Genomic DNA, 57671 nt, shown 5'->3' on the forward strand with positions numbered 1-57671 from the left:
TAATTTAATATTTAAAGGCTTAGATCCATAAATCAACTAAGCCACTTCAATTAAGAAACAATCTCTGTCTCTTCAATCAATCCTAAAATTTTACCATAAGCAATAGCGGCTCTATGCACCTGAACCGTCCAGTCCTCTGCAGCATTATCATCGGCGCCATCAGAAATATATTTGAGGCATAAAAACGGAATATCCTCTTTCATGGCGATCATGGCTAAAGCATAGGCTTCCATATCGACCACTTGGTAAGCATCAGAACAATGACCCATTTCGAAGTTGTCACCGGTTCCGCAGATTCCTTCATTTAAATTATCCATTAACAAACCATATTCTAGAACTGGAGGCAAACCAGATAATGGCGTTTCGTATTGTGCAAATCCTAATCCGCGAACATCCATATCTCGCTGTACAAATTTGGCACAACAGATAACTTCGCCTTTTTGAAAACAACTGCTTCCCGCCGATCCAAGATTTATAATTATCGAAGGCTTTTTCTTTTGAATTGCTTTTGTCAATTCGTAAGCCGCATTTACTTTTCCGATTCCTGTAATTAAAGTATTATGGCCTTTAAAAACTTCTGCTGCTTCAGATTCCAGGGCAAATGAGAATAATATGTCTTCAATGGCAAAAGATGCCGTTTGATTAATTTGTATCATGCGTAATAGTAATTTTCAGTCCACAAAAATACGGTTAAAAGATTACGTAATAAAGCTTCTGGTTAATTTCTAAAAAACACGTTAAATTCTGTTTTCTATGGTAGATTTTAAGTTAGAAAAAATACTTTTGTTAAAATCAAAAAACAAAGAATTTCAATCCTTAAAAAATCAGAAAGCGCAACTGTATGGATAATGAAAAATTTATTTTCTGCCTTGAAGGTGTTAAAGATATAGACGACATCAGCCCCACACATGTGGTAAAATGTCTGGAAGAACTGGCGATTGACCAAGGCATTTCGAGCATTCATAAAACTTGCGACACGATTGAAGGTTTAGAAGAAAGTTTGAATATTTTACTTTATGAAGATCATAATTTTAAGGATTATGAAATCATTTATCTGGCGATGCCGGGACAGGAAAATAACATCTGCCTTCATGACTATTACTACAGTTTAGAAGAAATTGCCGAACTGTTTGAAGGAAAAATGAAAGGCAAAATTATTCATTTTGCAAATCTTAAAGTTTTAGATTTAAACGAAGAAGAAGCTCAATATTTTTTAGACATTACGGGTGCAAGAGCCATCTCTGGGTACGGATCTACTTATAATAAAATTGCAAGCTGCAGTACAATTGATAAAGCATTTTTTAGTTTGTATCAGGAGAACGATAATCTTTTTGAGGTTGTCGAAGATCTGTATGCCAAACATTATAATTTGTGTAAACTGCTTGATTTTAGACTATATTATTAAGCATGAAAACAAAGGGAGCTGAAAAAATAAAGACTTACGAAGCAAAAGGATTTCGGGAGAAATTTTTAGGAGAAGACAATCCGATGCATTTGCTTTTCAAATCAAATTCGGATCATTTCTTTTGTCTGGAGATTGAAGAAGTAATGCAGATGAGGCATCCTGTTCCACCTTCTAAACATTCTTGCCATACCTTAATTTTTATTTCATCAGGAAGGCATGTCATGAAACTGGGTTATCAGGAATATACCACGACGGATAATGAAATGATTATGGTGCCTGCAGGTCAGATTTTTTCGCTTGACAATGTAAACAGTATACACAAAGGCTATATCTGCCAATTCCATCCCGATATTTTAATTCGAAAATACGGCAGCCGTGAATTGCTGAATGATTTTGATTTTTTAAAAATATCAGGAAATCCTAAAATTACACTTACTCCTCCAGAAATAAGTCCTATTACCAATATTTTGGATCGATTGAAAAAAGAATATTCAGAAACTGCATTTACAGATTTGAATATTGTTCAGTCTTATTTGATTACTTTATTTTATGAAATGAATAAAAATGCTGTAAAAACTTCTAAAGGTATTTCGGCTGCTGAGGTGATTACGGGAAAATTTAAGGAACTTATTCATGATCAAATAAAAACACAGCATCAAGTTAATTATTATGCGTCATTGCTAAATGTTACGCCGAACCATTTGAATAAATGTGTCAAAACAGTAACTGGAAAATCGGCAGTAAAATGGATTGACGACAACATATTATTAGAAGCCAAATATTTACTGTTTCAAACCTCACTTTCTGTAGGCGAAATCGCAGTACAAGTAGGTTTTGAAGACCAGTCGTACTTTAGCCGTTTTTTCAAAAAGGCCGAAGGAATTTCACCCATTCGTTATCGAAAAATGATTGATAAGTCCTAATTATTGATTAAAGAATCCTAACAAACAGCTTTACTTTTTTCAGAAATTTGCCAGTTCAAAAACGCAAATTATGATTTATGTATTTAAAACTTCTGTTGACAGTCCATCAAAATTTGAGTCGGCTTCTGTTCTGCTTCATGAATTATTGCCAAATACTTTATGGAATTTTGATCTTGAAGACTGCGACAATATTTTAAGGGTTGACAGTGAACTTGATATTCCACATTTAATTCTGAACAATGGCATTTTTGAATGCATCGAATTGGAATAAAAGTAAAATCCCCCAACATCTTCAATAAATAATATGGAAACTAAATTATATCAAAACCGAATATTTGATACGATTGATTACTCAGAACAGCGTTTATCGAACACTGAATTTGTAAACTGTGAATTCGTTAACTGCAGCTTTTCTAAAAGTGATTTGAGTCATAATGACTTTTTGGATTGTACTTTTAAAAACTGTAATCTTTCTTTGGCAGTTCTTAAAAACACTGGATTAAAAAACATAAAATTTATTGGCTGTAAGTTAATGGGGTTGGATTTCAGCGCTGCTAACAGTTTTTTATTTTCGATGAATTTTCAGGATTGCATTTTGGATTATTCTACTTTCATTTATAAAAAGCTGAAAAAAACCAACTTTGCAGACTGCTCTTTAAAAGAAGCTGATTTTTCTAATACAGATTTATCTCTGGCTGTTTTTAAAAACTGCGATCTTTCTAATGCCACTTTCGTGGAATGTATTTTGGAAAAGGCAGATTTTAGAACTTCCAGAAATTATGCTTTTGATCCATCAGAAAATAAAATTAAGGGAACAAAAGTTTCGCACGCCGCACTTGCCGGTTTATTGCAAAAGTTTGATTTAGTTATTGAATAATTATTTTAGTGTTCAGTGACAGTTTTCAATTACAGTAAAACTGGAAAATAAGAATAATAACAAAAAAGCGGCATACAATTTTACTTGTATACCGCTTTTCCTATTTATTAACCATGAATTTTTATTTTATCCAGCGTGGATCTCCTACTCTATTGTCTTTTAAAGTTTGGTTACCAAGTGTAAAATCTCCAGTTGCAGCATTTGTAAACTGCGGATTTGCAGTAGTTGCAGATGCATCAATTTTATTATTTATAATTGTACCATCAATAAAACTTGTCGCATCGTAGTAATAGTTTTTACTAAATGTCGGCATCGTAGTAGCTGGCTGATTTGTATAAATTCCAGTTGTAGAAACAATTAATGTATTTTTTACAGTTGACGAATTTGATGCAAAACGAAGATATAAAATTCTTTTTGGCGCAGCTGTATTTGATACTTTATATAATGTACAGCTATCAATTAATACATTTGTAGTTAAACCAGTTCCTGAGAAACCGTTTGCAGGCGCTACAGCATCTGCTCTAACAAAATCACGTCCAACTGAACAAGTATCAAAAGTACTGTTCTTAACTACTATACTTGCAACATACGTATTTCTAAAATCTATAAAGTCTGCTTGTGCATTAGTATTGACATTTTTAACAATACTATTGTCTACGGTGAACGAAGCTACTTTTGCAGCACTAGCATTTCCATAAATTAATGCTCGCAAATAATCATGAACGTAGCAGCCGCTAATTAAGATATCTCCATAAGAAGTACTTCCTCCAGAAATTGTAATAAAATTACTGTCTCCTACGCCAGAACCTTCTAAATCTAAATCAACTAAAGAAAGATTTGCTGTTCCCGCATTTACGGTAAATTTCACATGTAATTTTGGTTTATCACCTGGACGTAATCCTCTTAATGTAATTGGTTTATTTAAAATAATTTCACCTTTAAATACTTGGTAATCTCCCGGCATTAATACTAAAACTGAACCAGCTGCCGCTTCAGTAATTTTTGCATTTAAATCATCTTCAGGCTTAACTAAAATTCCTGTTCCAATGTCTATTCCTGTTTTAAAGGTTCTTTCTCCTCTTTTCTTTGTTCCGTTAAACAAGGAAGCAGTGTAATCTGTTTCTCCTACAAGTCCTGTAACTACAGCAACTCCAGCCGTTTTTTCTGCAGGTGTGATCGCATGAATTACGTTTCCTGGATTAACTACAATTTGCGTTACATTGCTATTTGGAGTCCATCTTAAAGTAACCTGTTTTGCTTCAATATCCGCATCTTGAACAACGCTCAATAACTGTTCAGATAAAGTAGTTGCAGTAGTTACAGACCATTTCGAATCACCTAAACCTGCAGCACTTACAGCTTTTACTCTGATAGAATAAACTGTTTCTCCTTCAAGCGGTACTTGTACAGGTAATTCTGTTGGAGCAACATTTAATGTTTTATATATAGTTTTAAATTCTGGGTCATCTGCACTAAATTCTACTACATAGTGATCTGCATCTTCATCGTCTTTTACAGTCCAGTTTAATTCGACTGTTGTCTGGTTTCTAATTGTTGCTTTAAGTCCAATTGGAGAAAATTCTCTGCTTACCTCTAAATTTTCTATTACTGGCTCATTAAAAGTCTCGCAGCCCGAAAAAGCAAGCATGAGCAGTAATGAAGCAATTAATCCTTTTGTTATATATTTTGTTTTCATAACTATACTTTATTAATTTTCAGCGAGTTGTTAGTAAGAATAATCGTTTGTTAATTTTCCATTGCTTCCATCAATAAACACCTGCCAGATTGGCCAGAATTGTCTATTATCTGGATTAACTCCTGCTTTATACAAAGTATTAATCTTAGTATCGGCTGTCGCACCTGTCCAAGTCCATGGGAATTGTGTGTAATCTGCACCTGGAGCTGTAGTTTCTCCGCGATTAAGTCCATAAATATCCAAACTTACATTGTCGCTTTTGTATTTAAAGTATAACGTCGCTGGAACATCTGCGTACTCACCCGTTCTTTGAGATAATCTAGACATTTTTGCTTTTGCTTCGTCTAATTTTGTTTTTAATAAATTCCAGCGAATAAGTGCTTGTTTACGCTCCATCTCTCCTGTAAATTCAAATTTATTCTCATCAACGATAGCATTAAACATCGCTTCTTTAGAAGCCAGTGCATCTACATAATTTTCAACTTTAACCGCTTGAACCGCCGCTGGGAAAGCTCTTCTTCTGATTTCTTTTAAATATGGAGCTGCTGCTGCCGGCCCTTCTAATTCATTTGCTGCTTCAGCTGCAATTAAAAGAACTTCTGCATATCTCATATAAATTTTATTTACACCATCGTCATTTGTTGAAGTAACAAAACGAGTCATCCATTCGTAACGGTATTTTCCAAAATACCAAGTATTTAAAGCTCCTAATTCTTGTTTTGCAATATTGTTTACAGCAGTACCATATCTGTAAGGAACACACGTTACATCTCTTCTTGTATCTGTTTGATCGTAATCGTAGAATACAGTTGGAAGCGGTCCGGCAGTTCCGCCGCGATTAGCACCATTTGCATGGAATTGGTCATTTGTAGCATGGCGGACAGCGAAAGTAAACAGCATACGCCCTCTACCATCTGCAAAAGGAAGTTCCCAAAGAGATTCTCCACCTGCAGTAATGTATTCCTGATTGTATTTTTTCCAGAAAGTTTCAAATGAAGGTTCTAAATGTGCAGATCCGCTTGATATAACGGCACGAGATTCCGCTAAAGCCAATGCATACATATTTCCAACAGATAATTCTGGATCTGTACTTCTTCTTATACCGTCAGGATATTGCTGAAAACCGCTGGCAGCCATTGCCAAACGAGCACGAAATCCTTTTACAAAAGCCTTGTTAATTCTCTCAACACTGCTTGTTGCAGCAGTTTCTCCCGGCCAAGGTACTAATGTTGCTGCTTCTCCTAAGTCAGCAATAATTTGTTTATAAATTACATCTCTGCTAGATTTCTCGATATAAAGAGTTGCATTATTCACTGGTTCAAATCTAGCTGGAACATCTCCCCAAGCTTTTATTAAATCTGCATAATAAATAGCTCTTAAAGTTAAAGCCTCGCCTAACAGATAACCTAATTGTGATCCTGGCGTTGGATTACCATACTCACGCAGACCGCGAATACAAACATTCGCACGCTCAATTCCTGAATACATCATTGCCCACGCATTGTTTGTGGTATTCATTTGAGAGTTGTTTGGTTTGGCATCGTAAGTGCATAAATCCGAAGCATCGCTTACTGTCTGCGAAGAGTTATACCATTCTGTATCTGTATTTAATCCGTAGAAAGGAAGAAAACGACCTCTGTACGAGTTAGTTTCGGCAAAAGGAACTTTAATTCCGTCAATTGCTCCTTCAGCTAATCCCGGGCTGGAAAAAATAACTGATTCATCTAGTGTTGACTGCGCTGGAGCGTCTAAGTAATCATCTGAGCAAGAAGAAAAGAAACTTGCTACAAACATTCCTGCTATTAATATTTTATGTTTCATCTTGTGAAAGTTTTACTGAATTAAAAATTAAGGTTTAAACCAAAGATCAACTGTCTGCTTCTCGGATAAGCTGAGTAATCAACTCCAGGAGTAAGAGGTGTGTTTCTTCTTGTTGAAGATTCAGGATCTGGTCCTGAGTATTTAGTCCAAACAAAAACATTACTAGCTGTAAGGTAAAATCTCAATTTAGAAACACCCAGCGCAGAAGTTAGAGCTTCTGGTGAAGTATAACCTACAGTTAAATTATTAAGTCTCAAGAATGATCCATCTTCAACAGCCCAGTCACTAAAAACAGCACGAGGCATGTAAGGCGACCACATTGTTGTATTTGCATTTAAAGCTGTTAATGCCGCTGGATCTGTAACTAATTGTCCAGTTGAAGGATCAAAATTTGTCCATCTTGTTCCATCAGCCATTTCAGAATTTAAGTTTCTATATTGTCCATTTGGAACAGAAGTACCAAATTCAATTTTGTTAGCATTGTACACATCATTTCCAATGCTGTAGTTAAAAGCAGCAGAAAGGTCAAATCCATAAGCATTTGCATTTAATACAAAACCTCCTGTACTTTTTGGGTTAGAATTTCCGATTACAGAAAGATCATTTGCATTTACTTTCCCGTCACCGTCAATATCTTTTAATTTCATTGCACCTGGTTTCATTGGACCTACAATTGTAGCAGCATCTGCTACTCCTGTTTTCAAAGTATAAGCTCCTGCGTTGTAATCAAAATCAGATACTTCATAACGTCCGTCGCTTTTGTATCCATACATGATACCAATTGGCTGTCCGACATTTACTAAATAATCATTTCCGATAGCTGTTGAAGCCCATCCAGAACTTGCTCCGTAATTACTCATTACACCAAGAGAATTGATTCTATTAGTATTAAATCCTGCATTAAAAGATAAACTTACTCCATATTTAGCTCTTTCAATAAGGTTTAAATTTAACGTAGCCTCAACTCCGGTGTTTTGAACCTCACCCATGTTTCTGTACTGAAAATCATATCCTCCTCCAGCAATTGGGAAGTTTATTAATAAATCTTTTGTAACATTTTTATATATCTCAACAGATCCTGTTACTTTATTTTTAAACAAGTCGAAATCTAAACCTAAGTTTTGTGTAACAGTAGTTTCCCATTTCAAATCTGGATTAGCCATTGTTTTAGAAGCTGCCCAGAAATTATCAACACCATTGATCCAAGTAGTTGTAGAAGAAATAAAACTTTGAACCATTTGTCCTGTCGGAATGTTGTTATTACCGGCTTCACCATAACTTACTCTTAATTTCAGCAAATTAACCCAAGAAGCGTTTTTCATAAATTCTTCTCCTGAGATCTTCCAAGCTGCCGCAGCTGCTGGGAAAAATCCCCATTTATTATCTCCTAAAAATTTACTAGAACCATCCGCACGGTAAGTTGCTGTAAAAAGGTAACGATCTTTATAATCATAATTTACACGACCAAAGAAAGAAAGCAGTTTATCGTCTGGGAAGTAGAAATTATCAACTGAAATTGGTGTTCCCTGAGTTGTTAATTTTTTTGCCTGATCTAAGTCAAAAGACAATGGATATCCTTGAATTGCAGAGCTTACGTCATTTCTTTTGTAATCAATTGATTCTTCTCCCACAAGTAATTTCAAACTATGGTTTTCTCCCACTAATTTTTTGAAATCATAATTAAGCGTATTGGCATTTCTAAAACGAGTGTCTTTTCTGTCTCCCATTATCATTGCCGGCATCCCTTGTCTTTCTGCGGCAGGGCTGTTTTTTACGTAATAAGTTGTACGTCCGAAATAACGATAATCCTGTAAATTGTAATTATCCAAACCTAATTCTGTTTTAAACACTAAATCTGAAGTAAGTTTCCAAGAAAAACTTCCCAGCATATTAAAGTTTTTTCTGAATTGCTGGCGGTCACTATCCGAAATTGCAACAAATGGATGTGTTAAATTATCAGCAACTGCTTCGTCAGTATCATCAGTTGTTAAACCCGGAACTGGAATTGGAGCATATCCTACAATGTTTTTCAAACGAGAATCTGCAGAAGAAACTTCATTTTGTTCGTTCATACCTCCACCATTAATTTCAGTATCAGAATAACGCATTGTAAAACTTAAGTCAATTTTATCAGAAGCCTTACTGTTTAAAGCAAGAGATAAGTTATTTCTATTAAAATCTGATCCCAGCATAATTGCTTTTTCATCGTAATGCGCATAGTTGAAATTATAGTTCATTTTATCAGAACCGCCTCGAATAGACAAATCACGGCTTTGAACCTCACCTGTACGTCCAAAAATTTGTTTTTGCCAGTTATTTCCCTTCATGCCTTTGTACATATCATAGTCCTGCCATGAACCAAAATATTTTTCGTAAGAACTTAAATCGGTATTATCTTTAAGCAAAGCGTATTCGTACTGCCATTTAACATAATCTTCTGGAGCAGTAACACCAATAGTATTGGCCATTTTTTTCATACCGTAAAACATGTTAAAATTTACAGCAATTTTACCATCTTTACCTTTTTTAGTAGTAACAATAACAACACCATAAGCTCCTCTAGAACCATAGATTGCTGTCGATGATGCATCTTTTAATATTGTCATTGTATCAATATCAGAAGAAGAAATATCATTGATATTGTTTACAGGAAAACCATCCACGATATATAATGGAGAAGCATCTTGTGTTAATGATCCATTTCCACGAATTCTAATCTGAACATTTGAATCTGGCGAACCTTCAGAAGAAGTTACCTGAACCCCTGCAATACGACCTGTTAAAGCTTCAGTGACGTTAGGAGTCGGAATTTTTCGCATTTCATTTCCAGAGAATGTTGCAACAGCTCCAGTTAAATCAGATTTTTTAGATGTTCCGTATCCAATTACAACAACCTCATTTAAGTTATTAGAATCTTCAGTCAAAGTAGCATTTACCTTAGATTTTCCTTCTGTCGAAACGTCAACACTTTTAAATCCTATAAAAGAAAAACTTAAGACAGCTTTCGGGTTGGTTAATTTTATTTTATAGTGACCGTCAAAGTCAGTAGAAGTCCCGTTCTTAGTTCCTTTCTCCAAGACATTTACGCCTGGTAACGAAAGTCCTGCAGCGTCTTTCACGGTTCCCTCTATCGTTGTGCCCTGCGCGTGTAGTTGACTGCCGATCAATAAGCACAGTAAGAAAACAAGTTTAAAGCAAAAATCTGCTCCTTTGTTTAATAGTTCTTTAAAGTTCATGGTTGATTGTTTAAGTTAATTAAATTTTTTTTCGTTTTAGTTTAAGTGGTTTTTTGTGGTTACGTTCAATTCATTCTATTTTACTTATTACAGATGTTTTTTTGAAGGAGAATTTTTTAATATTCAATAATAGTGTCCTGTTTATCTTTTTTCAGCCTTTATTACTTAATCGATTTCGTATCTCAAAAAAAATTGTTGTAATCGATTACACAAACATAGATATTTTTTTTAAACGAAAAATAAAAAGTCATAAAAAATTCCTAAAAAAAATTACATATCAAAAATTTTATTGATTTTTTATGTGGTATATATAATTTTAATCAATATAAAATATTAAATATATTATTATTAATCGTTCATTTGATTCGATTTTTATAAAAAAAACAATCGATTACATGAATATTAATTACGAAATTATTAGGTGTTATTTTTACACTTAAAATTCGAGAGAAGCTGAAAAAAAAAGTACTTTTAAATCAAAAAGCCTCGATAATTTAAAATGTATTTTCTGACGTAAGAGCATTAAAAATAGGATAGGAATAAAATTTCAATGCGCGACCAGTGCGTTTAAAGCACAAAAAAGCCCTTAAACAAAAGTTAAAGGGCTTTAAATAATTTTGTGGAGCTACTTTAAATATGCTGTACAGATACTTGTTTACGATGTAATTTCATCAAAATGAACGTTATAATCATTCCGATAATCGACATTCCGACACCAATTAAATTTGGAGAGGAATAACTAAGACCCGCCGTTAAAGGTAATCCGCCTAAAAAAGCTCCTAAGGCGTTACCAATATTAAAACTCCCTTGCAATGATGCTGAAGCAATCATCTCTGCTCCTTTTGCAGTACGAATCATCAGCATCTGGATTGGCGCAATAACTGAGAAAGATATCGCCCCCGTTAGAAAAGTTAGAAATAATGAAACATATTGGTTGAAGGAGAAAAAGTAAACCAAAACCAAATCGATAGACATTACTAATAATAGTGCTAAAGTTGTTGGAGCCGGCGAGAACCGATCTGCCAATTTACCTCCTGCAAAATTTCCGACAACCATTCCGAATCCCGCCAAAATCAAAATATACGATACATCTTCTGGCGAAAATTTCGATACATTAATTAATAACGGCGCGATGTAGCTGATCCAGGCAAATAAACCTCCGAAACCAATCGCTGTAATTCCGATAATTAACCACGCTTCTGTTTTCTTAAAAAACTGAAGCTGTGTTTTCATATTCACAGTTTCTCCTTTTTCGAGGTTTGGCATCCATAAATAAATGGCTAAAAATGTCAGAAGTCCTACAATGGCAATTAAAACAAAAGTATAGCGCCAGATAAAATGATGTCCAATATAAGTTCCAATCGGGACACCAATTAAGTTGGCTATTGTTAAACCGGCGAACATAATAGAAATTGCCTGTGCTTCTTTTCCTTTCTCTGCCAAACGGCTTGCGACTACCGCTCCAACTCCGAAGAAGGCACCATGCGGTAAACCTGAAAGAAATCGAGACGCAAATAAAACATTATAATCCGGCGCAATAATCGACAACGCATTAAAAACCGCAAGCATTAACGCTAATATTAAAAGCATTTTTTTAGGCGCATAATTTCTTCCTGCGATTACTAATAAAGGAGCTCCAATAACAACTCCAAGTGCGTAAGCTGAAATTAAATATCCAGCAACCGGGATGGAAACTTTCATATCTGAAGCAATATCTGGGAGCAATCCCATCATTACAAATTCTGTAATTCCAATAGTTAACCCTCCTAAAGAGAGCGCAATAAGACTTTTTTTCATTTCATTACAAGTAGAAAGGATTAAATTTCTACGATGCAAAATTAACACTGTAAGCCACAACAGAAATTGTATATTTGTGATATAAAATTGTATATTTAAGTCATGCCGAAATTAAATCAGTTTAAAACACTTGTGATTGATGAATTTGAAGAAGAAAAATTTCATCTTCCACCGCATTCACACACCTATTATGAAATTATTTATATCAAAAAAGGAAGCGGCACTCATCATTTGAATAATAATTTATTGAATTATAAAGCGGGAGATCTTTTTGTGATCTCTCCTGATGATAAGCATTATTTTGACATCAAAAAAAGTACACGATTTGTTTTCATCAAGTTCACTGACAATTATTTCAACTCTAAACAAAATCTTACCTGCGACGAATTCTTGGTTCATACTCCTGAGAGCTTCATGCGTGATAAGATCTTAAAAGAAACAGTTCTTAAATTTGATGATCCTTGCAAAACGATTTTAAAAAACACCGTCGAAAACATTATAACTTATGATCATTATATAGATGTTACTAATTCTCCAATAGTTTTTTACCAGATTCTTTCCATTTTTGGTCTTATAAAAGAAACCATACGATGCATGAATTTGCAAATGACATCAAAACATCTGGATAATGAACAAATTGCAAATTACATTCACCAGAATATTTATCAGCCCAAATTGGTTCAGATAAAAGTAATTGCAGATCATTTTAACATTGCTCAAACCTATTTTAGTGCTTATTTCAAAAGAACTTTCAGCATAAGCTACCGCGAATATATTCATAATTTGAGAACGACTTTAATCGAAAAAAGATTTCATAACAATCAATTGCCCATAAAACAGATTGCCTACGAATTCGGTTTTACAGATGAAAGTCATTTGACGAATTATTTCAAAAAGCGAAAAAACATGAAACCGACTGATTTTAAGAAACTGTAGTTATCAAAATCTTAAAAAGTAATTTCTCCACGCATTTTTAACTAAATTTGTACTTCTAAAAACCAATTTCTTTGAAAAAGAAAATCCATATAATATTGCTTTTTATAACACTCAGTTTCTTTTTGACTCCGAGTTATACTTACGCATGCAATATGGTGCATCATAAAGAAATGGCTTCTAAAGAAGAAAACAGCTGCTCTAGAAAATGCTGTGAAAAGAAAACTTCAAAACAGGAAAAACATAATTGTGACGGAAAATGCCGTCATTCTGGCCGCACAACTTCTGCACTGCAATTTGTTATTTTGACTTCAAATGATCTTGATTTACAAAATGATGTTTTCAATTTTTCTTTAAAAAACACTATTTCGTCTTACAGTAATTCTACAATTTCTTCTGGATTTACTTCTATTTGGCTCAAGCCGAAAATATAATTATCGTATTTATGACAGCCCATATTGGGTCTTTTTTAAAACGAAATTTTTAATTAATTTTAAAGGAAATAAAATCCTTTACCAAAATATTATATACAATGAAAAAATCAATCATAGCTTTAGCAACAGTACTTACCGTATTATGTAGTGCAAATAACATTCAGGCAAATACAGCAAAATTAGAATCGGGAACAACAGAAATCGTTGATGCGAGTCAGCTTCAATCTGTTTATGATGCTTATTTTACGGTAAAAGATGCCCTTATTAAAAGTGACAGCAAATTGACTTCGGCGAAAGCCAAAGACTTACTGACAGCGATTACTGCAGTAAAAATGGACAAACTAAAAAGCAACGAACATACGGTTTGGATGAAAGTGGTTAAAAAACTAACTGCCGATGCTAAAAGTATTTCAGCAACAACAGATCTTAAGAAACAACGCGAGACTTTTAAATCTTTATCTAAAAGCACTTACGATCTTATAAAAGTTTCTAATCCAGAACAGCTAATCTACAAGCAATATTGCCCAATGGCAGATGCTGACTGGTTGAGCAAAGAAAAAGCAGTTAAAAATCCGTATTACGGTTCTTCTATGCTGACTTGCGGAAATGTGGTAGAAACGATTAAATAATATGAAGCTTTACATCAAAAATATGGTGTGCAGCCGATGCAAAATGGTTGTGAAGTCTGAGTTCGAAAAACTCGGACTTCAAACTATTTCTGTTGAATTGGGTGAAGTGGAACTGGTAAAAGAAATCAGCGACGAGCAAAAAGAAGTTCTATTAGAAAACCTTCAAGTTTTGGGTTTTGATTTAATTGACGATAAAAAAACAAAAACCGTCGAAAGAATAAAGAACTTAATTGTCGATTTGGTTCATCATAAAAACAATGATTTAAAAATCAATTTGTCCGATTATTTAGCCGAAAATCTAAATCAGGATTATAATTCGCTGAGCAATCTCTTTTCTGAAATTGAAAATACGACGATTGAAAAGTATTTCATCAGTCAGAAAATCGAAAAAGTAAAAGAATTATTGATTTACAATGAGCTTTCTCTTAGTGAAATTGCTGATATTTTAAATTACAGTAATGTGGCACATTTGAGCAATCAATTCAAAAAAATTACAGGCTTTACTCCTACTTCGTTCAAACAATCGAAAGATAAAAAACGTATTCAGATCGAGAATATATAATTCTCAATACGAAAAATTATTCTCCCGCAGATTCCGCAGATTGAGCAGATATCCTTTAGATTATTAAAATTAAATCTTTTCAATCTGCGGAATCTGCGAGAAATAAAAACCATTTTTACCCCTTTAGTAAATATTACAAATCATTCCCAAAATTATACAAACCGAACTCACCGATACTTCGGAAATTTGCATTGTAATACTTAAAAACCAATACAATGACTCATCAATATATAATTTCAGGAATGTCTTGTAACGGATGCCGAACCAAAGTCGAAAAAACTTTAAATGAAGTTGAAGGCGTTCAGGCAGAAGTAACTCTGAATCCACCAACCGCAACCATAACAATGGACAAACATGTTCCAACCGAAAAATTCCAAGAAGTTTTAACTGCGGCGGGAAATTATACTATTGAAATGGATTCTCCTAAAAATCATGGCGAAGCTGCTAAATCTTGCTGTTCGGGTCATAAAAAAGACAATCACGATCATCATAAAACAGAAACTAAAAAAGTACATCAGCACAGCGCAAATGGTGTTTATTACTGCCCAATGCATTGCGAAGGCGACAAAACGTATAACAAACCCGGAGACTGCCCAGTCTGCGGAATGGATTTAGTACCACAAGTTGCCATAACAGCAACGCAATTTACTTGTCCGATGCATCCGGAAATTGTTTCAAACGAGCCAGGTGACTGTCCGATCTGCGGAATGGATTTGGTTCCGATGCAGGCTTCTGAAAGTGAAGAAAACAAAACTTATTCTGATCTATTGAAAAAAATGAAAATTGCGATTTTGTTTACGCTTCCAATTTTCATTATCTCTATGTCAGAAATGATTCCGAATAATCCACTTTATACTATAATGTCTATCGAAAAGTGGAATTGGGTTCAGCTTTTATTTTCGATTCCTGTTTTGTTTTATGCAGGATGGATGTTTTTCGTTCGCGCTTACAAATCTATTGTGACTTGGAACTTAAATATGTTTACTTTAATTGGAATTGGAACCAGCGTTGCTTTTCTATTTAGTATTGTTGGAATGTTTTTTCCAGATATTTTTCCAGCAGAGTTCAAATCGCATCACGGAACGATTCATTTGTATTTTGAAGCTGCGACTGTTATTATCACTTTAGTTTTATTAGGACAATTATTAGAAGCCAAAGCACACGGACAAACTAATGGAGCCATAAAAGAATTATTAAAATTAGCGCCGACAGAAGCCACTTTGGTCGAAAATGGAAATGATAAAGTAATTTCTATTCACAATATTAAAAAAGGCGATTTACTTCGTGTAAAACCTGGAGAAAAAATTCCGGTTGACGGAAAAATAACTTCTGGCGAAAGCAGCATCGACGAATCTATGATTACGGGAGAACCAATTCCAGTAGATAAAAAAACGGGCGATGCGGTAATTTCTGGAACTATAAACGGTACAAAATCGTTTGTTATGATTGCAGAAAAAGTTGGTTCAGAAACCATGTTGTCGCAAATTATTCAAATGGTAAATGATGCCAGCAGATCTCGCGCTCCAATTCAGAAATTAGCCGATCGTGTTTCTAAATATTTTGTTCCTACAGTTGTTATTATTTCGATTGTAACCTTTTTTGCATGGGCAAAATTTGGTCCAGAACCCGCTTACGTTTACGGATTAATCAATGCCATTGCCGTTTTAATTATTGCCTGTCCGTGCGCACTTGGGTTAGCAACTCCAATGTCCGTTATGGTTGGCGTGGGTAAAGGTGCCCAAAACGGAATCCTGATCAAAAATGCCGAAGCCCTAGAAAACATGAATAAAATTGATGTTTTAATTACCGATAAAACAGGAACAATTACCGAAGGAAAACCATCTGTAGAAAAAATTTATGCAATTCATAGTGACGAAGATTTTCTGCTTGAAAACATAGCTTCTTTGAATCAACATAGTGAACATCCTTTGGCGCAAGCTGTAGTCAATTTCGCTAAAGCAAAAAACAGTTCTCTGAAAGAAGTTCAAGGTTTTGAAACCATAGCGGGAAAAGGTGTTGTAGGAACGATAGAAAACAAAAAAGTCGCTTTAGGAAATAAAAAATTAATGGAAGAAATAGGCGCTTCTGTTGCTGATGATTTAGAAAGTAAGGTAACTGCTGAGCAAAATCTTGGAAAAACCATTTCATATATCGCAATTGAAAAAGAAGTTTTAGGTTTTGTTGCCATTACCGATGCCATCAAAGAAAATAGTGCAAAAGCCATTAAAGAATTAATAGATCAAGGTGTTGAAGTTATCATGATGACGGGCGATAATCACAATACCGCAAAAGCCGTTGCTGAACATTTGCATCTAAGTTCCTTCAAAGCCGATTGCCTTCCGGAAGATAAATTGAAAGAAATCGAACGCCTTCAAGCACAAGGGAAAATTGTGGCAATGGCAGGTGACGGAATCAATGATGCTCCTGCTTTAGCGCAATCCAATATCGGAATTGCGATGGGAACAGGAACTGATGTTGCGATTGAAAGTGCAAAAATTACTTTAGTAAAAGGCGATTTAAACGGAATTGTAAAAGCAAAAAACCTCAGCCATGCTGTAATGTCAAATATCAAACAGAATTTATTTTTTGCTTTTATCTACAATACTTTAGGCGTACCAATTGCAGCAGGAATTTTATATCCATTTTTAGGAATATTGCTTTCGCCGATGTTGGCCGCGGTTGCAATGAGTTTGAGTTCTGTTTCGGTAATTGTAAATGCTCTGCGATTGCGAAATCTAAAATTGTAGGTTGGAACGTAATTATTTTCAACGCATAGAAACATAGTTTTGCATTGTGCGTAAAGGCGTTTCACTTGCATCAATACACATAGCTATGTGTGGAAACTTGTTTCTTTTATTCTCTTTTTAGACATAAAACTCTATGTCTCTATGTGTTAAAAATAAGTTGTGTTCAATTTAGACCAACGATTTAAAATTATTATTTATCATGAAAATTAAATACTTCTTTATACTTTTCTTAATTGCTTTTCAGCTGAAAGCCCAAAAAGTGGTGCGTTACGATTTGCACGTTCGTGATACCATTGTCAATTTTTCGGGTAAAGAAAAACGAGCGATTTCCGTGAATGGACAAATTCCGATGCCGACTTTGACTTTTACGGAAGGTGATATTGCCGAAATTTATGTTCATAACGAACTCAAAAAAGAAAGTACTTCAATGCACTGGCATGGATTATTTCTTCCCAATAAAGAAGATGGTGTTCCGTATTTAACTCAAATGCCGATTGAGCCTGGAACAACTCATAAATATTCTTTTCCGATTATTCAGAATGGAACGTATTGGTATCACAGCCATTCTGGTCTTCAGGAACAAATTGGTTTGTACGGACTTTTTATCATCAATAAGAAAAAAGACGATTCAACAATCAGAAAGGGAATCGACGATTTACCGACAATTCCAGTTATTTTAAGCGAGTGGTCGGATTTGAAACCTGAAAATATTCAGCGAATGCTGCACAATGCCAACGATTGGTTTGCTATCAAAAAAGGAACAACGCAAAGTTACGCCGAAGCGTTAAAACAAGGACATTTTTCAACCAAGGTTACCAACGAATGGAAGAGAATGAATGCCATGGATGTTAGCGATGTTTTTTACGAAAAGTTTCTTCTTAATGGTAAAAACGAGCAACAGCTTTCTGATTTTAAACCCGGTTCGAAAGTCCGCTTAAGAATTGCAAACGGAGGCGCTTCCAGTTATTTCTGGCTGACTTACGGCGGAGGAAAAATCACCGTTGTAGCTAGTGACGGAAATGACGTTGAACCTGTAGAAGTCGATCGTTTAATTATTGCCGTTTCTGAAACCTATGATGTTGTGGTTACAATTCCAGAAGATAATAAATCTTTTGCTTTTTTGGCTACAGCCGAAGATCGAACAGGATCTGCTTCTTTATTTTTAGGAAATGGGAAAAAACAGCCCATCCATCATCTTTCAAAACTTAAGTATTTTGAAGGCATGAAAATGATGAACGATATGATGAAAATGAACGGCGAAATGAACGATATGGGTATGAATATGTCCTTGAATAAAATGGACATGAATGCCGTAATGTATCCCGAAATTTCGGGCGAAGACGAAAATTCGAAACCAATGGATCATTCTGGTCATAATATGGAAGGGATGGAAATGAAAAGTGACAGCACTGAAACCTCCGAAATTGTGACTTTGAATTACGGAATGCTGAAATCGCCTTTTAAAACCAATCTTCCAAAAGATGCACCTGTAAAAGAATTGCGCTTTACGCTCTCTGGAAATATGAATCGTTATGTGTGGAGTTTGGATAATAAAGTAGTTTCTGAAACCGATAAGATTTTAATTAAAAAAGGAGAGAACGTTCGTATTGTTTTATACAATGGTTCGATGATGCGCCACCCGATGCATTTACACGGACATGATTTTAGAATATTAAACGAACATGGCGATTATTCACCGCTAAAAAATGTCATTGATATTATGCCGATGGAAACCGACACAATCGAGTTTCAGGCAAATGCTGATGGTGACTGGTTTTTCCACTGTCATATTTTATATCATATGATGGCTGGAATGGGGAGAATTTTCAGTTACGAAAATTCAGCACCAAATCCGTTGATTCATCATCCTGAAATGGCTTTCAAAATGTTGAAAATGGACGACCGTATGTTTCATTTTATGGCAGAAAATGATTTTGCCAGTAACGGAAATGATGGTGAAGCGATGTTCAGTAACACCCGTTGGAGCATTGGAACGGAATGGAGATTGGGTTACAACGACAAACACGGTTATGAAACGGAAACTCATATTGGACGTTACATTGGAAAGAATCAATGGTTAATGCCTTTTATAGGTTTTGACTGGCGTTATCGCAAAATGGGAATGGACGAACAGGAACAGAATCTTTTTGGACAAAGTAATACCAAAGACAATCGTTCGGTTTTTAGTGCGGGTGTAGAATATAATTTACCAATGCTCATAAAAGCACAAGTTGAGGTTTATACGGATGGAAATGTTCGTTTACAGTTTGAACGAAAAGATATTCCGCTTTCGCAAAGACTTCGAATGAATTTGATGTGGAATACAGATAAAGAATACATGGCTGGCTTAAAATATATCGTTGCCCGAAACTTCGGAATTACAACACATTATGACAGCGACATGGGAATTGGCTTTGGGGTTAATTTGAATTATTAAATAAAATTTAAAGAACGAAAAATCACTATAAATCATATATTAGCTTAAAAAAAGGAATCAATTTAACTTTTATTATTACTCTTAAATAAGCCATCATGAAAGATCAATATTGTTATATTGAATTCGATTTTACAAATGAAACGAACTTTGAAGACTTAAAAAGTGTATTCGAAATAATAAAAGATTCTAAAAACAATCATGTTGAAAGAGATGATCAATTTTGGATTGAGACATTTCCTAAATATGCTTTAGAAAAATTTACATTCTCTGATTCGGACTTAAAACCAAAATTTGACACATCAAAAGATACGGATACTAATTGGCATTTTTATTCGCTTATTGATTTATTGGTTATTAATTATGAAATAGAATATATTGACTTAAAAAAAATAGATAATAAAGGTGTTATTGTATATGATCCATATTCTTATCCATATGGAGGAATAGAAGGACTTATTACATTTATAGAATCTTTCAATTCCTATCCAAAATTATACGACGATGGAACAGGGATATATAATTATCACGATGAAAAAGTAAAAAAAACTAAAAAATCTATATGGTCTTTTTTAAATTTTAAAAATCTCTACAAATATTTTATCTACTTGTTGTTTATCACTTTATTACTTAGTTGCAACAAAAAAAATGATTTACAATTTGAAAAAGATGTAATGTATGAAGTTTATCCTGCATTAATTGATTCTGTTTGGGTAAATGCTATGCTAACTTACGTCCCGCCTCCACCACCAGGAATAGATCCTTCAGAATATACACTGAATCGACGAAATGAATCAAACAAAAGATTCAATAAAGAATTAGCAGAATTTAAAAAAAAGAAATTTCCTGTTGATCTTGTTTTTTTGGATAAAACAGTTGTAAGGGACAATTCTAAAGAACTTCAAAAACACTTCAAAGATGCTATACCATCAGAAGACAATACTTTAGATACTCTTAATTATAAATTTAACAAAAAAAAACTGAATTCTTATCAAGCTTTTAAGCTTCATTACGTTCCAAGAATACCATGTGGAACTGACAGAAGATTTTATAACGAATGTTGTTATTCTGTACGAGGAGTATTCATTTTAAGTAGAATTCAATTTGATGACGAAAAAAAATACGGCTTACTTACTGCAGAAATCAATTGCGGTGATATGTGCACTTACAAATATCGAATTTTCATCAAAAAAGTAGAAGAGAAATGGGTAATTGACAAAATAGAAAAAGCATGGATTGCATAATGGCATTACTTTTGAAATAAGCATATTATACTCTTAACTTCATGAACCAAACTCTTTTCCTTTTATTACTAGCTTTACCAATGATTTTTCAAATTATATTTGGAAGAAAAGCGATTGGCGAAAGCATAAAACTAACTTTTTTTAAAGTCTGTTTAATTACCTTTCTTTCTCAATTTATATTTTTCATCATTGCGTTTAAAATACTTTCAAACAAACTGCAATCGGAATCAAACGGACAAATTCACTGCGGAATGCCTTTTGTTGGATTGATAGGTTTAGAAATCTTGAGATCCATAATCATATTGGTCATAATTTTTATTCAATTTTTAATAAAGAGATCATATAATCGCAATAATAATTAAAAGATGAAAGTAATTTCTATTCTACTAGTTTTCTATTTTAATAATGCCTATGCTCAATTTGCAATAATTAAAGATCACAATGGGTCTGTAAATATTAGAACTGAAGATTCAAAAGGAAATAACATTTCAGACAAATTGAACAACGGTTTTGTAGTATATTGTTTCGAACCAAAAAACAATTGGATCAACATCGATTATTCTAAAAACAATAAGGATTTAAGTGGTTATTTATACAAAGACAGAATTAAATATTTATCTGAATTCGCAAAAATTCCATTAGTAAAAGAAACTAAAACTAAGGTAGTTTTCCAGAAAGACGACCTTACGATTAGTATCGAAAGTAAAAATTTTGAATCAAATACAGCAAAGCTCACTTTTTCAAAAGACAAATCTTTTCTAGAGAAAATCAACGGAAGACAATTTTGGGGAACTGATGGCAGAATACCTAAAACAGCGTTTAAAACCATAACTGTAGTAATAGGAACCAAAGCGATTGAGCTTCCTAAAAATGCTTTCGAGGATTTATTTGAACCAAGCCTTTTTAATACAAAAATAAATTATGACCAGAGTTCTAACACTTTATACATTTCTTCTGCTAATAGTGATGGAGCTGGAAGCTATGAATTGGTTTGGATTATAGAAAAAGGGCAGTATAAAGAGCGCAAAATTGCTTATGGTTTTTAATTTCAAAATGACTTTTACAAAAACATTAACAGTCAAATTATTCTCACAAATAAGAAACAATTTATATTTGAATCACCAATTATAATTTCTAACACTAAAAAACATTTAAAAATGACAAAAGTTATTACAATCGTTACCGTTGCTTTATTTACAATTGGCGTAAATGCTCAAGATGCTGCGCCTGTTAAAAAAGAAAAAGCAAAAAAAGAATCATGCTGTAAAAAAACGTCAACGGATAAAAAAGACAAAAAATCTTGTTGTATTAAAAAATAATTGAAATTAGTATTTCAACAAAAAAGACCTCAACTGAGGTCTTTTTTTTATATCTTAATTCGTGACTAATAAACTATTTTAATCTTACACTCCATTCAAAATCCATTTCAGAAACCTGAACTCCTTCTTCATTTGTTCCAGTAGATTTCATCCAGAATGTCTGTCCTTCTCCAGTCTCGATAGTTCTTTGAATCGCTTCAGCAATTAAATGTCCGTCGTTGCAGACAAATGTGATTCTTCCCGTTGCTTTTTTAGTGAAGTTTCCTTTATTGTTGGCAACCAACATAGAGATCTTTTTACCGCTTTGTTGAATCTGTGAGATCACCAAAGCTCCCGTTGTCAATTCCGCCGCCATAGCTTGAACTGCAAAATACATTGAGTTAAACGGATTCTGATTGATCCATCTGTGTTTTACACTAACCACACATCTGTCGTCATCGATTGCTTTTACACGCACGCCGCATATGTATGCTGATGGTAATTTGAATAGTACAAATTTATTGAGTTTTGAAACTGAAAGTGCCATGTGTTTTATTTTTTTAGTAAAAATACAAAAAAACTATGCACGCACAATACATTCTTTAAATAGGAATGAAATCCTAACAAAATCAATACTTGCAAATGATTTTCAATATTTTAAACATAAATCTCGTTAACTAAAATTGTTAATTTTTTGTTAATATTTAGTACTATGTAAAACAAGATACTGTTTTTTAGACATATATTTGCATAAGAAATTACTATATGCTTTTAATCATGGAAACAACAACACCACTCATCATGGAAAACACATCAGAAAAGAATACAGCAACATTTACTCATTTGAGTACTTTAAGTCAATACATCATTCCGTTTGGAAACTATATTTTTCCATTAATCATTTGGACAAACTATAAAGACAAATCTGAATTTGTAGATCATCACGGAAAACAGACTTTGAACTTTCAGTTAAGCTTATTGCTTTACACTTTGATTTTAGCACTTATCGCTATACCAATTTTCCTGACTGTTTTCTTGCAGAATATTCCGATGGAGGCTGTTTTTAATGACCATGATATTCACATCAGAAATTTTAATTTCCAAGCCAATATTGGAATGCTAAGTGTAGGAATTACAGCTGTAGTGCTTTTTGGATTACTAAAATTTGCTGAATTCTTTTTAGTGATTTATGCTTCTATAAAAGCTTCAAACGGAGAATTATACAAATATCCGCTTACGATTCCTTTTATAAAGTAATCATCGAAAAGGTTAAAAGTTATACGTTATACGAACTCATTCTAATAGAATAAATTCGAGATCAATCATCAATCATCATCATCAATCAAAAAACGAATTGTTCAATCAAAAAAAAACAAAATGAAATTATGAACATTGAAAACACAAAAGCACAGATGCGCAAAGGTGTTCTTGAGTTTTGCATCTTATCTGTATTAAAAGAAAAAGACGCATATACATCTGAAATATTAGACACTTTAAAAAACGCAAAATTACTAGTTGTAGAAGGAACCGTTTATCCGTTGTTAACTAGACTGAAAAATGACGGTTTACTAAATTATCGCTGGGAAGAATCGACCTCAGGGCCGCCACGAAAATATTATGGATTAACCGAAATAGGACAAACATTTTTAAACGAACTTAGCGGCACTTGGACAGAATTATCAGATGCTGTAAACTTAATCACCAATCAAAATCAATAAGTCATGAACAAAACAGTAAATATTAACTTAGGCGGAATGTTTTTTCATATCGATGAAGACGCATACTTAAAATTGACACGCTACTTTGACGCAATAAAACGATCACTGAACAACTCTTCTGGACAAGATGAAATTATTAAAGATATCGAAATGCGTGTTTCTGAATTATTAACAGAAAAACAAAAAAGCGAAAAACATGTTGTTGGACTGAAAGACGTTGATGAAGTGATTACGGTGATGGGACAACCTGAAGATTACCGAATTGAAGACGAGGAAAATGGAAATCAATCTCATAATGATTTTGGAGCTAGAAAACACAAAAAATTATATCGTGATAAAGAAAAAGGTATGATTGGAGGTGTGGCTACAGGTTTAGGTCATTATTTTGGAATTGACGCTGTGTGGATCAAAATCATTTTCTTAATCTTTGTTTTTGCAGGTTTTGGAACTGGAATTTTAGCTTATTTCGTTCTTTGGATTGTAACGCCTGAAGCGGTTACAACGACAGAAAAATTAGAGATGACAGGAGAACCGGTAACAATTTCAAACATCGAAAAAAAAGTTCGCGAAGAAATTGAATCATTATCTGATAAATTCAAAAATGCAGATTATGACAAAATGGGAAATCAGGTAAAGTCGGGAGCTGGGAGAATAAGTAGTTCATTTGGAGACTTTGTCATGACGGTTTTTAAAATTTTTGCTAAATTTTTAGGAGTAGTCCTAATCATATCAGGAATTTCGACGTTGGTGATGCTGCTGATTGGTGTTTTTACTTTGGGAACTAATATTTTTATAGACTTCCCTTGGCAGAATTTTGTTGAAGCAGGAAACTTTACAGAATATCCTCTTTGGTCATTCGGTTTATTAATGTTCTTTGCTGTTGGAATCCCGTTTTTCTTTCTAACTCTTTTAGGATTTAAATTGTTGTCTCCAAACTTGAAATCAATAGGAAACATTACAAAATACACACTTTTAGCAGTTTGGATTATCTCAATCGCAATTCTTACAAGTATCGGAATTAAACAGGCAACTGAAATTTCATACGATAATAAAATTGTAGAGAAAAAAGTATTTGCAATCAAACCAGCAGATACTTTATATATCAAGTTTAAATACAACGATTATTACACAAAGAGTCTGAATCATTATAGAGAATTTGAATTTGTGCAAGATTCAGCAAACAATGATTTAATTTATTCAAATGATGTTCGCTTACATATCTTACATACTGATGAAAATGCTCCATTTATTCAGGTAGAAAAAAGTGCAAGAGGAAATTCTTTTACAAATGCTAAAAAAAGAGCAGAAAAAATTAATTATAAGTTTCAAATTAGCGGAAATCAATTAATTTTGGATAATTATTTTCTGACAGATGTTAAAAACAAATTTAGAGGACAAGAAGTTGATGTTTACTTATATGTACCAGAAGGGCAATTAATTAAACCAGATTCATCAATAAGAGATTACTACAATTCTGATGATGATTTCTTCAATCTAAATTATGACGGAGATTACAATTATAAAGTTGAAGGATCAAAAGTGAGATGTTTAAATTGTCCTGCAGAAGATAACGACACTAATGATTACGATTCAGAAGTAGATACTACTGACACGGATACTATCAATGAAGTTTCGGTTAAAATTAACGGAAAAGAAGTTATAAACGGAAAAAAAACTAAAGGAAAGCTAACCACTGACAAAAACGGAGTTATAATCAAAATAAACTAAGCCATGATAAAAATAATCATTCATATTACGAAATTTGTAATTGCCACTGTTACTGCTCTATTATTTGCATCTTGTAATTTTAACATGAATTCAATAGAAGGAAGCGGTAATGTAACAACAGAAAAAAGAACCGTACAAGGCGATTTTAAAAATGTCTCAGTCAGCAATGCTATTGATTTAGTTATTGAGCAATCTGATGTTACAGAAGTGACAGTTGAGGCTGACGATAATCTGCAAAAAGAAATTGTAACAAAAGTTGAAAACGGAACATTGGTAATTAGCTGTAAATACAGTTCTTTCCGTAACATTACAATGAAAAAAGTAACGGTAAAAATGCCTGTTATTGATAAAATTGAAGCTTCAAGTGCTTCATCTGTTCAAAGCAAAAACGTTATTGAAGGAGAAAATATCACTTTAGAGAGTTCAAGCGCTGCATCTATGCAGGTTGCTATCGAATCTGATAAGATCTCTGTAGATTCTGGAAGCGGAAGCTCTGTTACTTTAGAAGGTAAAGCTTTAAGCCTAAGCACTTCAGCTTCTAGCGGAGGAAGTATCGAAGCAGATAAATTGGCAGCAAATGAGGTTGAAGCACAGGCTTCTAGTGGAGGTACAATTAATGTAAATTCAATTGTAACTTTAAAAGCTAAAGCCTCAAGCGGCGGAAATGTGAACTATACTGGTACTCCAAAAACTGTCGAAAAAGAAGCAAGCTCTGGCGGAAACATCAGCAAAAGCTAAAACAGATTAACTGTTAAATATAAAAGAAATCATTCATCATAAGTGGATGATTTTTTTATATTTGTCAAAATCAAATCTAGAATTAATGAAAAAAAGTACAGCGCTGCTCCTATTATTATTGGTTACAACATTGACGTTCGCTCAAAAGAGAGAAAAAATTAAAGGTTCTAAGGTTGTAACGACTTCTATAAAAGAAGTTGGTAGTTTTGACGCCATTGAAGTCGACGATAATCTGGAAGTTTATTTGGAACAAGGAGAGAAAAATGAAATTAAAATTGAAGCCGACGATAACTTACACGATATTGTTGGAATGGATTTAAGAGAAAGAACACTAAGGTTATATACGAACAAGGAATCGTCTATTTTTAAAAAATTATCAGTTCGTGTTACTTACACAAAATCGCTGAATAAAGTAATTGCTAAAAATGAAGCTGTTGTATATGCTATACAAGAACTTCAATTAGACGATATAACGATGAATTGCGTTGATTTTTCTAAGTTATTCTTAAATGTTAATGCAAAAAAATTCACATTGATTGCCGATGACAAATCTAAAACAGAATTGAATTTAAAATCTGATGATGGAAGTTTGCAATTGAGTAAAAATGCTTCTGTTAAAACATTGGTTTCTGCTATAAAATTCAAATGTGATTTATATCAAAAAGCAACCGCAGCAATCGAGGGAATCGCCGAAAAAGCAACTATTAGATTAGATAATAATTCTGTTTTTACAGGAACAAAATTTACATTGAAAGAAGCAAATGTTACAGCTGAAAATTATTCTGTAGGAACTATTTTTGCAGAAACAACACTGTCATTAGCTATTGGAGATAAAGCAGAACTTTCTCTTTTTGGAAATCCGAAAATCGAATTAACTCGTTTTTCTGAAGAAGCGAAATTATTCAAAAAGGTTAAATAACCTTTTGTTTCAAGTTTTTCTTGTTTCAAGTTGAAATTAAGATATTAATAAAAGAAGAAAATCCCAGCCTAAAATTTAGACTGGGATTTTTTTATTGTAAAGATTTCAAAGTCTCAATAATCTGAAACAAAAGAAAACTTGAAACCTGAAACTTGAAACTTTACTCTTTAGAAGCCAAATATCTTTCAGCATCCAAAGCTGCCATACATCCTGTTCCCGCAGCAGTAATTGCCTGACGGTATACGTGGTCTGCAGCATCACCGGCTACAAATACACCTTCTACATTTGTTCTAGATGTTCCTGGAGTATTTACGATATATCCAGTTTCGTCAAGTGTAATGTAATCTGCAAAAATATCTGTATTTGGTTTGTGTCCAATTGCTACGAAGAAACCAGTTGCTGGAATTTCAACAACTTCGCCAGTAGTTTTATTTAAAGCTTTAATAGCGTGTACTACATTGCTGTCACCTAAAACTTCAACAGTATCGTGATTCATTAAAATCTCTATGTTTTCTGTTTTACGTACTCTTTCTTCCATAATTTTAGAAGCTCTAAATTTTTCACTTCTTACCAGCATTGTTACTTTTTTACAAAGTTTAGATAAGTAATGAGCTTCTTCACAAGCTGAGTCACCTGCTCCAACAATTACCACTTCTTGATTTCTGTAAAAGAAACCGTCGCATACAGCACACGCAGAAACTCCGCCGCCCATATTTAAATAGTGCTGCTCTGATGGTAATCCTAAATATTTAGCAGAAGCACCTGTCGAAATAATAACAGTTTCACAATGTAATTCGATTGAATCGTTAATCCAAACTTTATGAATATCGCCAGAAAAATCAACTTTTGTTGCCCAGCCGTCACGGATATCTGCACCAAAACGTTTAGCTTGTTCTTGTAACTGAACCATCATTTCTGGTCCTGTAACTCCATCAACATACCCTGGAAAATTTTCTACTTCATTAGTTGTAGTCAACTGGCCTCCAGGCTGCATTCCTTGATATAAAACCGGATTCATGTTTGCTCTAGCTGCATAAATAGCTGCAGTATAACCTGCAGGGCCAGAACCTATAATAAGGCATTTAATTTTTTCTATTGTATCTGACATAATGTGTATAGTTTTTTTGTGATGCAAATGTAAACTTTATTATAAAAAATTAAAGCTAAAATAAATCCTAAATAACTATGTTCAAATAAGTTTTATTTATTTTCATTTTTTCCTTTTGTAAACGAAAATTATTTATATCTTTGCATCCGCTTTCGGGCAGTACCACAATACATCATCGGGGTGTAGCGTAGCCCGGTTATCGCGCCTGCTTTGGGAGCAGGAGGCCGCAGGTTCGAATCCTGCCACCCCGACGGAAGCCGAACAGAAATGTTCGGCTTTTTTGTTTTCTTCTAATCCTAGATTCCAATATATATCAATTCCATTTATTTCTCCATATTTATATAAGCAGGATAAGATTCCCGATTAGGCAAATTAAATTCTTCATCATAAGACTGTGTTCCTTCTCCATTATTATATAATGTTAAGCGTTTTGTACCAGTTGCTGTGCTGCCGCCAATTCCATTAATAACATTTTGAATATTACCTGGACCGGCAAAACGAGTGATACACATTTTTTCGAGTTTTACATTTGGACTATTAGGTGCTTCAAAACCATTTTTCTTATTCACATTACCGTCCGTTCCCGTAAAAACAGCATAAGACCCCATTCCAATACTTTGATGTTCTTTTACAGAATTTGCCACTTTGAAAGCAGCATAACCAGCAACTCTGCCTTCTTGACTACTCCAGCTTGCTTGATTTGGAGCATCGTATGGCGGTTCGTTTTGAAAGAAATAAGTTCGACCTCGTTCTCCCAGCCATAATACCTCATATTCCTGATAATGTTCGGTAAACAAACCGTAAAGTGTAACATCATTTCCAGTAACAATAAGTCCGTTCTTGCAACGATCCCTTAACCAGCGTGCATCGCCACCGCGCTGCGAACCATGATCGGCTCGCCAAAGCCAGAAGTGATCACCCACAACATTACTACTATTGATCTGCATAGAAGCCTGAATCTGAATATTTTTTGATTGAACACCTCCTACTCGGCAAGTAATATCGGTAAGCAGAATTGGATCTGCAGAATGGTCGCTATTTGCGCCTTCGTTTCCAATTCTAATTTGATAAGTTGTACTATTAAGGGAATCCATAAGAAGTCCCGCAATGATAATTCCGTCTTTATCATCAGCATAAATACATCCCCAAGTATTTTTTTCTGTAGGCTCTAATGTTACAGAAGCTATACCAGCACCCAGAAGTACGGCATCTTTTCTATTGACTTGGATAGGAGCATTTAATGAATAATGGCCGGGAGTGAAGAATATATTTTTACCAGCTTTTAGCGCATTGTTAATTTCCAGATCAGTATCACCTTCTTTGGCAACATACCAATTAGTAAGCAAATCTTGAATTTCGCCTTTACCCATATCTGCTGCCGACCAAGAAATTCCAACCCTATCTTTTTGCCATGCAGGAACAAATACTTTGTACTCGCCGTCCTTATCTATAAATAGAAAAGGTTTTTCTCTAATAATAGGTGTAGCAGAAATGGGAGAATTAGCTTCATCCTCCTTTGGAGCATTAACACAACCTTGCCAAACCATATTATATGAACCACCCATCGCTCCTGAACCCGAAGGAAAAACAGTATTTCGAGTATACCATTGCTGTTGTCCGCCCCAATTTGGTCGGGATGAAGCATAATGAATATCGGCAATAAAACCACCACTGCCCCAAAAATTCGTATCGCCAATATCTGAAATATATTTTGAGGTACTTTCAATCAGCATTCTTCGTGCACTGGTTGACTGAGAAACCGTCCATGCAAAATCTCGCATTACTTCTACATTTTCTACAGAACGCCAAAAAGTACAAGTAGCATTTGCTCCACCCGAAAGATGCGGTTTCGTGAAAATCGATCCTAACTTCACATCTGACGGAACTTTTCCTAAACCGCCAATATGAGAGTAAAATCCTAATTCTATTGAGTTAGCTTCTGCCGATGAAGCAGAGCCCGATCCGCCAGAATCGTATGTTTGTCCATTGATATTTGGTTTAAAATAGTATGCCTGACGTTTTGTTGTCCATTCACCATTTGAGCCGCCTAAACCAATAGATTCAAACTGTGAATTAATTTCATTACGTGCAGTTGCTGCCTTTTCGTATTTCCTATCATAGAAATACATATTGTCACCAAAAATTTGGTTTTCTAACGAAATGATAACTGTTATCGAATTACGAGTAACTTTATAATAGTTCTCGTATTTATCAGCATTTGGTTTATTGTCTGTAAAGGAAAGCGTAGAAGTTGAACCCACAGTGATAAAATCAGATGCTAAACGACTTCCTCCTCTTGTAATTACATAATTTCCAGAAGAACCAAAAGCCGACCATAATAAAATAATATTATGCTTCTTTTTGTTGTAAACAATTTTTCGCTCAATTTTTTTATTCCCTTCTATTTTGTCATTATCTGCATAAGATGAAAAACTGCATAGTACCAGCATAAGTATAAATACTGTAAAGAATGAGATTATTTTTTTACTCATAAGAATGTTCATTTTTGTGGTTTGATAGATTGTAATAGTTATAGTTTTTAGAAAGCCCAAAATAGCAATAATCCTTAAGCTTCCTGTTCATTCCTATTCTCATTTTTCTCATCAAAAACACTACAAAATCTTAAAATTTTGTCTTTTTCTGACATAAATAAAACTTCTTGAACATATCTGTTTTTCTGTAATAGCTTTTTTTTGCCGGCAATGGAAAAGAAAATGAAATGAAAAAAATTATACTATTTATTGCCTTGTTATTTTTTGTCGGTGCAAGCGCACAACAAAAAAACATTACTCCTAACGATTCATGTTCCCCGGCCACAGAAAGTGTATTATACAAGAAAAACGCTCATGCTTCGTACTATCATGATAAATTTAACGGCAGAAAAACAGCGAGCGGGAAAAAATTCAATAATAATGACTTAACCGCCGCACACAAAACATTCCCATTCGGAACAAAACTTAAAATCACAAACGAAATAAATAAAAAATTCGTTTTAGTTGAAATTACTGATCGAGGACCATTTGTTAAAGGAAGAGAAATTGACTTAAGCAAAAGGGCTTTTATGGATATTGCTTCGAATAAAAAAAGTGGCGTTGTTTATGTTACAATCGAGATTTTAAAAAGATAGAACATTATTTCAAAAAAAACTAAAAAGCAAAATCCCTGAAAACTACTTTTGTTAAAATTAAATGGTTTTAAAGCTTTAATTACAAAAAAGAGAATTAAATAAATAAGAAACGTCTTTAATAATTCTTTTAAAAACTAAAATTAATTTCTGCAAACACCCACCAAACCACGGTTAAACAAACTTTCATAAATGTTAACAAAATAGATTTTCAAAAACCATAAATAATTGTATTTTTACGGTTCAAAATTCAGAAAATAAATGGGCAAAATCATTGCTATTGCTAATCAAAAAGGAGGCGTTGGAAAGACTACTACATCAGTAAATCTTGCTGCCTCATTAGGTGTTTTAGAAAAAAAAGTATTATTGATCGATGCTGATCCTCAAGCCAATGCTACATCTGGTCTTGGAATTGACGTAGAAACAGTTGAGGCTGGAACTTATCAAATTCTAGAACACAGTATAACACCGAAAGAAGCCGTTTTAAAATGTACAGCCCCAAACGTAGATGTGATCCCTGCTCATATTGACCTTGTTGCTATCGAAATTGAATTGGTTGACAAAGAAAACCGTGAATATATGCTTAAAAAAGCATTAGAAAGCGTGAAAGATGAATATGATTATATCATTATCGACTGTGCGCCTTCTTTAGGTTTGTTAACCTTGAATGCTTTAACAGCTGCAGATTCTGTAGTTATTCCTATTCAATGTGAGTATTTTGCTCTTGAGGGATTAGGAAAATTATTGAACACTATTAAAAGTATTCAAAAAATACACAACCCAGATCTTGACATTGAAGGCTTGTTGCTAACTATGTACGATTCAAGGTTACGTTTATCTAATCAGGTTGTAGAAGAGGTTCAAAAACACTTTAACGATATGGTTTTTGATACCGTAATTCAGCGAAATGTAAAATTAAGTGAAGCACCGAGTTTTGGTGAAAGCATCATTAATTATGACGCTACCAGTAAAGGTGCCGTAAACTACATTAATTTAGCTCAAGAAATTATAAAGAAAAACAGCAAATAGTTTTTATGACAAAAGCAATTAAAAAACAAGCCTTAGGAAGAGGATTATCAGCATTATTAAAAGATCCAGAAAACGACATTACATCAGTAGAAGACAAAAATGCTGACAAGGTTGTTGGAAATATTATTGAGCTTGAAATAAGTGCTATCGAAATAAATCCGTTTCAGCCTAGAAGCAATTTTAATGAAGAATCTTTACGCGAATTAGCCACTTCTATTAAAGAACTTGGTGTAATTCAACCTATTACTGTTCGTAAATTAGATTTCAATAAATATCAGTTAATCTCAGGAGAACGCCGTCTTCGTGCTTCTACCTTAATAGGTTTAACTCATGTTCCAGCATATATACGTATTGCAAACGACAACGAATCGCTGGTTATGGCTTTGGTTGAAAATATTCAGCGTCATGACTTAGATCCAATTGAGATTGCATTATCATACCAGCGTTTAATCGATGAAATTCAATTAACTCAAGAACAAATGAGTGAAAGAGTTGGAAAAAAACGTTCGACAATTGCCAACTATTTACGTCTTTTAAAATTAGATCCGATTATCCAAACTGGTATTCGTGACGGTTTTATCAGTATGGGACATGGTAGAGCAATTATCAATATTGAAGACCTTGATGTTCAAACAGATATCTACCAAAAAATTGTAAGCCAAAATTTATCTGTTCGTGAAACAGAAGCTTTGGTAAAAAATTATCATGAAGGGCAGCAGCCAAAAGCAGAAGGAAAACCTAAAACAGATTCTGGATTTGTGGTAAGAGAAACCCAAAAAAACACTTTCAACGATTATTTTGGTTCGAAAGTTGATATTAAAGTCGCTGGCAACGGAAAAGGAAAAATCACAATTCCATTCAATTCTGAAGCCGACTTTAACAGAATTATAAAATTAATAAACGGATAGTGAATAAAATTGTCCCCATCGGTCTATTGTTCTTTCTAACAGGAACCGTTTCTCTTTTTGCCCAGGTAAAAAAAGACACGGTTTTGGTCGTAAAAGACACCACTGCATTACAAGAAATAGATCCGCTTACGCCAGCAAAGGCAGCTTTTTACTCTGCAATTTTACCTGGTTTAGGTCAAGCATACAATAAGAAGTACTGGAAAATTCCATTGGTTTACGGAGCAATTGGAACCAGTTTATATTTCTATATAGACAACAATAGAAAATACCACGATTATCGCGATGCCTACAAACGAAGATTAGAAGGCTACAACGATGATAATTATCAATTTCTCGACGACAGCCGACTAATTGCCGGCCAAAAATTTTACCAGCGAAACAGAGATTTATCTGCCTTATTTGTAGTTGGTTTTTATGTCCTAAACATAATTGATGCCAATGTCGATGCAGCTTTGATTCAGTTTAACGTAAATGAAAGACTGTCAATGCGTCCTGAAATTTATCCCAACGATGTAACATTTAGACCTAACGTTGGACTAACCTTTAATTACAAGTTTTAATAGATTAATCTCTATTTAAAAAATCAATAAAAAAAATAATCATAATGAAAATTGCGCTTTTAGGATACGGAAAAATGGGTAAAGTAATCGAAAGAATTGCTTTAGAAAGAGGTCATGAAATAGTTTTAAAGAAAGACGAATTTAACAGCTATGACGGACTTTCAACAGCAGATGTTGCCATAGATTTCAGCGTTCCATCAGCGGCAGTTAATAACATCTCAGCATCTTTTAATGCTGATGTTCCCGTAGTTTCTGGAACAACCGGATGGCTGGAACATTATGATGAAATGATTGCTCTTTGCAATGAGAAAAAATGCGGGTTCATTTCGAGTTCAAACTTTAGTCTGGGTGTAAACATTTTCTTTGGCTTAAATGAATATTTAGCTAAGATCATGAATCAGTTTGACTCTTATAAAGTTTCGATGGAAGAAATCCACCACATCCACAAGCTTGATGCTCCCAGCGGGACGGCTATTTCTTTAGCGCAAGGTGTTATTGAAAATAGTAATTACGATAACTGGACATTGGAAGAAGCTAAAAATAACGAAATTCGTATTGAAGCAAAACGAATTGGAGAAGTTCCTGGAACCCACACTGTAAACTACGATTCTGCAATAGATAGTATTGAGATCAAACACACCGCTCACAATCGTGAAGGTTTTGCTCTTGGCGCTGTAATTGCCGCAGAATGGCTTGCTGGCAAACAGGGGATTTTCACTATGAAAGATGTACTAAACTTACAATAAATCGAATAAGTTTTGGATTAACTAAAAAAATTCAATCCTGAATTTGAAACTTAAAAATACAATATTATGACACTTTACTCTTGGTTCGTATTTTTCTTAGCTGTGCAAATAATTCATTTTCTTGGTACTTGGAAATTGTATCAGGCAGCGGGAAGAAAAAGCTGGGAAGCAGCAATTCCGGTATACAATTCTATTGTCTTAATGAAGATTATAGGTCGCCCTACTTGGTGGACATTACTGCTTTTTATTCCAATTATCAACTTGATTATGTTTCCTGTTGTATGGGTAGAAACCTTAAGAACTTTTAATAAAAGATCTACTTTAGACACTCTTCTAGGACTTTTCACATTAGGCTTTTACATCTATTACGTAAACTACACTCAGAAATTAGAGTACCGTAAAGACAGAAGTTTAACTCCAGAAAACAAAACAGCAGACACTGTCAGCTCATTATTATTTGCTATCATAGTTGCAACTCTAGTACATACTTATGTAGTACAGCCCTACACAATTCCGACATCATCTTTAGAAAAATCACTATTAGTGGGAGATTTCTTGTTTGTCAGCAAATTAAACTATGGTCCGCGCGTTCCAATGACAACCGTAGCCTTACCAATGGTTCACGATTCTATACCATTAACAAAAAGCAAATCTTATTTAAGCTGGCCGCAACTGCCTTATTTCAGGCTGCCAGCTATCCAAAACATAAAACGATGCGATATAGTTGTCTTCAACTGGCCGGTCGATACGGTTCATTATTTTCATGAAGCTCCAGGAAGACCAGGCGTTATCAAACCTATTGATAAAAAATCAAATTACGTAAAAAGATGTGTTGGTATTCCAGGTGACAGTTTATCAATAAAGGATGGTTTTGTTTTTATTAATGGCAAAAAATTAGTTTTACCAGAAAGAGCTAAACCTCAATACTCTTATACAATTGCTTTTGATGGAAAAACTCCAGTGGATTTGCAATCTTTAATAAAAGAATTAGACATTACAGATGGCGGCTATTTCAAAAATGAAGAAAAGAGAGACACTCTTGTTTTAGGAGCTTTGACAGACGCAAGTGCAGAAAGATTCAGAAACACTCCAGGAATTTCCTCTGTAACAAGAATGGTCGACAAAAATGATGACAATAGAATATTCCCGCATATCAACAAATGGAGTCAAGACAACATGGGACCAATTTACATTCCTGAAGCAGGAAAAACTGTTGCATTAAACAATGAATCACTTCCTTTTTACAAAGAGATCATTACAAATTATGAAGGAAACACATTAGAATTACAAGGTTCGAAATTTTTAATTAATGGAAAACCTGCAACTACATACACCTTCAAACAGAACTATTACTGGATGATGGGAGATAACCGCCATAACTCTGAAGACAGCCGTTATTGGGGTTACGTTCCAGAAAACCATATCGTTGGTAAACCAGTATTCATCTGGATGAGCTGGGATACTAACGGAAAAGGCATTAATAAAATTCGCTGGGACAGAGTTTTCACTACTGTAGATGGTGAAGGCCAGCCGCAATCTTACTTCAAATACTTCTTAATTCTTTTAGCTATCTATTTTGTAGGAGATTTTATTTGGAAAAAAAGACGAGAGAATAAAGCATAATTAAAAAAAAGTTATTTTTGTGTCAGGTTTCAAGTTTCACGTTTTTTACGTCAACTTGAAACCTGAAACTTTTAAACTTGAAACAAAACGAAATGAATTCCTTAATACTTCCGACCTATTTTCCTTCTATTAGTCATTTTGCGGTTATAGCGCAATCTGAAAAAATTACATTTGAAATGGAGGATAATTTTCAGAAACAGACAAATAGAAATAGAACTTACATCTATAGTCCAAACGGAATTCAATTATTAAATATCCCTGTTAAGCATTCAAAAGAAGCTCATCAAAAGACAAAAGAAATTTTGATTGAAAATGAATTTGACTGGCAGAAACAGCATTTTAAATCACTTGAAGCAGCTTACAGAAGTTCTCCTTTTTTCGAGTACTTTGAGGACGACATCGCTCCTATATTCGAAAAAAAGCACACTTTTTTAATGGATCTTAATTTTGAAGTTTTAGACATCATAACAAAATGTCTCAGAATGAAATTTGAATTCGGAAAAACCACAGAATATTTTCATGAAACACCCGATTTTGCTGATTTTAGATATTTAGCAAACGGAAAAAAAGACAGTAATACTTTCGAAAAATACACTCAGGTCTTTGATGATAAACATGGTTTCATCAATAATTTAAGCGTTTTAGATTTGCTTTTTAATGAAGGTAAATTTGCAATGGATTATTTGAAAACTCAGAAATTAGATATTAAATAGAAAATCCAGTTTTCAGTTTTGAAATTTGGATGTAGAGTTTGGAATTTAAAATTTAAAAGATTGGAATTTTCACTTCTTTATTCCATTGAAAGTCTAGTCATTATAGGATAATGATCTGAATTTTCGAAATCAGAAAAACTTTCGAATTGTTTTACTTTCATTTTACTATCTGTAAAAATATAGTCGATTCTAGCAGGATAATAACGGAATTTATAAGTAGCTCCAAAGCCTTCACCAGCTTCTTCAAAAGCGTCTTTTTGTTTTCCTTTAATGCTTCGGTAGACATACGAAAACGGGCTGTTATTCATATCTCCGCAAATAATAAATGGAGTTTTACACTGCTTGATATTTTCCTTAAAAATCTCTGCCTGCTCCTGCTGCTGTGTAAAACCTTTACTTATTCTGGCATAAATACGCTGCGATTTTTTTTGGTTTACATTATCTATATCATCAGAAATCTCACTTACATCGGGAGATATTTTAATAGACTGTAAGTGCATATTATATACACGAATAACATCTTTGCCACGTTTTATATCGGCATAAACTACATTATTATCCGATTTTGGAAAAATAATCTTACCCTCATTTATTATAGGAAATTTAGAAAAAATTGCCTGACCTGTTTTTATCTTTTTCCCATCGATAAAAATATAGCGGTGTGGATAGACCTTTAAATCTAGATGTGCAGAATTCGAGTATTCCTGAATACATAAAATATCTGGATCTTTCTCGTCTATAAAGGTTTTAATGTTGTCAGGAATATCATCTCTATCCAGCCATTTAAAAACATTAAAAAGGCGGACATTGTAACTCATTACAGAAAAATCTTTTTCGTCCTGAATATATTCTTTAGCAGAAAACTTATAGAATTTACTAATAAATGTAATTCCTGTAAGCAATACCAAACCAGACAAAATAAGGCGCTTTTTAAACTGAATTGCCCAATAGACAAAGAACAACCCATTTGCAACAAAAAAAGCCGGCATAAACAAAGTAAGCACCGATAAAAGCGGAAAGCTCTTAGGCGCTAAAAATGGCAAAATATAGACACTAAATGTAAGCACAGTCAGTACTATATTCAAAAAGAACATTATTTTATTAAACCAAGAAAGGTTTTTCATAATTTTTTCCTACAAGTTTATTTTCCAGCTTTAAATAAAAACTCTTTTTCTTCTTTTGTCAGACAGTCATAACCCGACTGGCTGATTTTGTCTAAAATTTCATCAATCTGTTGCTGCGTTTTATCTTTCGTAACAATTCTTGAAGTAGGTTTTGGCGTAGGTTTGTTGTAATTTTTATGAACTTTTGTAAATGGGGTCGAAGGAGATTTTCTAAAAAGATTGACAAAGAAGTCTAGTGTTTTAGAAACAATGATACTTAAATCTGTACCGTTTTGCAATAATTTAATATAAGCAAATCCGAAGAAAGCACCAGCAAGATGCGATATGTGCCCACCCATATTCCCTAAACGAAACTGCATTAAATCTAAAACTAAAATTACAGCTGTAATATGCCATAGCTTAACATTTCCGAATAAAAACAAGCGGACATTCATTAACGGAGAATAGGTTGTTGCTGCAACTAAAATTGCCATTATAGCTGCAGAGGCACCAACAATAGAACCGCTGATATTTGACAAATAAAAACTTAATGCAAAAGCAACTCCAGCAAATAGAGCACTCAGAATATACAATCCTAAATATTGTTTTTGAGTAAAATAAGTTAAGAACAATGAACTGGCAAAGTTCAAAACCATCATATTAAACAACAAATGGAAAAATCCATCGTGAAAAAATGCATAAGTTAAAAAAGTCCATGGTTTGAACATGAAAACCTGAGGATCGGACGATAAAGCAATCCAGCTTGGAAAATCAAATTGACCAATTGAAAATTGATAGAAAAATATTAAAGAGATTATAAAACATGCGATATTCCAATAAATAACGCGCATGGCTATGCCTCCCAATCTATATTGTAATTTCAAATCGTCTAGAATATTCATAAAAACTTCTTTTGGTTTAGAATTTAAACTTAAAGTTAAAAATTAATTCCAACGGTTGTTGTTAAACTGATTTTTTTTCCAGTACCACATCATTAAAAAACCAGTAATTGCACCACCAACGTGAGCAAAATGGGCTATACCAGTGCCTCCTCCGCCAAATAAAGAAGTCCCTTTGACTCCTAAAAACAAGTCAATTAACAAAAGCCCTGGAACAAAATATTTAGCTTTTATCGGAACAGGAATAAATAATAAAGCCAATTCTGCATTAGGAAACATAAACGCAAAAGCAGTCAATAATCCATAAATTGCACCAGATGCCCCAACCACTGTTCCAATGTAAGCATCTGTAAATCCTTGAAATTGTGCAACACTTACTAAACTCTGCCATCTAGTATCAATTTTTCCTTCACTTAAAAGCTGCAAAATCTGAGTTTTATTAAACCCATTTGCTGTCAAAGTACTCATTGTATCCTGAAAAAAATAGTAATTAACGAGAGTATGAAGTAAAGCTGAGCCTAAGCCACAAGAAATATAAAAGAAGATGAATTTTTTTCCTCCCCAAAAATGCTCCAATGCAGATCCAAAAGAAACTAAGGCAAACATATTAAATGCAATATGCATTATACCACCATGCATAAACATGTGCGTTATTGGCTGCCAAGCTCTAAAATTTGAGTTTTCTGGAAAAAACATTGCCAAATATTCATAAGAAACCGGCACTAATTGAGATCCAATAAAAAATATAATATTAATAATTAGCAGTTGTTTAACTACTGGTGTCATATTCATCATAATGCAAACTTTTTATCTATATCTTCAACACGCATGGTGATGAAAGTTGGTTTTTGAAAAGGTGAAATATTTGGATCTTTACAAGCAAACAAACCATTTACTAAATTATCTTGTTCTTTTTCGGTTAAATATGATCCAGTTTTAACCGCTAAACTTTTTGCCATTGATTTGGCAATTGTATCATTTTGACTGTAACTATTTGCTGGAATTCCGTCTTGTAAATCGCTCAATAATTGCTCGATTACAAGCGAAACTTCGCTTTCGGTAATATTTACTGGAATTCCAGAAATTACGATATGATCTGATTTTGTCTCATCGAAAACAAATCCTGTTGTTTCTAATGAAGGTTTTAATTCTTCTATTAATTCCATTTCAGAGGCTGAATAAAACAAATCGAGCGGAAAAAGCAATTGCTGGCTTGATGCTTGATTTACTGTCATATTCAACAAAAATTGTTCATATAAAATACGCTGATGCGCGCGCTGTTGATCAACAATTACCATTCCTGATTTAATTGGCGAAACAATGTATTTTTTATGAATTTGATATGTTTTTTGAGTTGCCTGCTCTACCTCATCATCATTAAATAAAGAAGAGGTTACTTCTTCGTTCTCAAATGTAAAAGGCGAACTTTCTATGGTTTCAGGATTTTCTGTATCTAAACCAACATATAGACTTTCCCAGCTTGCAGTTGGTTCTACTCTTTTAGAATAACCCGAGTAGGAAGATCCTGAATAAGAAGAACCTGAAGACGGAAACGAAGATGAACCAGAGCCTGAACTGTAACTAGATCCTGAGCTTGCTTTGCTATAATGCTGATTGGTTTTATCATCTGTGAACGGATTAAAAGTTCCATCAACTTGAATAGTCGGCACTTCTGCCTCAACATCTTTGTAATGATATGGCGTATCTAAATTGGAATCCCTGTCAAAATCTAGAACTGGTGCAACATTAAACTGTCCTAAACTATGCTTGATCGAAGCTCTTAAAATAGCATACAATGCCTGTTCGTCGTCAAACTTAATTTCGGTTTTAGTGGGATGAATATTAATATCAATTGTATTTGGCGGTACTTGCAGATACAAGAAATAACTTGGCTGCGAACCATCTTTCAACAATCCGTCATAAGCAGACATTACTGCATGATGCAGATAACCGCTTTTAATAAAACGATCATTTACAAAAAAGAACTGTTCTCCTCTATTTTTCTTAGCAAATTCGGGTTTACAAACAAAACCCTGCACATTTATAATTTCGGTATCTTCATTTACTGGAACCAGTTTTTCGTTGGTTTTACCAGACATTATACCTACAATTCGCTGGCGATATCCTGCAGCAGGAAGATTGTACATCTCGCTTCCATTGTGGTAAAAACTAAAATGAATATTTGGATGCGCTAAAGCCACACGTTGAAACTCATCCATTACATGACGAAACTCAACTGTATCTGATTTTAAAAAATTACGACGAGCCGGAATATTAAAAAATAGGTTTTTAACCGCAAATGAAGTTCCTTTTGGTAGAACTGCCACTTCTTGCGAAACAAATTTACTTCCTTCGATTACAATGTGAGTTCCAAGTTCATCTTGATCTTGTTTGGTTTTCATTTCCATGTGTGCAATCGCAGCGATAGAAGCCAAAGCTTCTCCACGAAAACCTTTTGTTCCAAGCGAAAACAAATCTTCGGCCTGGCGTATTTTTGAAGTTGCATGACGCGCAAAACACAAACGCGCATCTGTAACTGTCATTCCTACACCATTATCGATAACTTGTACTAGTGATTTACCAGCATCTTTTATTATCAATTTAATATCAGTTGCTTTGGCATCAACAGCATTTTCTAACAATTCTTTTACAACTGAAGCGGGTCTTTGAACCACTTCTCCAGCAGCAATTTGGTTAGCAACGTGATCAGGAAGCAATTGAATAATACTCGACATTAAGCAAAAATAGTTTTAAAGTTTAGATTAGTTTGTAAAAACCAAGAAGTACAAATTTAGTGAATTTTGATTGGCTTTTAGAATAAGAACAATCATAAAAAAAAACAAAAACTACAACAGTCTATAAAACAGAATGATTCCAAGTTATACATAGAAAAACTAGTTCATTTTCTTTATTTCATCCAAGGTATAAACCTTGTATTTCATCCCCATTTCTTTTGCATTTTCCTCAACTGTAGTTACAAAACCCGCTTTCTTTCTTCGATCGTTAACTTTATTAGGATTTTCAATTGGAGAAACGTAATTAAAAAACTCTTTTTTTCCTGTTTCTTTGTTCGTTATTTCTTTCATCTGACCTTGCGTTCCATAAATCTGTTCTTTTCCTTGTTGCGTTAAAAAACGATCTTGCATTTTAGCGAAGTAGGTAAAAGGTATCTCTTTCTTTTTCGCTTCTTTCTCAATCAATGACAAATATTCTCCAATTTTAGAACTGTGCTGAATAACATACCACGCAGCAATATTGGTTGGTTCGCCAACTAAGCTTTTTCCTGGATAACCGTATAGTTTTATAATTTCTTCAACTTTAATCAAATTAAGAGAATCTCGTTTTTTCATCTCTAGCCAAATGCCCTTTCTAAAATTCGGATCATTTTCACGACCAAGGTCTTTCACGATTTCTTTTTTTCGATCCTCAGAAGTATCAAAATTGATATATTCCCTAAGAATTTGATCTGATTTCATAATTGAATCAAGTTCTCTTTTTAAATTTTCATTGATTTTATTCTGAGCATAAGTTAGACTGAAGCATAAAACAAAAGCGCAAAGTAGATATTTTTTCATAGAAATTAAATTAAAGATCAACTCAAATGTAATATAATTCCGAATTCGACGGAACTTAAAACAATCACAAAAAAAGCACAAAAAAAACCTATACTTTTTAACAGTATAGGTTTTAATATTTTTTAAAACAATGTGTTTTATTCGTTCTCTATTTTTCGTGGAGAATCTTCAATTTGAAGCGCGCCCGAAGTCAGTAAAGGCTGATTATACGCATGAGCTATTGAAGCCTGTTGACGAATGTAAGCCATTTTTATTGCTGCAATTGCAGCTTCTGTTCCCTTATTACCGTGAACTCCTCCGCTTCTGTCAATTGACTGCTGCATATTATTATCTGTTAAAACACAGAAAATAACAGGAATATCCGTTTGAACATTCAAATCTTTAATTCCTTGAGTAACGCCTTCGCAAACAAAATCAAAATGTTTTGTTTCTCCTTGAATTACACATCCAATTACGATAACAGCATCTACATTTTGGGTTTGAAGCATTTTTTTTGCACCGTAGATTAACTCAAAACTTCCTGGAACGTTCCAACGAATAATTTGCTGGGCAGGAACATCGCAATCAACCAAAGCATCAAAAGCACCATTATAAAGTCCTTCTGTTATAGTATCATTCCATTCAGAAACAACAATCCCAAATCGAAAGTCTTTCGCATTTGGGATTGTGTTTTTATCGTATTCTGATAGATTTTTATTTTCAGTAGCCATCTGTTATATTTTAGATTTTTTAATTTAGTCCCGAAGCCTCGGGATAGATTCTTAAATACAAATCTACAATCTTAAATCTAAAGTCTAAAATTTTTATTGTGCTAATCCAATCAAAGCATCAACAGATGCTGCTTCTGGAGTACTGTCGTAGTTATCTTTAATATCATTAAAATATTTCAAAGCATCCTCTTTTTGACCTAAAGCCAAAGCAGTTTTTCCAGCTTTTAATAAGAAACGAGGTGTTGTAAAATCGTTTTTGTTTGACTCAGCTGCTTTTACATAAAAATCAAGAGCTTCTTTTGCCTGATTTTTTTGAGAATAAGCATCACCAGTTGCTCCTTTAGCTAAAGCAGTTAAGATTACATCTTCAGATTTGAAATCACCTAAATATTTAATAGCTTCGTCAAATTTACCTGTATTTAAATAAGCAATACCAGCATAATAATTAGCTAAATTCCCAGCATCAGTTCCAGAATATTCGTCAGCGATTTTAATAAATCCGAATTTACCTTCTGAACCGTTTAATGATAATTTGTATAATGAATCGCTAGAAACACCATTTACTGCTTTTTCAAAATTTTGCTGTGCAACAAACATTTCACTAGCTGCTTCTTCTTGTTTAGGAGTAGCAATAAATTTTTGGTAAGCCAAATATCCAATTGTAGCAACAGCAATACCTGCAACTAAACCAATAATGATTTTTTGATTTTTAGCCACCCAATCCTCAGTTTTTGAAGCTGTCTCATCTAATTTTGAGAAAACGCCAGCTGTTGTGCTGTCTTTTTCGTCAATAACTACCTGTGCTTCTTCATTAACTTCTTTAACTTCCTTCTCTTTTGGTGTCTTATATCCTCTTTTATTGTAAGTTGCCATTTAAAAATTATTTAGTGAACGGCAAAAATAAAATTTTTATTGAAACCGACGTAAAAAATTTCAATTTTATCACTATTTTAAAAAAAATATTTTTGTTATGCAGCTGCCTATTCGCGGCAGTAATAAAATAAATCTGTTTCAAACAGCTCTAAAGTCAATTATATTGATAATTTTCGGTAATTTGCACCCTCAAATTTTTACTGCTCATAAACAGTAATTTTTATCGATTGAGTCCCTAAAAATGCATTTAAACAAAATCTCTTTATTTAATTATAAAAACTTTTCAGAAGCCAGTTTTGATTTCGATATCAAAATCAATTGTTTCGTGGGTAAAAACGGCATTGGAAAAACCAATGTGCTTGATGCTATTTATCATTTAGCTTACGGAAAAAGCTACTTTAATCCGTTAGCCGTTCAAAACATCAAGCATGGTGAGGAGTTTTTTGTGATTGATGCCGAACTGGAGAAGAATGAAAGAACAGAACAGATTGTCTGCAGTTTAAAAAAGGGACAGAAAAAAGTTTTAAAACGCAACGGAAAAGCTTACGATAAATTTTCAGATCATATTGGATTTGTTCCGCTCGTAATTATTTCGCCAGCCGACCGAGATTTGATTATTGAAGGAAGCGAAACGCGTCGTAAATTTATGGACAGCGTTATTTCGCAATTAGACTCAACTTACCTGCATCAGCTTATTCAGTATCAAAAAGTAATAGTACAGCGAAATGCGCTTTTGAAGTATTTCGCCTTAAATCATACTTTTGATAATGATACTTTATCTATATATAGTGAGCAGCTGAACGAATATGGAAAGTCGATCTTTGAGAAACGAAAAGATTTCTTAGAACAATTTATACCTATATTTAATATACATCACCAAGCTATCACCGGATCTGAAGAAAGTGTACAATTGGTTTACGAAAGTCATTTGTATGAAAAAGATTTATTGACTCTTTTACAAGAGAACATCAATAAAGATCGTGCGCTTCATTATACGACTGTCGGAATTCACAAAGACGATTTGTCTTTTGAAATTGATTTACATCCGATAAAAAAATTCGGTTCGCAGGGACAGCAGAAATCTTTTTTGATTGCTTTGAAACTGGCTCAATTTGAATTTCTAAAAAAGCAAAGCGGTGTAAAACCTATTCTTCTGTTTGATGATATTTTTGACAAACTAGACGAAACTCGTGTAGCGAAAATTGTAGAAATGGTAAACAGCGAAACATTTGGCCAGCTTTTTATTTCAGATACACATCCGGAACGAACCGAAGCGATTGTTAAATCGACGCATCAGACTTATAAGATCTTCAATTTGTAGTGCGCGAAATTTGATGTAATTTGTATCAGTTTTAGAATCAATCCCAAATAGAAATCAGTAAATTAGCCTGAACAAAAAAACTCAAAATGCAACTGCAATAAATATAATAGGATTATGCTAACGAAAGAATCATTGCAATTTTTAGACGATTTAAAAAGAAACAATAACAGAGAATGGTTTCAGGAAAATAAAAAACGATATGAAGTTTTCAAGAAAGATTATCATCAATTGGTAAGTGATTTTCTTGATGTTATGAAACCGCTTGATCCTTCATTAGAATTTTTAGAAGTTAAAAATTGTACTTTTAGAATCAATCGCGATATTCGTTTTTCTAAGGACAAATCTCCTTATAAGTCACATTTAGGCGTTTGGATGTCTGCTGGAGCAAAAGGTGCAAACCGCTCTGGATATTATGTCCACATCGAAAAAGGTGCAAGTTTTATTGCAGGCGGATTTTATTCTCCAGACGCAGAAGATTTGAAGAAAGTCCGAAAAGAAATTGCTTTTTTCTATGATGATTTACAGGAAATTTTAAACAATAAAGATTTCAAAAAAGAATTTGGAAGTTTGGATATAAATGAAAATAATTCGCTTAAAAGTATGCCTCGCGGTTACGAAAAAGATCATCCTGCAATAGAATTCTTGAAATTGAAAAGTTTTACAGCAACTCAAGTTTATGATATTTCTGAAGTAACTCAAAAAGATTTTGTTTCTAAAATGAGCAAAAAACTAATTGCTTTAAAACCTTTAAACGAATTTATCAATCGCGCTTTAGAGACTGAAGAATTTTAGAAAAAATCGCCACGAATTCACGAATTATTTAAAATTAATTCGTGAATTCGTGGCGGAAAAACTTTGCAAATGAAGAGGAGAATACTTTTTCTTGGAGAATCTTACCGCGCCGATGCTATAACCTGGATGAAGGGTTTGAAACAATTTGGCGATTTTGAAATTATAACGTGGGAACTTCAAACCTCAAACAGTTATAGATTCAAACGGATTTTAGAATACTTCTTATCTCCTATTTCGATTCGGAAAATCATCAAAAAAGAAAAACCAGACATGGTTATTGCCGAGAGAACCACCAGTTATGGATTTCTTGCAGCGATCTCTGGATCTAAAACTATTGCCATCGCGCAGCAAGGTCGAACCGATTTATGGCCGGAAGAATCTGTTTTATATCCATTTAAAAAATTCATTCAGAAATATGCTTTTAAGAAAGCGCATTTAATTCACGCTTGGGGACCTGTCATGGCAATTCACATGAAAGCATCTGGGGTTGACATGAATAAAGTTCTAGTTCTCCCAAAAGGAATTGATTTGTCGATTTTCACTCCTTCCATCAATAATTCAAACAAAATTGAAGCGATTGTAACACGCTCTTTAATGCCTGAGTATCGACACGATTCTATTTTAAAAGCATTCGGAATTTTGAATCAAAAAGGAATTGATTTTTCGCTTACTATTGTTGGCGACGGAACAAGACTTCAATTTTTAAAAGATTTAGCCAAAGATTTACAAATCGAAAATAAAGTAATTTTTACAGGAAGAATTCCGAATACGGAACTCCCACAATTATTACAGCAATCTAATATTTATATCAGCATGCCGATTACCGAAGGCGTTTCGGCATCTTTGTTTGAAGCAATGGCTTGCAATTGTTATCCCGTGGTTTCTGACATTCCCGGAAATCAAAGCTGGATCACACATCGCGAAAACGGACAGTTAATTGAAATTGACAACATCGAAATGCTGGCCGAAGAATTAATCTGGTCTTTTGAAAATCCTGAATTTCGAAATCAAGCTATTATTCGAAACAGAAAATTTGTGGAAGAAAATGCTAACTATGATATTAATATGAAGGTTATTGCGGAGAAATATCATGAATTAATAGATTCTCGAAATAATTAGCTTTTATTTCGGATAAGCCAACGAAACTCTTTTATTCAAAGCATCATACACCACATAATGAAAATTTTCATTTTCACGCAAAAGAAAAACATTACCATAGCTTTCATCCCTAGAAAACACAATTTTGTAATTAGATAGATTAATCAAATTTCTTTTGTCTTTGCAATCTTTTACAATCTCTCCTGACTGATTCCCATCTGTATTACTCCAAACATAACCGTAAGACCTCCATTCCTTAGTAAAAGAATCCAACATTTGAGTATAAAGCATTTTATCCTTATCATCTTGCAAATCACCACTACTAGGAATTAATCGAATTGCAGTTCCTTCTTTATGAATATAAAAAACACCTAAATCTTTACTAAAATTTTCTCTTTGTGTTTTTTTCATTCCACACGTTAAACCAACAAAACGAACGTTTTCCACAATAAGATGTATCTGATTATTACCTATCATTGCGTAAGTTCCTGACGTAAAAACAAAACAATCAGTAGCACATTGCATTGTGTCACCGCACGAAAATGTACCATCTAAATTAAAAGTTACATGACGTCCAGCATTTTCTTGCTTTTCTTTTATTAAAGAATACTCAAAAACATCTGTATAACCAATTACATCCCTTGTTTCCCATTTCCCTAGAATATCTGATTGAGCAAAACTAGGCATTGATAAAAACAAACCTAAAAAGAGTAAAATCTTATTATTAAGAAAAAATTCTTTCATAACTATAACATTATAATTCTTTCAAACTTACAAAAGAAATGAATTCGTTTTTTGAATTTTGATATTTATTGAAAACTCACTTCAAATAAATTTTAATCCTTACTTTTGAACTCAGTTAAAAAAAGCCTTTTATTTATGGAAATCCAATCCAATTTTTCTTTAAAAAACTACAATACTTTTGGCATTGAAGCCAGTGCTAAAAAATTCGTTGCCGTTCATTCTATTGCTGAGTTAAAAACAGTTTTAGCAGCAAACAAAAACGAGAAAAAATTTATTTTGGGCGGTGGCAGCAATATGCTTTTAACCAAAGATATTGATGCTCTTGTGATTCATATCGACTTAAAAGGCAAAAAAATAATTAAAGAAGATGAAGATTTTGTCTGGGTCGAAAGTCAGGCAGGAGAAACTTGGCACGATTTCGTTCTTTACACTATCGATAATAATTTTGGCGGATTAGAAAATATGTCTCTAATTCCAGGAAATGTAGGCACAACGCCAGTTCAGAATATTGGCGCTTACGGAACTGAGATTAAAGACACTTTTGTTTCTTGTGAAGCGATGAATATTGAAAATCAGGAAATAAAAACATTCAACAATGCCGAATGTAATTTTGGCTACCGCGAAAGCATTTTCAAACATGAAGTAAAAGATCAATATATTATTACTTCGGTTGTTTTTAAATTGACTAAACGCAATCATAAAATCAATACTTCTTACGGAGATATTTTGGCAGAATTGGCAAAAAACAATATTACTGAACCTACTTTAAAAGATGTCAGTAATGCTGTAATTGCTATTAGACAAAGTAAATTACCCGATCCGAAAGAACTAGGAAACAGCGGCAGTTTTTTTAAAAATCCGATTTTATTGAAATCTGATTTTGAGAAAATCCATCAGAAATTCCCAGAGATGAAGTTTTACGAAGTTTCAGAAACTGAAGTAAAAGTTCCAGCAGGCTGGCTTATTGAACAAGCCGGTTTTAAAGGAAAACGTTTTGGCGATGCTGGAGTTCATAAAAATCAGGCGTTGGTTTTAGTAAATTATGGCAATGCGACAGGACAAGAAATTTTAGCCGTTTCAAAAGAAGTTCAGAAAACGGTTTTCGAAACTTTTGGCATTCAAATCGAAGCGGAAGTAAATGTGATTTAATTTTCTTTTGCCACGAATTTCACGAATTTACACTAATTTAATTTGTGCTAATTCGTGAAATTCGTGACGACAAAACAACACAAAAAATGTATACACCAGATTTATACAAAAATGAGAATCCAGAAGAAATCAGAACTTTTTTGAAAGAAAATAGTTTTGGCATTCTGATCAATCAGACTCACGGAAAATTATGTGCAACGCATATTCCGATAGAACTTGAAATCAACGCCGATGGAAAAGAAATTTTGCAGGGACATATTTCAAAACTGAATCCACAGGCTGAAGGTTTTGCAGAAAACGATCAGGTTTTAGCAATTTTTACGGGGCCGCACAGTTACATTTCCTCTTCTTGGTACGATCACGAAAATGTTCCAACTTGGAATTACATAGCCGTACATGTTTACGGAAAAATCAAAATTGTAGATTATGATACTGCTGTAGAACAGCTTAAAAAATTAGTTGATAAATATGAAGTGAATTCGGCTAATCCCGTTCGCATTGAAGATTTATCAGCAAAAACAATGCGCGAAGCACGCGGAATTTTTGGTTTTGAAATAGAAATTGAAGAAATTCAAGCGACAAAAAAACTTTCTCAAAACCGCGACGATCATAATTACCAAAATATTATTACTGAATTAGAAAAAACTAAAAACCCTCAGTCTATTGCTGTTGCAAAAGAAATGTCGAAATGCCGAAAGTAAATTGGCTTTAAACATTGAAAATTACTAATTCATAACTACATTTGTTCTCGCAAATTTCAGCTATTAACAGACATTAAAACCATATGCTTATAACTTTATTTTACTTTTTTATTGCTATTGTTTTTATTCAACTTTTCTACTATTTAGGAATTTTTGGAAAATTTGCTTTTGCCAAACCGCAGCATGTCACTCCAAAAAAACTTCCAGTTTCTGTAATTGTATGCGCTAAAAATGAAGAGGAGAATGTAAAAAAATATGTTCCGATTTTGGCACAGCAGGATTATCCTGATTTTGAAATTGTTTTAATCGATGATGCATCAAGCGATGAAACACTTGAAGTCTTTGAAGAATTTGAAAAACAGTTTCCGAATATCCGTTTGGTAAAAGTAGAAAACAATGAAGCTTTTTGGGGAAATAAAAAATACGCTTTAACCCTTGGAATAAAAGCCGCAAAAAAAGATTACTTGTTATTTACAGATGCTGATTGCTACCCGACTTCTAAAGATTGGATTACAGCTATGACTTCTCAATTTACCATGAATAAAACTATTGTTTTAGGTTATGGAGGTTACGAAAAAGTGGAGCGTTCGTTTTTAAACAAAATGATTCGTTTTGAAACTATCCTTACCGCTCTTCAATATTTTTCATGGGCAAAATTAGGATTACCGTACATGGGCGTGGGCAGAAACTTAGCTTATAAGAAAGAGGAATTTTTCAATGTAAATGGATTTATCGACCATATACAAGTTCGTTCGGGCGATGATGATTTATTTATTAATCAGGCAGCAAACAAAGCAAACACAACTATTTCTTATACACCTGAGAGTTTTACTTATTCAGAGCCCAAAAAAACATATAAAGAATGGTTTACTCAGAAAAGAAGACACATTTCTACAGCAGAACACTATAAGTTTTTTGATAAAATGCAGCTGGGATTATTTTTCATCTCACAATTATTTTTCTTTTTATTAGTTATAATTCTGCTGGCTTTTCAATTTCAATGGATTGCCGTATTAGCAATTTTAGCAACACGTTATACCGTTGTCTGGACCGTAATTGGATGTGCAGCGGGTAAACTGAAAGAAAATGACCTTAAAATTTGGTTTCCGGTTGTTGAGATAGCGCTTATATTAACGCAAATTAATATCTTTATAACTAATATCTTTTCAAAACCGGTATATTGGAAATAAACTCTAAAATAGAAAAAGCAAAAAAAGGCGATCAGATCGCCTTTACTTTTTTATTAGATCATTATTGGAATGAAGTATATGCTTTTATGCTCAAACGAACCGAAAATGAAACCATCGCAGAGGATATTACAATTGAAACTTTCTCTAAAGCTTTTGACAAAATAGCTTCTTATAATTCTGAATTCCAATTCAATACCTGGCTCATTGCCATTGCCAAAAACGTTTATATTGATTTATTACGAAAAAAGAAAACCAATCTTTTTATCGAAATAACAGATAACGAAGACCAGCAGGCTTACAACATCGCCGACCCTACTCCATCTGCAGAAGATGCCTTAATTAAAGAACAGAATCTTTCTCGTCTGCTCTTATGCATCAAAGAACTTAAACCCCACTATCAGGAGGTAATTCAGCTTCGTTACTTCCAAGAAATGTCTTATCAAGAAATCGCTGTTAAAATTAATGAGCCTTTGAGCAGTGTTAAAGTTAAGCTTTTACGCGCTAAAAAATTATTAGCAGAAATTATCGAACGTAATAGATAATTTATTATCTTTAACTAAAGAAAAATATACTATTCGTATTTTTATTCTTAAAAAAAACATTATCACATACTAAAACTACAACTATCACGTTGTTAGCTCAACCCTAAACCTTTTCTGCGTATGATTTAAAGTTACTTAACCTTAAAACCCAAAAATTATGTCTAAATTAAGTATTTATGAAAACAAGTGGACTGATCTTGTTTTCGAAAACAAAAACAAAGAGTACGGCGCATATCAATTACGTCAAGAGAATTCAAAAAATTCTGTTACAGCTCTATTTATGGGTTTACTGTTATTAACGGCTTTAGGAAGTGCATCTGTACTTATTAGCAAGTTTAAACCACAAGTAATTGACACAGAAACTGAACCTGTGATTTACGACCCAATCACACCTGTGAAAATTGATCCGAGTGTTGCGCCTCCGCCGCCAGCTCCACCTGCACCTGTTGTAGAACAAACTGCAGCGAGCACAACAGATGCGTCTCAGTTAATCAATCCTGTGGTAAGTACAACAGAAGAAGCTATAAAGGAAATTGCTCCTAATACAGATAATGCACCGGTTGTAGAAAACCTTAACGGAACTGGAACTTCTATTAACCCAATTCCAGTTAGTGGAGGCGGAGGTAACGGTAATGGTGATGTTGCTTCAGCAGCGCCAACTACTAATGAGCCTGTTTCTTCTGCAATTTTAGACAAACAACCTGAATTCCCAGGAGGAATCAACCAATTCTACAAATATGTGGGAAACAATTTCCGCAGACCAGAATTGGAAATGGAAAAAACATTAAGAGTATATGTTTCTTTCGTAGTTGAAAAAGACGGGTCACTTACTGATATTATGGTAAAAAATGATCCTGGCTATGGAATGGGAAAAGAAGCTGTGAGAGTTTTAAAATCTTTAAAAACAAAATGGAATCCGGGAATTTTGGATGGAAAAGCTGTACGAACTATGTACAACCTTCCAATTACAATCAAGACGGATGCAGAATAACAATTAAAAAAGCAGAACTTAGGTTCTGCTTTTTTATTGGACTTTATTTTATAGGTGCCGAGAGAAATTAAAGTTTATTAAATTTACAACTCATTTCAAAATTAACCTTAATGCCTTTTACTTTTTCTCATCCTGCAATTATTCTTCCTTTAAGATATTTGCCAAAAAAGTGGTTTTCTCTCACTGCTTTAATAATCGGCAGTCTAACACCCGATTTTGAATATTTCCTGCGAATGAAAGTCAAAAGCGTTTACAGCCACACTATTTCAGGAATTTTTTGGTTTGATTTACCATTGGCTATTTTACTTATCTTCATATTTCATAACATTACAAGAGATTTATTATTTCATAACCTTCCAGCAATTATAAAAGATAGAATATTGCATTTTACAGATTTTAACTGGAATACATACTTTAGAACAAATTGGCTTATTGTTTTACTTTCTGCACTGATCGGCATAATTTCTCATATCTTTTGGGATGGTTTTACTCATAACCACGGTTACTTTGTAAATCAGATCGACATTCTTAAAAATTCCATATCATTATTTGGAAGCGAAATCCCATTTTGGAAAATAGCACAGCATGCAAGTTCTCTTACTGGAGCTATAATTATTATAGTTACTTTTATCCAACTCCCACAACACTTTACTCCTTCTAATTCTGGCAGACGTACATATTGGAGCTTTGTTATTCTATTCAGTTTTTCTGTATTATTTGTCAGATTCTTAAGCAACCCAAAGGCTTTGCATATTGGAAACCTCATAGTATCTATTATTGCCTCATCCTTAATTGCAATAATTGTAATCCCACTATTATTTAAATTTAAATCAAGAATAAAAAATTAACAAAATCAATTACTTTTACTACTTCTTAAATCAATTCATTTAACTACTAAAAAAAATAAAGTAATGGGAATATTTTCTGCAATTCTTGGCAACGCAGGCTCTGTAAGTCAAGAAGATTTAATTAAAAAATACGGACAGCTGTTAACTACAAATGAAGAAATCGAAATGGGTTTTAAACTTATTCGTGACACTTTCATTTTTACCAATAAAAGATTAATTTTAGTTGACGTTCAAGGAATTACTGGAAGCAAAACAGAATACAAATCTATTGCCTACAAAAACATCACCAGATTCAGCGTAGAAACTGCGGGAACTTTTGACCTTGATGCCGAATTGAAAATCTGGATCTCAAGCGAACAACAGCCAAGTATTGTAAAACAATTCAATAAATCGGTTAACGTTTATGAAGTGCAAAAGATCTTAGCATTTCATGTATTAGGATAAAAAACAAAACCCGGCAAATTTGGAATCTGCCGGGTTTATTATTTTTTAGAAGAATATTATTTCTTTTTAGTTGTAGTTTTCTTTGTTTTTGCAGCCTTTTTAGTTGTAGTTGCAGCAGGAACAGTGTTTACAATCTTTTGCTGCACATACGGTTTATATAAACCATCTTTCTCTGCTCTTTTCTTAGCTTCATCTGCTCTTTTATTTGAGTCTGGATGCGAACTCATCATTTGATCGATAAATGAAGCCTGAGATCCTTCACTCATTTTTGCCAAAATTCTAAAAGCAGATTCTTCAGCATTTACATTGTAACCATTTTTTTTCATGAAATTATAGGCGTACAAATCTGCTTCCGATTCTTGTTTACGACTGTACTTACTGTCAATAATCGCGCTTCCAATCTTTCCAAGCTGGCTGTCTGTAACTGTTGCCACAGTAGCTGATTGTGAAGCAACTCCATCCATCAATGCTTCTTTTTGATAAGCCGCGCGAACAGCATCTCTCGAATCATTGTTTGCTACGTGTCCAATTTCATGCCCAATTACAGCAATTAATTCATTATCATCCATAATATCCATCAATCCAGAATAGACACGAACGCTTCCGTCTGCCGTAGCAAAAGCATTTACTTCTTTTAATTTATAAACTTTATAGTTTAAAGAAAATCCTTCTCCAGACACATGTTTACCAAAAACCCTGTTTAATCTCAAAGCATAACCATCTGAAGGCCCAGCGATTTCATGTTCAGAATCCAATTTATCAACGGCTTCTTTAGACAGTTTAGCAGCATCAGCATTACTAAAAGTAAAACCTGTCACTCCTTTTTGAACTGCTCCTATTGCTTTATCTCCAAAATTAATCTGTGCACTCATTTTAGTCAGCCCAAATGCGGCAAATAAGATTCCTGCTATTATAGTTTTCTTTTTCATGTTTTTTTACAATTATAATTCAACAACAAATGTAAATAACAAAAACGCTATTTCATTTCAGAAATAGTTTGTTTTTTCAACTATTAAAGATATAAAATTTGAGCAGATCTATAACATTGTAACAAAAAAAAACCGACAAATTTGGAGAATTTGCCGGTATAAGTTTCGATAATTATTTCTTTTTTGCCGTAGTCTTTTTTGCGGGAGTTTTAGCTGCAGCTTTTACAGGAGCAGTATTTACAATTTTCTGCTGCAGATACGCTTTATACAAACCATCCTTTTCAGCTCTTTTTTTAGCGTCATCGGCTCTTTTTCCAGAATCAGGATGCGAGCTTACCATCTTAGTAAGAAAAGATGCCTCTGCCCCTTCACTTAAATTTTGCAGGATTCTAAAAGCTGATTCTACTGCATTAACATCATAACCATTTTTCTTCATGAAATCATATGAGAATAAATCAGCCTGAGATTCTTGTTTTCTACTATGTTTGCTGTCAATCATTGCGCTTCCCAATTTCCCTAATTGAGATTTTGTAATAGTCTCAATTGTTCCTGACTGCGATGAAGCGACATCAAGCAAAGCTTCTTTTTTGTACGCCGCTTTAATTGCATCTCTTGTATCATGATTTACAACGTGACCAATTTCGTGCCCAATAACTGCAAGCAGTTCATTATCATCCATAATATCCATCAAACCAGCAAAAACACGAACGCTTCCATCTGCGCAAGCAAAAGCATTAATATCTTTTACCAAATAAACTTTATAGTTTAAGGTAACGCCTTCGCTGGAAGTATGTTTTCCAAACAAACGATTTAAACGAATAGTGTATCCGCTTGTAGGTCCCGCAACAGGGTTTTCAGCGTCCATTTCATTAATCGCTTGTTTTGCTAAAGCGGCTGCATCTGCATCACTAAACGTAAATCCTGCAACACCTTTTCCTAAAGCACCCAATGTTTTATCTGAAATTATTTGCGCATTGACTTTCGTAAAACCAACAACTGCAAATAAAATACCCAATAAAATAAATCTCTTCTTCATGTTTTTAAATTGTTAAAATTAACAACCAAATTACCACGAAACATTTTTTTGATATTCCCCAAAAAGCCAAATTTATAACAGATTATGGTAAAATTTAAAATTTAGAAAATTCAGTTTAAATACCAAAATCGTGGTAAGAATTTAAAAGACAACCTTTAAAATATATTTAAATACAAACTATTACAATTTTAATTTCATAATCTTCGATATTTGCAGTAAAGACAAAAACTAAACGAAAACTAAATTTGCATGTCCAAATAAACTACATTCCGTATCTTTGTGCTTTGAAAATTGATATATGGAAACAGTCTCTGCAAATATCCCTACTGCAAAACCTAAGTGGTTAAAAGTAAAACTGCCAATTGGACAAAAATATACTGAACTTAGAGGTTTGGTCGATAAATATAGCTTAAACACAATTTGTACCTCAGGAAGCTGCCCAAATATGGGAGAATGCTGGGGCGAAGGAACAGCAACTTTCATGATTTTAGGAAATGTCTGTACCCGTTCTTGCGGCTTTTGCGGTGTAAAAACCGGAAGACCAGAAACGGTAGATTGGGATGAACCTGAAAAAGTAGCCCGTTCTATTAAAATAATGAATATCAAACACGCTGTAATTACAAGCGTTGATAGAGATGATTTAAAAGACGGAGGTTCTATTATTTGGATGGAAACTGTTAGAGCAATTCGCAGAATGAATCCAAATACAACTCTAGAAACTTTAATTCCAGATTTTCAAGGAATTGAAAGAAACATCGATCGTATTGTAGAAGCAAATCCAGAAGTGGTTTCTCATAATATGGAAACTGTACGTCGTTTGACACGTGAAGTTCGTATTCAGGCAAAATATGACAGAAGTTTAGAAGTACTTCGCTATTTAAAAGAAAAAGGCATTAACAGAACTAAATCTGGAATTATGCTTGGTCTTGGAGAAACTGAAGAAGAAGTTTTTCAAACCATGACTGACTTACGAAACGCTAATGTTGATGTGGTTACAATTGGACAGTATTTACAGCCTAGTAAAAAACATCTTCCTGTAAAAGAATTTATTACTCCCGAACAGTTTGCAAGATATGAAAAATTCGGACTTGATTTAGGTTTCCGACATGTAGAAAGCGGACCACTTGTTCGTTCTTCTTACAAAGCGCAAAAACATATTTTATAAAAAAGTTTAATCGTTTAATCGTTTAATTGTAAAACCGATTAAACGATTAATCCATTAACCGAATAAACTAAAAATTGAAAACAAGAATTGCCATTAATGGATTTGGAAGAATTGGTAGAAACTTATTTCGCCTGCTTCTAAATCATCCTGAAATTGAAGTCGTTGTTATAAATGACATCGCAGACAACAAAACCATGTCACATTTAATTAAATATGACAGTATCCATGGTGTTTTGCCTTACGCAGTAAGTCATGACGAAAACAGCATTATTGTAGATGGCAGGCATTTTTTCTTTTTTCACGAAAAGAGCATTTCAAATATAGACTGGAAATCACATTCGATTGACATTGTAATTGAATCGACAGGAAAATACAAAACGCACGAAGAATTAAATGCGCATCTAGAAGCAGGTGCAAAAAAAGTAATTCTTTCTGCTCCTTCTGAAGTAGATACTATCAAAACTGTGGTTTTGGGTGTTAACGAATCTATTTTGGATGGAAACGAAGATATAGTTTCTAATGCAAGCTGCACCACAAATAACGCTGCTCCGATGATTAAAATAATTGAAGATTTATGCGGCATTGAGCAAGCTTACATTACAACTATACAT

The 57671-nt window shown here is 33.6% G+C and carries 55 protein-coding genes and 1 tRNA gene (1 of these 56 running past the window's edge); 38 read left to right on the top strand and 18 right to left on the bottom strand.

What is annotated here, in order from left to right; genetic code table 11:
* Window positions 1–50 precede the first annotated feature (50 nt).
* Window positions 51–656: a 5'-methylthioadenosine/S-adenosylhomocysteine nucleosidase family protein gene (locus tag HYN86_RS00855; protein ID WP_113676360.1), complete on the bottom strand. Its 606-nt coding sequence runs from the start codon at window positions 654–656 to the stop codon at window positions 51–53.
* Between the two features lie 185 nt (window positions 657–841).
* Between HYN86_RS00855 and HYN86_RS00860 the strand changes: the two genes are divergently transcribed.
* The 4 genes from HYN86_RS00860 (at window position 842) to HYN86_RS00875 (ending at window position 3205) form a co-directional block, all read left to right on the top strand.
* On the top strand, window positions 842–1405 hold the full coding sequence (locus HYN86_RS00860; RefSeq protein WP_113676361.1) for a DUF6642 family protein: 564 nt from the start codon (window positions 842–844) through the stop codon (window positions 1403–1405).
* A 2-nt stretch (window positions 1406–1407) separates the two neighbouring features.
* Window positions 1408–2328: a helix-turn-helix domain-containing protein gene (locus tag HYN86_RS00865; RefSeq protein WP_230406411.1), complete on the top strand. Its 921-nt coding sequence runs from the start codon at window positions 1408–1410 to the stop codon at window positions 2326–2328.
* Window positions 2329–2398: 70 nt separating this feature from the next.
* A complete protein-coding gene (locus HYN86_RS00870; RefSeq protein WP_113676362.1) occupies window positions 2399–2599 on the top strand; it encodes a hypothetical protein in 201 nt (66 codons plus the stop codon).
* Between the two features lie 33 nt (window positions 2600–2632).
* Window positions 2633–3205, top strand: coding sequence for a pentapeptide repeat-containing protein (locus tag HYN86_RS00875; protein ID WP_113676363.1), 573 nt, complete (start codon window positions 2633–2635; stop codon window positions 3203–3205).
* A gap of 121 nt (window positions 3206–3326) precedes the next feature.
* Here HYN86_RS00875 and HYN86_RS00880 read toward each other — a convergent pair whose 3' ends face one another.
* From HYN86_RS00880 to HYN86_RS00895, 4 genes are all read right to left on the bottom strand, one after another.
* Window positions 3327–4901 (bottom strand): DUF5123 domain-containing protein, encoded by a 1575-nt coding sequence (locus HYN86_RS00880; RefSeq protein WP_113676364.1) that lies wholly within the window; start codon window positions 4899–4901, stop codon window positions 3327–3329.
* A 30-nt stretch (window positions 4902–4931) separates the two neighbouring features.
* On the bottom strand, window positions 4932–6722 hold the full coding sequence (locus HYN86_RS00885) for a RagB/SusD family nutrient uptake outer membrane protein (protein ID WP_113676365.1): 1791 nt from the start codon (window positions 6720–6722) through the stop codon (window positions 4932–4934).
* Window positions 6723–6742: 20 nt separating this feature from the next.
* On the bottom strand, window positions 6743–9958 hold the full coding sequence (locus HYN86_RS00890; RefSeq protein ID WP_113676366.1) for a SusC/RagA family TonB-linked outer membrane protein: 3216 nt from the start codon (window positions 9956–9958) through the stop codon (window positions 6743–6745).
* Window positions 9959–10588: 630 nt separating this feature from the next.
* Window positions 10589–11755 (bottom strand): MFS transporter, encoded by a 1167-nt coding sequence (locus tag HYN86_RS00895; protein WP_113676367.1) that lies wholly within the window; start codon window positions 11753–11755, stop codon window positions 10589–10591.
* Window positions 11756–11857: 102 nt separating this feature from the next.
* Between HYN86_RS00895 and HYN86_RS00900 the strand changes: the two genes are divergently transcribed.
* The 9 genes from HYN86_RS00900 (at window position 11858) to HYN86_RS20920 (ending at window position 22057) form a co-directional block, all read left to right on the top strand.
* Window positions 11858–12691, top strand: a complete 834-nt coding sequence (locus tag HYN86_RS00900; RefSeq protein WP_113676368.1) for an AraC family transcriptional regulator — start codon at window positions 11858–11860, stop codon at window positions 12689–12691.
* A gap of 71 nt (window positions 12692–12762) precedes the next feature.
* Window positions 12763–13122, top strand: a complete 360-nt coding sequence (locus HYN86_RS00905; protein ID WP_230406412.1) for a hypothetical protein — start codon at window positions 12763–12765, stop codon at window positions 13120–13122.
* 98 nt (window positions 13123–13220) lie between these two features.
* A complete protein-coding gene (locus tag HYN86_RS00910) occupies window positions 13221–13751 on the top strand; it encodes a DUF3347 domain-containing protein (RefSeq protein WP_113676370.1) in 531 nt (176 codons plus the stop codon).
* A gap of 1 nt (window position 13752) precedes the next feature.
* A complete protein-coding gene (locus HYN86_RS00915) occupies window positions 13753–14313 on the top strand; it encodes a helix-turn-helix domain-containing protein (RefSeq protein ID WP_113676371.1) in 561 nt (186 codons plus the stop codon).
* 215 nt (window positions 14314–14528) lie between these two features.
* Window positions 14529–17060: a heavy metal translocating P-type ATPase gene (locus HYN86_RS00920; RefSeq protein ID WP_113676372.1), complete on the top strand. Its 2532-nt coding sequence runs from the start codon at window positions 14529–14531 to the stop codon at window positions 17058–17060.
* Window positions 17061–17259: 199 nt separating this feature from the next.
* The gene (locus HYN86_RS00925) at window positions 17260–19497 is read left to right on the top strand and encodes a multicopper oxidase family protein (protein WP_113676373.1); all 2238 of its coding nucleotides are present in this window, start codon (window positions 17260–17262) and stop codon (window positions 19495–19497) included.
* A 95-nt stretch (window positions 19498–19592) separates the two neighbouring features.
* Window positions 19593–20738 (top strand): hypothetical protein, encoded by a 1146-nt coding sequence (locus tag HYN86_RS00930; RefSeq protein ID WP_113676374.1) that lies wholly within the window; start codon window positions 19593–19595, stop codon window positions 20736–20738.
* 365 nt (window positions 20739–21103) lie between these two features.
* Window positions 21104–21784, top strand: coding sequence for a hypothetical protein (locus HYN86_RS00940; RefSeq protein ID WP_113676376.1), 681 nt, complete (start codon window positions 21104–21106; stop codon window positions 21782–21784).
* A 111-nt stretch (window positions 21785–21895) separates the two neighbouring features.
* Window positions 21896–22057: a hypothetical protein gene (locus HYN86_RS20920; RefSeq protein WP_162789241.1), complete on the top strand. Its 162-nt coding sequence runs from the start codon at window positions 21896–21898 to the stop codon at window positions 22055–22057.
* 73 nt (window positions 22058–22130) lie between these two features.
* On the opposite strand, the gene HYN86_RS00945 is transcribed toward HYN86_RS20920, so the two are convergent.
* On the bottom strand, window positions 22131–22583 hold the full coding sequence (locus HYN86_RS00945; protein WP_113676377.1) for a DUF4442 domain-containing protein: 453 nt from the start codon (window positions 22581–22583) through the stop codon (window positions 22131–22133).
* Window positions 22584–22813: 230 nt separating this feature from the next.
* Between HYN86_RS00945 and HYN86_RS00950 the strand changes: the two genes are divergently transcribed.
* The 5 genes from HYN86_RS00950 to HYN86_RS00970 all read left to right on the top strand — a co-directional run bounded on the left by HYN86_RS00950 (window position 22814) and on the right by HYN86_RS00970 (window position 27139).
* Window positions 22814–23293 (top strand): DUF4870 domain-containing protein, encoded by a 480-nt coding sequence (locus HYN86_RS00950; RefSeq protein WP_230406413.1) that lies wholly within the window; start codon window positions 22814–22816, stop codon window positions 23291–23293.
* A gap of 128 nt (window positions 23294–23421) precedes the next feature.
* Window positions 23422–23754: a PadR family transcriptional regulator gene (locus tag HYN86_RS00955; protein ID WP_008464689.1), complete on the top strand. Its 333-nt coding sequence runs from the start codon at window positions 23422–23424 to the stop codon at window positions 23752–23754.
* A 3-nt stretch (window positions 23755–23757) separates the two neighbouring features.
* A complete protein-coding gene (locus tag HYN86_RS00960; protein ID WP_113676378.1) occupies window positions 23758–25482 on the top strand; it encodes a PspC domain-containing protein in 1725 nt (574 codons plus the stop codon).
* Window positions 25483–25485: 3 nt separating this feature from the next.
* Window positions 25486–26220 carry a head GIN domain-containing protein gene (locus tag HYN86_RS00965; protein ID WP_113676379.1) on the top strand — a complete coding sequence of 245 codons (735 nt, stop codon included), beginning with the start codon at window positions 25486–25488 and terminating at the stop codon, window positions 26218–26220.
* An 85-nt stretch (window positions 26221–26305) separates the two neighbouring features.
* Complete coding sequence (locus HYN86_RS00970) at window positions 26306–27139, top strand: GIN domain-containing protein (RefSeq protein ID WP_230406414.1); 834 nt, start codon at window positions 26306–26308, stop codon at window positions 27137–27139.
* A 160-nt stretch (window positions 27140–27299) separates the two neighbouring features.
* Here HYN86_RS00970 and trxB read toward each other — a convergent pair whose 3' ends face one another.
* On the bottom strand, window positions 27300–28247 hold the full coding sequence (gene trxB, locus HYN86_RS00975; RefSeq protein ID WP_113676381.1) for a thioredoxin-disulfide reductase: 948 nt from the start codon (window positions 28245–28247) through the stop codon (window positions 27300–27302).
* A gap of 176 nt (window positions 28248–28423) precedes the next feature.
* On the opposite strand from trxB, the gene HYN86_RS00980 reads away from it, so the two are divergent.
* A tRNA-Pro gene (locus HYN86_RS00980) sits at window positions 28424–28498 on the top strand.
* Window positions 28499–28570: 72 nt separating this feature from the next.
* Here HYN86_RS00980 and HYN86_RS00985 read toward each other — a convergent pair.
* On the bottom strand, window positions 28571–30739 hold the full coding sequence (locus HYN86_RS00985) for a pectate lyase family protein (protein ID WP_113676382.1): 2169 nt from the start codon (window positions 30737–30739) through the stop codon (window positions 28571–28573).
* A gap of 227 nt (window positions 30740–30966) precedes the next feature.
* Between HYN86_RS00985 and HYN86_RS00990 the strand changes: the two genes are divergently transcribed.
* The 7 genes from HYN86_RS00990 to HYN86_RS01020 all read left to right on the top strand — a co-directional run bounded on the left by HYN86_RS00990 (window position 30967) and on the right by HYN86_RS01020 (window position 36950).
* Complete coding sequence (locus tag HYN86_RS00990) at window positions 30967–31374, top strand: septal ring lytic transglycosylase RlpA family protein (RefSeq protein WP_113676383.1); 408 nt, start codon at window positions 30967–30969, stop codon at window positions 31372–31374.
* Window positions 31375–31632: 258 nt separating this feature from the next.
* The gene (locus HYN86_RS00995; protein WP_095952215.1) at window positions 31633–32400 is read left to right on the top strand and encodes a ParA family protein; all 768 of its coding nucleotides are present in this window, start codon (window positions 31633–31635) and stop codon (window positions 32398–32400) included.
* 5 nt (window positions 32401–32405) lie between these two features.
* On the top strand, window positions 32406–33308 hold the full coding sequence (locus tag HYN86_RS01000; protein WP_113676384.1) for a ParB/RepB/Spo0J family partition protein: 903 nt from the start codon (window positions 32406–32408) through the stop codon (window positions 33306–33308).
* The gene (locus HYN86_RS01005; RefSeq protein ID WP_113676385.1) at window positions 33308–33868 is read left to right on the top strand and encodes a DUF5683 domain-containing protein; all 561 of its coding nucleotides are present in this window, start codon (window positions 33308–33310) and stop codon (window positions 33866–33868) included. The genes HYN86_RS01000 and HYN86_RS01005 overlap by 1 nt, the downstream gene beginning before the upstream one ends.
* A 44-nt stretch (window positions 33869–33912) precedes the next feature.
* Window positions 33913–34614, top strand: coding sequence for a 4-hydroxy-tetrahydrodipicolinate reductase (dapB, locus tag HYN86_RS01010; protein WP_113676386.1), 702 nt, complete (start codon window positions 33913–33915; stop codon window positions 34612–34614).
* A 66-nt stretch (window positions 34615–34680) separates the two neighbouring features.
* A complete protein-coding gene (gene lepB / locus HYN86_RS01015) occupies window positions 34681–36237 on the top strand; it encodes a signal peptidase I (RefSeq protein ID WP_113676387.1) in 1557 nt (518 codons plus the stop codon).
* A 92-nt stretch (window positions 36238–36329) separates the two neighbouring features.
* Window positions 36330–36950, top strand: coding sequence for a WbqC family protein (locus HYN86_RS01020; RefSeq protein ID WP_113679816.1), 621 nt, complete (start codon window positions 36330–36332; stop codon window positions 36948–36950).
* A gap of 77 nt (window positions 36951–37027) precedes the next feature.
* Here HYN86_RS01020 and HYN86_RS01025 read toward each other — a convergent pair whose 3' ends face one another.
* The 7 genes from HYN86_RS01025 to HYN86_RS01055 all read right to left on the bottom strand — a co-directional run bounded on the left by HYN86_RS01025 (window position 37028) and on the right by HYN86_RS01055 (window position 44110).
* Window positions 37028–38074: an endonuclease/exonuclease/phosphatase family protein gene (locus HYN86_RS01025; protein ID WP_162789244.1), complete on the bottom strand. Its 1047-nt coding sequence runs from the start codon at window positions 38072–38074 to the stop codon at window positions 37028–37030.
* 17 nt (window positions 38075–38091) lie between these two features.
* The gene (locus HYN86_RS01030) at window positions 38092–38955 is read right to left on the bottom strand and encodes a rhomboid family intramembrane serine protease (RefSeq protein WP_113676388.1); all 864 of its coding nucleotides are present in this window, start codon (window positions 38953–38955) and stop codon (window positions 38092–38094) included.
* A gap of 42 nt (window positions 38956–38997) precedes the next feature.
* Window positions 38998–39747, bottom strand: coding sequence for a rhomboid family intramembrane serine protease (locus HYN86_RS01035; protein ID WP_113676389.1), 750 nt, complete (start codon window positions 39745–39747; stop codon window positions 38998–39000).
* Window positions 39744–41687, bottom strand: coding sequence for a DNA mismatch repair endonuclease MutL (gene mutL / locus HYN86_RS01040; RefSeq protein WP_113676390.1), 1944 nt, complete (start codon window positions 41685–41687; stop codon window positions 39744–39746). Before mutL ends, HYN86_RS01035 begins: the two co-directional genes overlap by 4 nt.
* A gap of 159 nt (window positions 41688–41846) precedes the next feature.
* Window positions 41847–42527 (bottom strand): DUF6624 domain-containing protein, encoded by a 681-nt coding sequence (locus HYN86_RS01045; protein ID WP_113676391.1) that lies wholly within the window; start codon window positions 42525–42527, stop codon window positions 41847–41849.
* A 137-nt stretch (window positions 42528–42664) separates the two neighbouring features.
* Window positions 42665–43237: a 6,7-dimethyl-8-ribityllumazine synthase gene (gene ribH, locus HYN86_RS01050; RefSeq protein ID WP_113676392.1), complete on the bottom strand. Its 573-nt coding sequence runs from the start codon at window positions 43235–43237 to the stop codon at window positions 42665–42667.
* Between the two features lie 93 nt (window positions 43238–43330).
* Complete coding sequence (locus HYN86_RS01055; RefSeq protein ID WP_113676393.1) at window positions 43331–44110, bottom strand: tetratricopeptide repeat protein; 780 nt, start codon at window positions 44108–44110, stop codon at window positions 43331–43333.
* Between the two features lie 241 nt (window positions 44111–44351).
* On the opposite strand from HYN86_RS01055, the gene recF reads away from it, so the two are divergent.
* The 3 genes from recF to HYN86_RS01070 all read left to right on the top strand — a co-directional run bounded on the left by recF (window position 44352) and on the right by HYN86_RS01070 (window position 47342).
* Window positions 44352–45431: a DNA replication/repair protein RecF gene (gene recF, locus HYN86_RS01060; protein ID WP_113676394.1), complete on the top strand. Its 1080-nt coding sequence runs from the start codon at window positions 44352–44354 to the stop codon at window positions 45429–45431.
* A 114-nt stretch (window positions 45432–45545) separates the two neighbouring features.
* On the top strand, window positions 45546–46223 hold the full coding sequence (locus tag HYN86_RS01065; protein ID WP_113676395.1) for a DUF2461 domain-containing protein: 678 nt from the start codon (window positions 45546–45548) through the stop codon (window positions 46221–46223).
* A 69-nt stretch (window positions 46224–46292) separates the two neighbouring features.
* Window positions 46293–47342 carry a glycosyltransferase gene (locus HYN86_RS01070; RefSeq protein ID WP_113676396.1) on the top strand — a complete coding sequence of 350 codons (1050 nt, stop codon included), beginning with the start codon at window positions 46293–46295 and terminating at the stop codon, window positions 47340–47342.
* Between the two features lie 3 nt (window positions 47343–47345).
* On the opposite strand, the gene HYN86_RS01075 is transcribed toward HYN86_RS01070, so the two are convergent.
* On the bottom strand, window positions 47346–48065 hold the full coding sequence (locus tag HYN86_RS01075) for a hypothetical protein (RefSeq protein WP_113676397.1): 720 nt from the start codon (window positions 48063–48065) through the stop codon (window positions 47346–47348).
* 135 nt (window positions 48066–48200) lie between these two features.
* Between HYN86_RS01075 and murB the strand changes: the two genes are divergently transcribed.
* From murB to HYN86_RS01110, 7 genes are all read left to right on the top strand, one after another.
* The gene (murB, locus tag HYN86_RS01080; RefSeq protein WP_113676398.1) at window positions 48201–49214 is read left to right on the top strand and encodes a UDP-N-acetylmuramate dehydrogenase; all 1014 of its coding nucleotides are present in this window, start codon (window positions 48201–48203) and stop codon (window positions 49212–49214) included.
* An 86-nt stretch (window positions 49215–49300) separates the two neighbouring features.
* A complete protein-coding gene (locus HYN86_RS01085) occupies window positions 49301–49915 on the top strand; it encodes an FMN-binding negative transcriptional regulator (protein ID WP_113679818.1) in 615 nt (204 codons plus the stop codon).
* 83 nt (window positions 49916–49998) lie between these two features.
* Complete coding sequence (locus tag HYN86_RS01090; RefSeq protein WP_113676399.1) at window positions 49999–51105, top strand: glycosyltransferase; 1107 nt, start codon at window positions 49999–50001, stop codon at window positions 51103–51105.
* Window positions 51096–51647, top strand: a complete 552-nt coding sequence (locus HYN86_RS01095) for an RNA polymerase sigma factor (RefSeq protein ID WP_113676400.1) — start codon at window positions 51096–51098, stop codon at window positions 51645–51647. The genes HYN86_RS01090 and HYN86_RS01095 overlap by 10 nt, the downstream gene beginning before the upstream one ends.
* Before the next feature lie 157 nt (window positions 51648–51804).
* Window positions 51805–52638, top strand: a complete 834-nt coding sequence (locus tag HYN86_RS01100; RefSeq protein ID WP_113676401.1) for an energy transducer TonB — start codon at window positions 51805–51807, stop codon at window positions 52636–52638.
* Window positions 52639–52748: 110 nt separating this feature from the next.
* Entirely contained in the window at window positions 52749–53486 is a 738-nt protein-coding gene (locus HYN86_RS01105) for a DUF4184 family protein (protein WP_113676402.1), read from the top strand.
* A 63-nt stretch (window positions 53487–53549) separates the two neighbouring features.
* Window positions 53550–53930, top strand: coding sequence for a PH domain-containing protein (locus HYN86_RS01110; RefSeq protein ID WP_113676403.1), 381 nt, complete (start codon window positions 53550–53552; stop codon window positions 53928–53930).
* 56 nt (window positions 53931–53986) lie between these two features.
* Here HYN86_RS01110 and HYN86_RS01115 read toward each other — a convergent pair whose 3' ends face one another.
* A complete protein-coding gene (locus HYN86_RS01115; RefSeq protein WP_113676404.1) occupies window positions 53987–54859 on the bottom strand; it encodes a M48 family metalloprotease in 873 nt (290 codons plus the stop codon).
* 172 nt (window positions 54860–55031) lie between these two features.
* The gene (locus tag HYN86_RS01120; protein ID WP_113676405.1) at window positions 55032–55895 is read right to left on the bottom strand and encodes a M48 family metalloprotease; all 864 of its coding nucleotides are present in this window, start codon (window positions 55893–55895) and stop codon (window positions 55032–55034) included.
* Between the two features lie 298 nt (window positions 55896–56193).
* Between HYN86_RS01120 and lipA the strand changes: the two genes are divergently transcribed.
* Window positions 56194–57060, top strand: a complete 867-nt coding sequence (gene lipA / locus HYN86_RS01125; protein ID WP_113676406.1) for a lipoyl synthase — start codon at window positions 56194–56196, stop codon at window positions 57058–57060.
* 74 nt (window positions 57061–57134) lie between these two features.
* Window positions 57135–57671, top strand: partial view of a type I glyceraldehyde-3-phosphate dehydrogenase gene (gap, locus tag HYN86_RS01130; RefSeq protein ID WP_113676407.1) — the 5' portion only. The gene runs 462 nt beyond the window's last position; the window shows 537 of its 999 coding nt (coding positions 1–537); it begins with the start codon at window positions 57135–57137; its stop codon lies beyond the right edge, outside the window.

This window comes from Flavobacterium fluviale (genome assembly GCF_003312915.1).
Lineage (GTDB): Bacteria > Bacteroidota > Bacteroidia > Flavobacteriales > Flavobacteriaceae > Flavobacterium > Flavobacterium fluviale.

What these genes read in the sequence shown, in the direction of transcription:
- HYN86_RS00960 (WP_113676378.1), top strand. Translation starts at nt 23,758, where the DNA reads ATGAACAAAACAGTAAATATTAACTTAGGCGGAATGTTTTTTCATATC.
- HYN86_RS01070 (WP_113676396.1), top strand. Translation starts at nt 46,293, where the DNA reads ATGAAGAGGAGAATACTTTTTCTTGGAGAATCTTACCGCGCCGATGCT.
- trxB (WP_113676381.1), bottom strand. Translation starts at nt 28,247, where the DNA reads ATGTCAGATACAATAGAAAAAATTAAATGCCTTATTATAGGTTCTGGC.
- murB (WP_113676398.1), top strand. Translation starts at nt 48,201, where the DNA reads ATGGAAATCCAATCCAATTTTTCTTTAAAAAACTACAATACTTTTGGC.
- HYN86_RS01030 (WP_113676388.1), bottom strand. Translation starts at nt 38,955, where the DNA reads ATGAATATTCTAGACGATTTGAAATTACAATATAGATTGGGAGGCATA.
- HYN86_RS00880 (WP_113676364.1), bottom strand. Translation starts at nt 4,901, where the DNA reads ATGAAAACAAAATATATAACAAAAGGATTAATTGCTTCATTACTGCTC.
- HYN86_RS00855 (WP_113676360.1), bottom strand. Translation starts at nt 656, where the DNA reads ATGATACAAATTAATCAAACGGCATCTTTTGCCATTGAAGACATATTA.
- HYN86_RS00895 (WP_113676367.1), bottom strand. Translation starts at nt 11,755, where the DNA reads ATGAAAAAAAGTCTTATTGCGCTCTCTTTAGGAGGGTTAACTATTGGA.
- HYN86_RS00995 (WP_095952215.1), top strand. Translation starts at nt 31,633, where the DNA reads ATGGGCAAAATCATTGCTATTGCTAATCAAAAAGGAGGCGTTGGAAAG.
- HYN86_RS01045 (WP_113676391.1), bottom strand. Translation starts at nt 42,527, where the DNA reads ATGAAAAAATATCTACTTTGCGCTTTTGTTTTATGCTTCAGTCTAACT.
- HYN86_RS01120 (WP_113676405.1), bottom strand. Translation starts at nt 55,895, where the DNA reads ATGAAGAAGAGATTTATTTTATTGGGTATTTTATTTGCAGTTGTTGGT.
- lipA (WP_113676406.1), top strand. Translation starts at nt 56,194, where the DNA reads ATGGAAACAGTCTCTGCAAATATCCCTACTGCAAAACCTAAGTGGTTA.
- HYN86_RS00870 (WP_113676362.1), top strand. Translation starts at nt 2,399, where the DNA reads ATGATTTATGTATTTAAAACTTCTGTTGACAGTCCATCAAAATTTGAG.
- lepB (WP_113676387.1), top strand. Translation starts at nt 34,681, where the DNA reads ATGACACTTTACTCTTGGTTCGTATTTTTCTTAGCTGTGCAAATAATT.
- HYN86_RS00970 (WP_230406414.1), top strand. Translation starts at nt 26,306, where the DNA reads ATGAAAAAAAGTACAGCGCTGCTCCTATTATTATTGGTTACAACATTG.
- HYN86_RS20920 (WP_162789241.1), top strand. Translation starts at nt 21,896, where the DNA reads ATGACAAAAGTTATTACAATCGTTACCGTTGCTTTATTTACAATTGGC.
- HYN86_RS01110 (WP_113676403.1), top strand. Translation starts at nt 53,550, where the DNA reads ATGGGAATATTTTCTGCAATTCTTGGCAACGCAGGCTCTGTAAGTCAA.
- ribH (WP_113676392.1), bottom strand. Translation starts at nt 43,237, where the DNA reads ATGGCTACTGAAAATAAAAATCTATCAGAATACGATAAAAACACAATC.
- HYN86_RS00900 (WP_113676368.1), top strand. Translation starts at nt 11,858, where the DNA reads ATGCCGAAATTAAATCAGTTTAAAACACTTGTGATTGATGAATTTGAA.
- HYN86_RS00940 (WP_113676376.1), top strand. Translation starts at nt 21,104, where the DNA reads ATGAAAGTAATTTCTATTCTACTAGTTTTCTATTTTAATAATGCCTAT.
- HYN86_RS00885 (WP_113676365.1), bottom strand. Translation starts at nt 6,722, where the DNA reads ATGAAACATAAAATATTAATAGCAGGAATGTTTGTAGCAAGTTTCTTT.
- dapB (WP_113676386.1), top strand. Translation starts at nt 33,913, where the DNA reads ATGAAAATTGCGCTTTTAGGATACGGAAAAATGGGTAAAGTAATCGAA.
- HYN86_RS00930 (WP_113676374.1), top strand. Translation starts at nt 19,593, where the DNA reads ATGAAAGATCAATATTGTTATATTGAATTCGATTTTACAAATGAAACG.
- HYN86_RS01100 (WP_113676401.1), top strand. Translation starts at nt 51,805, where the DNA reads ATGTCTAAATTAAGTATTTATGAAAACAAGTGGACTGATCTTGTTTTC.
- HYN86_RS00950 (WP_230406413.1), top strand. Translation starts at nt 22,814, where the DNA reads ATGGAAACAACAACACCACTCATCATGGAAAACACATCAGAAAAGAAT.
- HYN86_RS01020 (WP_113679816.1), top strand. Translation starts at nt 36,330, where the DNA reads ATGAATTCCTTAATACTTCCGACCTATTTTCCTTCTATTAGTCATTTT.
- HYN86_RS00955 (WP_008464689.1), top strand. Translation starts at nt 23,422, where the DNA reads ATGAACATTGAAAACACAAAAGCACAGATGCGCAAAGGTGTTCTTGAG.
- HYN86_RS01065 (WP_113676395.1), top strand. Translation starts at nt 45,546, where the DNA reads ATGCTAACGAAAGAATCATTGCAATTTTTAGACGATTTAAAAAGAAAC.
- HYN86_RS00910 (WP_113676370.1), top strand. Translation starts at nt 13,221, where the DNA reads ATGAAAAAATCAATCATAGCTTTAGCAACAGTACTTACCGTATTATGT.
- HYN86_RS01090 (WP_113676399.1), top strand. Translation starts at nt 49,999, where the DNA reads ATGCTTATAACTTTATTTTACTTTTTTATTGCTATTGTTTTTATTCAA.
- HYN86_RS01035 (WP_113676389.1), bottom strand. Translation starts at nt 39,747, where the DNA reads ATGATGAATATGACACCAGTAGTTAAACAACTGCTAATTATTAATATT.
- HYN86_RS00990 (WP_113676383.1), top strand. Translation starts at nt 30,967, where the DNA reads ATGAAAAAAATTATACTATTTATTGCCTTGTTATTTTTTGTCGGTGCA.
- HYN86_RS01115 (WP_113676404.1), bottom strand. Translation starts at nt 54,859, where the DNA reads ATGAAAAAGAAAACTATAATAGCAGGAATCTTATTTGCCGCATTTGGG.
- HYN86_RS01075 (WP_113676397.1), bottom strand. Translation starts at nt 48,065, where the DNA reads ATGAAAGAATTTTTTCTTAATAATAAGATTTTACTCTTTTTAGGTTTG.
- HYN86_RS00865 (WP_230406411.1), top strand. Translation starts at nt 1,408, where the DNA reads ATGAAAACAAAGGGAGCTGAAAAAATAAAGACTTACGAAGCAAAAGGA.
- HYN86_RS00965 (WP_113676379.1), top strand. Translation starts at nt 25,486, where the DNA reads ATGATAAAAATAATCATTCATATTACGAAATTTGTAATTGCCACTGTT.
- HYN86_RS01105 (WP_113676402.1), top strand. Translation starts at nt 52,749, where the DNA reads ATGCCTTTTACTTTTTCTCATCCTGCAATTATTCTTCCTTTAAGATAT.
- HYN86_RS00920 (WP_113676372.1), top strand. Translation starts at nt 14,529, where the DNA reads ATGACTCATCAATATATAATTTCAGGAATGTCTTGTAACGGATGCCGA.
- HYN86_RS01085 (WP_113679818.1), top strand. Translation starts at nt 49,301, where the DNA reads ATGTATACACCAGATTTATACAAAAATGAGAATCCAGAAGAAATCAGA.
- recF (WP_113676394.1), top strand. Translation starts at nt 44,352, where the DNA reads ATGCATTTAAACAAAATCTCTTTATTTAATTATAAAAACTTTTCAGAA.
- HYN86_RS01025 (WP_162789244.1), bottom strand. Translation starts at nt 38,074, where the DNA reads ATGAAAAACCTTTCTTGGTTTAATAAAATAATGTTCTTTTTGAATATA.
- HYN86_RS00860 (WP_113676361.1), top strand. Translation starts at nt 842, where the DNA reads ATGGATAATGAAAAATTTATTTTCTGCCTTGAAGGTGTTAAAGATATA.
- HYN86_RS00925 (WP_113676373.1), top strand. Translation starts at nt 17,260, where the DNA reads ATGAAAATTAAATACTTCTTTATACTTTTCTTAATTGCTTTTCAGCTG.
- mutL (WP_113676390.1), bottom strand. Translation starts at nt 41,687, where the DNA reads ATGTCGAGTATTATTCAATTGCTTCCTGATCACGTTGCTAACCAAATT.
- HYN86_RS00890 (WP_113676366.1), bottom strand. Translation starts at nt 9,958, where the DNA reads ATGAACTTTAAAGAACTATTAAACAAAGGAGCAGATTTTTGCTTTAAA.
- HYN86_RS00915 (WP_113676371.1), top strand. Translation starts at nt 13,753, where the DNA reads ATGAAGCTTTACATCAAAAATATGGTGTGCAGCCGATGCAAAATGGTT.
- HYN86_RS01000 (WP_113676384.1), top strand. Translation starts at nt 32,406, where the DNA reads ATGACAAAAGCAATTAAAAAACAAGCCTTAGGAAGAGGATTATCAGCA.
- HYN86_RS00945 (WP_113676377.1), bottom strand. Translation starts at nt 22,583, where the DNA reads ATGGCACTTTCAGTTTCAAAACTCAATAAATTTGTACTATTCAAATTA.
- HYN86_RS00985 (WP_113676382.1), bottom strand. Translation starts at nt 30,739, where the DNA reads ATGAGTAAAAAAATAATCTCATTCTTTACAGTATTTATACTTATGCTG.
- HYN86_RS00875 (WP_113676363.1), top strand. Translation starts at nt 2,633, where the DNA reads ATGGAAACTAAATTATATCAAAACCGAATATTTGATACGATTGATTAC.
- HYN86_RS01055 (WP_113676393.1), bottom strand. Translation starts at nt 44,110, where the DNA reads ATGGCAACTTACAATAAAAGAGGATATAAGACACCAAAAGAGAAGGAA.